The 49,498-nt window shown below is 66.6% G+C and carries 35 protein-coding genes and 2 pseudogenes; 13 read left to right on the top strand and 24 right to left on the bottom strand.

All coding sequences use genetic code 11. The annotated features are described in order from the left end of the window. The 8 genes and pseudogenes from H0B54_RS27145 to H0B54_RS27110 form a co-directional block, all read right to left on the bottom strand. Positions 1-1,571: pseudogene (locus tag H0B54_RS27145) on the bottom strand (mechanosensitive ion channel); the annotation flags it as partial. After that, complete coding sequence (locus H0B54_RS27140; RefSeq protein ID WP_188262914.1) at positions 1,564-4,689, bottom strand: efflux RND transporter permease subunit; 3,126 nt, start codon at positions 4,687-4,689, stop codon at positions 1,564-1,566. The gene H0B54_RS27140 and the pseudogene H0B54_RS27145, both read right to left, overlap by 8 nt. After that, positions 4,686-5,852, bottom strand: coding sequence for an efflux RND transporter periplasmic adaptor subunit (locus H0B54_RS27135; RefSeq protein ID WP_211109590.1), 1,167 nt, complete (start codon positions 5,850-5,852; stop codon positions 4,686-4,688). Before H0B54_RS27135 ends, H0B54_RS27140 begins: the two co-directional genes overlap by 4 nt. Continuing rightward, on the bottom strand, positions 5,849-6,946 hold the full coding sequence (locus H0B54_RS27130; protein WP_188262913.1) for an efflux RND transporter periplasmic adaptor subunit: 1,098 nt from the start codon (positions 6,944-6,946) through the stop codon (positions 5,849-5,851). The genes H0B54_RS27135 and H0B54_RS27130 overlap by 4 nt, the downstream gene beginning before the upstream one ends. Before the next feature lie 29 nt (positions 6,947-6,975). Further along, complete coding sequence (locus H0B54_RS27125; protein WP_246472872.1) at positions 6,976-8,190, bottom strand: acetate/propionate family kinase; 1,215 nt, start codon at positions 8,188-8,190, stop codon at positions 6,976-6,978. A 7-nt stretch (positions 8,191-8,197) separates the two neighbouring features. Beyond that, positions 8,198-9,127 (bottom strand): annotated as a pseudogene (locus H0B54_RS27120) (bifunctional enoyl-CoA hydratase/phosphate acetyltransferase); the annotation flags it as partial. 42 nt (positions 9,128-9,169) lie between these two features. Continuing rightward, positions 9,170-9,646 (bottom strand): hypothetical protein, encoded by a 477-nt coding sequence (locus H0B54_RS27115; protein ID WP_094306130.1) that lies wholly within the window; start codon positions 9,644-9,646, stop codon positions 9,170-9,172. A 60-nt stretch (positions 9,647-9,706) separates the two neighbouring features. Further along, on the bottom strand, positions 9,707-11,929 hold the full coding sequence (locus tag H0B54_RS27110) for a DUF3141 domain-containing protein (protein WP_246472870.1): 2,223 nt from the start codon (positions 11,927-11,929) through the stop codon (positions 9,707-9,709). Between the two features lie 962 nt (positions 11,930-12,891). Between H0B54_RS27110 and H0B54_RS27105 the strand changes: the two genes are divergently transcribed. The 3 genes from H0B54_RS27105 to H0B54_RS27095 all read left to right on the top strand — a co-directional run bounded on the left by H0B54_RS27105 (position 12,892) and on the right by H0B54_RS27095 (position 14,532). Continuing rightward, positions 12,892-13,293, top strand: coding sequence for a Rap1a/Tai family immunity protein (locus H0B54_RS27105; protein WP_188262911.1), 402 nt, complete (start codon positions 12,892-12,894; stop codon positions 13,291-13,293). A gap of 72 nt (positions 13,294-13,365) precedes the next feature. Then, on the top strand, positions 13,366-13,650 hold the full coding sequence (locus H0B54_RS27100; RefSeq protein ID WP_094306128.1) for a glycine zipper family protein: 285 nt from the start codon (positions 13,366-13,368) through the stop codon (positions 13,648-13,650). A gap of 48 nt (positions 13,651-13,698) precedes the next feature. Beyond that, positions 13,699-14,532, top strand: coding sequence for an aminoglycoside adenylyltransferase family protein (locus H0B54_RS27095; protein ID WP_211109589.1), 834 nt, complete (start codon positions 13,699-13,701; stop codon positions 14,530-14,532). Between the two features lie 56 nt (positions 14,533-14,588). Here H0B54_RS27095 and H0B54_RS27090 read toward each other — a convergent pair whose 3' ends face one another. Continuing rightward, positions 14,589-15,089, bottom strand: a complete 501-nt coding sequence (locus H0B54_RS27090; protein WP_094306127.1) for a hypothetical protein — start codon at positions 15,087-15,089, stop codon at positions 14,589-14,591. Between the two features lie 263 nt (positions 15,090-15,352). Next, positions 15,353-16,201 carry a DUF2092 domain-containing protein gene (locus H0B54_RS27085; RefSeq protein WP_188262910.1) on the bottom strand — a complete coding sequence of 283 codons (849 nt, stop codon included), beginning with the start codon at positions 16,199-16,201 and terminating at the stop codon, positions 15,353-15,355. Positions 16,202-16,933: 732 nt separating this feature from the next. On the opposite strand from H0B54_RS27085, the gene H0B54_RS27080 reads away from it, so the two are divergent. The 3 genes from H0B54_RS27080 (at position 16,934) to H0B54_RS27070 (ending at position 21,030) form a co-directional block, all read left to right on the top strand. Further along, on the top strand, positions 16,934-17,557 hold the full coding sequence (locus H0B54_RS27080) for a hypothetical protein (RefSeq protein WP_188262909.1): 624 nt from the start codon (positions 16,934-16,936) through the stop codon (positions 17,555-17,557). Between the two features lie 120 nt (positions 17,558-17,677). After that, entirely contained in the window at positions 17,678-19,591 is a 1,914-nt protein-coding gene (locus H0B54_RS27075; RefSeq protein WP_188262908.1) for an esterase/lipase family protein, read from the top strand. Then, positions 19,588-21,030 (top strand): hypothetical protein, encoded by a 1,443-nt coding sequence (locus H0B54_RS27070; protein WP_211109588.1) that lies wholly within the window; start codon positions 19,588-19,590, stop codon positions 21,028-21,030. The genes H0B54_RS27075 and H0B54_RS27070 overlap by 4 nt, the downstream gene beginning before the upstream one ends. A gap of 20 nt (positions 21,031-21,050) precedes the next feature. Here the strand turns inward: H0B54_RS27070 and ppk2 are convergent, their stop codons facing one another. Both ppk2 and H0B54_RS27060 read right to left on the bottom strand, forming a co-directional pair. Continuing rightward, entirely contained in the window at positions 21,051-21,881 is an 831-nt protein-coding gene (gene ppk2 / locus H0B54_RS27065) for a polyphosphate kinase 2 (RefSeq protein WP_188262906.1), read from the bottom strand. A 126-nt stretch (positions 21,882-22,007) separates the two neighbouring features. Further along, entirely contained in the window at positions 22,008-22,259 is a 252-nt protein-coding gene (locus H0B54_RS27060; protein ID WP_094306121.1) for a hypothetical protein, read from the bottom strand. Positions 22,260-22,777: 518 nt separating this feature from the next. Between H0B54_RS27060 and H0B54_RS30455 the strand changes: the two genes are divergently transcribed. From H0B54_RS30455 to H0B54_RS27040, 4 genes are all read left to right on the top strand, one after another. Further along, positions 22,778-24,655 (top strand): tetratricopeptide repeat protein, encoded by a 1,878-nt coding sequence (locus H0B54_RS30455; protein WP_188262905.1) that lies wholly within the window; start codon positions 22,778-22,780, stop codon positions 24,653-24,655. 130 nt (positions 24,656-24,785) lie between these two features. After that, positions 24,786-25,193: an EF-hand domain-containing protein gene (locus H0B54_RS27050; RefSeq protein WP_188262904.1), complete on the top strand. Its 408-nt coding sequence runs from the start codon at positions 24,786-24,788 to the stop codon at positions 25,191-25,193. Between the two features lie 268 nt (positions 25,194-25,461). Continuing rightward, complete coding sequence (locus H0B54_RS27045; protein ID WP_188262903.1) at positions 25,462-26,673, top strand: HlyD family secretion protein; 1,212 nt, start codon at positions 25,462-25,464, stop codon at positions 26,671-26,673. Then, entirely contained in the window at positions 26,673-28,652 is a 1,980-nt protein-coding gene (locus tag H0B54_RS27040) for a glycosyltransferase family 2 protein (RefSeq protein ID WP_188262902.1), read from the top strand. The genes H0B54_RS27045 and H0B54_RS27040 overlap by 1 nt, the downstream gene beginning before the upstream one ends. On the opposite strand, the gene H0B54_RS27035 is transcribed toward H0B54_RS27040, so the two are convergent. Beyond that, positions 28,621-29,817 carry a cache domain-containing protein gene (locus H0B54_RS27035; RefSeq protein WP_246472868.1) on the bottom strand — a complete coding sequence of 399 codons (1,197 nt, stop codon included), beginning with the start codon at positions 29,815-29,817 and terminating at the stop codon, positions 28,621-28,623. The genes H0B54_RS27040 and H0B54_RS27035 overlap by 32 nt on opposite strands. A 468-nt stretch (positions 29,818-30,285) precedes the next feature. Here H0B54_RS27035 and H0B54_RS27030 point away from each other — a divergent pair, with 468 nt between their 5' ends. Then, a complete protein-coding gene (locus tag H0B54_RS27030) occupies positions 30,286-30,561 on the top strand; it encodes a hypothetical protein (RefSeq protein WP_188262901.1) in 276 nt (91 codons plus the stop codon). A 142-nt stretch (positions 30,562-30,703) separates the two neighbouring features. Here the strand turns inward: H0B54_RS27030 and H0B54_RS27025 are convergent, their stop codons facing one another. Next, positions 30,704-31,240: a response regulator gene (locus H0B54_RS27025; RefSeq protein WP_188262900.1), complete on the bottom strand. Its 537-nt coding sequence runs from the start codon at positions 31,238-31,240 to the stop codon at positions 30,704-30,706. A 567-nt stretch (positions 31,241-31,807) separates the two neighbouring features. Between H0B54_RS27025 and H0B54_RS27020 the strand changes: the two genes are divergently transcribed. Next, positions 31,808-32,524 (top strand): LuxR C-terminal-related transcriptional regulator, encoded by a 717-nt coding sequence (locus tag H0B54_RS27020; RefSeq protein ID WP_188262899.1) that lies wholly within the window; start codon positions 31,808-31,810, stop codon positions 32,522-32,524. 447 nt (positions 32,525-32,971) lie between these two features. Here H0B54_RS27020 and H0B54_RS27015 read toward each other — a convergent pair whose 3' ends face one another. From H0B54_RS27015 to rpoZ, 10 genes are all read right to left on the bottom strand, one after another. Continuing rightward, positions 32,972-35,275 (bottom strand): hybrid sensor histidine kinase/response regulator, encoded by a 2,304-nt coding sequence (locus tag H0B54_RS27015; protein WP_211109587.1) that lies wholly within the window; start codon positions 35,273-35,275, stop codon positions 32,972-32,974. 222 nt (positions 35,276-35,497) lie between these two features. Next, the gene (locus tag H0B54_RS27010) at positions 35,498-36,307 is read right to left on the bottom strand and encodes a substrate-binding domain-containing protein (protein WP_188262898.1); all 810 of its coding nucleotides are present in this window, start codon (positions 36,305-36,307) and stop codon (positions 35,498-35,500) included. 11 nt (positions 36,308-36,318) lie between these two features. Continuing rightward, complete coding sequence (locus H0B54_RS27005) at positions 36,319-36,732, bottom strand: c-type cytochrome (protein WP_188262897.1); 414 nt, start codon at positions 36,730-36,732, stop codon at positions 36,319-36,321. Next, positions 36,729-37,082, bottom strand: a complete 354-nt coding sequence (locus tag H0B54_RS27000) for a hypothetical protein (protein WP_188262896.1) — start codon at positions 37,080-37,082, stop codon at positions 36,729-36,731. The genes H0B54_RS27005 and H0B54_RS27000 overlap by 4 nt, the downstream gene beginning before the upstream one ends. Before the next feature lie 9 nt (positions 37,083-37,091). After that, entirely contained in the window at positions 37,092-37,700 is a 609-nt protein-coding gene (locus H0B54_RS26995) for a cytochrome c oxidase subunit 3 (protein WP_188262895.1), read from the bottom strand. Continuing rightward, positions 37,697-39,634, bottom strand: coding sequence for a cytochrome c oxidase subunit I (gene ctaD / locus H0B54_RS26990; protein WP_188262894.1), 1,938 nt, complete (start codon positions 39,632-39,634; stop codon positions 37,697-37,699). Before ctaD ends, H0B54_RS26995 begins: the two co-directional genes overlap by 4 nt. A gap of 12 nt (positions 39,635-39,646) precedes the next feature. After that, a complete protein-coding gene (coxB, locus tag H0B54_RS26985; protein ID WP_188262893.1) occupies positions 39,647-40,675 on the bottom strand; it encodes a cytochrome c oxidase subunit II in 1,029 nt (342 codons plus the stop codon). Further along, positions 40,672-41,241, bottom strand: a complete 570-nt coding sequence (locus tag H0B54_RS26980) for a c-type cytochrome (RefSeq protein ID WP_188262892.1) — start codon at positions 41,239-41,241, stop codon at positions 40,672-40,674. Before H0B54_RS26980 ends, coxB begins: the two co-directional genes overlap by 4 nt. Then, positions 41,213-42,952 carry a methanol/ethanol family PQQ-dependent dehydrogenase gene (locus H0B54_RS26975; protein WP_246472865.1) on the bottom strand — a complete coding sequence of 580 codons (1,740 nt, stop codon included), beginning with the start codon at positions 42,950-42,952 and terminating at the stop codon, positions 41,213-41,215. Before H0B54_RS26975 ends, H0B54_RS26980 begins: the two co-directional genes overlap by 29 nt. A gap of 583 nt (positions 42,953-43,535) precedes the next feature. Next, positions 43,536-43,991, bottom strand: coding sequence for a DNA-directed RNA polymerase subunit omega (gene rpoZ / locus H0B54_RS26970; protein ID WP_188262890.1), 456 nt, complete (start codon positions 43,989-43,991; stop codon positions 43,536-43,538). 1,551 nt (positions 43,992-45,542) lie between these two features. On the opposite strand from rpoZ, the gene H0B54_RS26965 reads away from it, so the two are divergent. Beyond that, a partial coding sequence (locus tag H0B54_RS26965; RefSeq protein ID WP_188262889.1) for an FG-GAP-like repeat-containing protein occupies positions 45,543-49,498 on the top strand: 3,956 nt, incomplete at its 3' end.

The raw sequence follows: 49,498 nt of genomic DNA, 5'->3' as shown, positions 1-49,498 counted from the left end.
GTCGATTGCGCGCCGAGCCCGATGGCGATGCCGACCACCCCCGCCCCGGCGAGCAGCGGCCCGATCTCGATGCCCAGCGAGGACAGCCCGATCATGACGACGATGGCGACCAGAACCACCTGCATGAACTTGCGCAGCAGCGGCAGCAGCGTCGCCATGCGCTGCGCCCGCGTGGACGTGCCCTCGCGCTGCGTGGCCCGCAACGCGCGGTCTGTGGCCCGGATCATCAGCACCCAGCCGACATAGCCGATCAGCAGCACGACCGCGACGTTGAACAGCACGCGCAGCAGGATCGCGCCGGGGCCGGCGCTCCGGTCCGGATCGAAACCCCAGACCATCGCCGTGCCGACGACGCCCAGCACCAGAAGGGACAGCCAGACGGCCCGCATCACCCGCACGAGCTGCGGTCCGGCGTTCTCCTCCATGCCCTCCTGGCCCGCGCGGTAGAAGCGCGCGAGGGGCCTCGTCAACAGCAGCGCGGCGATGGGCATGCCGAAGGCCAGCAGCAGGCTCGCCATCAGGCGCAGCCCCGTCCCATGCTCCAGCCGCAGCGCCGCGGCGATGACCGTCACCCAGAGTCCGAGCAGATAGAGCGTCGCCAGCGCCGGCAACGCCGACAGCAGCGGCAATGCCCGCATGTCCAGGTTCAGCGGGGTCGCCAGCGACCGCGACACCCCGGCGCGATGCCGCCAGATCATCCACAGCAGATAGACGAAGGGCAGCGTTCCCAGCGGCAACCCCAGCGCGACGGCGCCGTCCCGCGGCATGCCCAGCGCCCGCAGCAGATCGAGCAGACCCAGCGTGCCGGCCATCAGCACGACCGTGGTCAGCGCCGTGCGGTGCAGCCCCCGCGCGGCCTCATCGTCCAGGGGCAGAGGCCGACGCTCCGGCATCCCCGGCGCGGTCACGACACCCAGCAGCCGATCGGCCAGCAGGATCGTCAGGGCGAATTGCAGCACCGCCAGCAGGATCACCGGCGCCGCCGGGTGAGCGGGCCTCAGGGCCACGTAGGTCAGCAGCACGCCCAGTGTGAAGGCGATCATCTCCGCCAGCCCGGCGGTCAGGCGCAGCAGGGGCGTGGCGCCTTCCCGGGTCCGCAACGCCCGCCGGGCGACGGCCATGGCGCCCCCACCGGCCGCGAACAGGACCAGCAGCGCGACCCCCAGCCGCAGCGGCGACATCGCCGGCTGCGTGCCGTTCGGGCGGTGAAACGTGTCGGCCAGCATGCCGGGCAGGCGGGGGTAAGTGTCGGCGACCTCCTCCAGCCGGCGGGCATAACTCTGCAAGGGCGTTTCGGTCGTGGCGGCGGCTTGCGGCTGTCCGTTCCGGTTGGCGTCGGCGTCGGCTTGGAGGCGGGCGCGCAACGCCTCGCGCACCCCACGGTCGTCCATGGTGGCGAGTTGCGCGTCGGGGCTCGCCGGGGAGTCGGCCGAGGAGTTATCCGGGGAGTTTGATGACGGCGCAACGGATGCCGCCCGCGCCACACCGGCCAAGCCGGTCGCCAGCGCCAACAGGAGAAGCCCGACGGCGGCATGGCGCATCAGGGAGCGGAACGACGGGTGGTCACACACCGCTCGTCACTCCCTTGGTCGGCGCCGGACCCGGCGGGTGGGCGGCTTCGTCATACCGGGGCTTGGCGCGTTCCTCCGCCGCCGGTTCCCGGATCCGGAACCAGGCGACGTAGAGCGCCGGCAGGAAGAGCAGCGTCAGCAGGGTCGCCACGATCAGGCCGCCGATGATCGCGTAGGCCATGGGGCCCCAGAAGACCTCAGGCGCGATGGGGATCATGCCCAGGCTGGCCGCCGCCGCCGTCAGCAGGATCGGCCGCACGCGGTGCATGGTGGCGTTGATGACGGCGTCCCAGGGATGCTCCCCGGCCTCCAGATGCTCATCGATCTGGGCGATCATGATGACCGAGTTGCGGACGATCATGCCGATCAGCGCGACCACGCCCAGGATCGCCACGAAGCCCAGCGGCGTGCCGGTCGGCAGCAGCGCCGCAACGACGCCGATCAGGCCGAGCGGCGCCACGCTGATGACCAGGAACAGCTTTTGGAAGCTTTGAAGCTGGACCATGAGGATGGTCAGCATGACGAAGATCATGATCGGGAAGACGGCGGTGATCGAGGCCATGCCCTTGGCGCTGTTCTCCACCGTGCCGCCCGCTTCGATGGTGTAGCCGGGCGGCAGGCTGCGCCGCAGGTCGTCCACCGCCGGGGCCAGCTGCTGCACCACCGTCGCGGCCTGCAACGGGGGGACCAGATCGGCCTGGACGGTGATGGTGGGCAGGCGCGTCCGCCGCCAGACCACCGGCTGCTCCAAGTCGTAGCGCATGGTCGCGACCTCGCCCAGCGGCACGGTGCGGCCGTCGGGAATGGCGATCTGGAGGTTGCGCAGCGTCTCGATCGAGCTGCGCTCCGCGTTGGTCGCCTGGGCCACCACGTCGATCAGGTAGATGTCGTCGCGCACCTGCGTGAAGGCGGCGCCCGACACCGTGGCGTTCAGCGCCTGGTTGAGCGACTTGGAGCTGATCCCCAGCAGGCGTGCCTTGTCCTGGTCCACATCGACCCGCACCACCTTCGACGGCTCGTTCCAGTCGTAGTTGACCAGCAGCGTGTAGGGGTTGGTGCCGATGGTGTCGGCCATCCGCGCGGCGATGGCCCGCACCTCTCCCACGTCGGGACCGGAGACGCGGTACTGGATCGGCCAGCCGACCGGCGGCCCCATCTCCAGCGGGCTGACCCGTGTGTTCAGATCGGAGAAGTTCTCGTTCAGCACCTTCTCCAGCCGGGCGCGGACGGCCTCGCGGACCTTGTAGCCCTTGGTCACCACCACGGCCTGGGCGAAGTAGTCGTTGGCCAGCTGCACGTCGAGCGGCAGGTAGAAGCGCACGGCGCCCTGGCCGACGTAGAAGCTCCACCGCTCGACGTCGGGGTCGGCCGCCAGCACCTTCTCGAAACGGTCCACCACCTCCTCGGTCGCCCGGATCGAGGCCGTCTGCGGCAAGGTCAGGTTGACCAGCAGTTCCGGGCGGTCGGAGGCGGGGAAGAACTGCTGCTGGACGAAGCGCAGGCCGAAGACCGACAGGCCGAACAGCAGCAGCGTGGCGACGATCACCAGATAGCGCGCCCGCATGGCCAGGCGCAGGCTGCCCCGGAACATCCGCATCAGGCGCCCCGGTTCGCTGCCATGCTTCGCCTTCATGGTCTTGGGCAGCACGTTCACCCCGATGAGGGGCGCGAACAGGACCGCCACGATCCAGGAGAACAGCAGCGCCATCGCCACCACGGCGAACAGCGTGAAGCAGTATTCCGCCGCACCGCCCTGGGCGAAGCCGATGGGGATGAAGCCGGCCACGGTGATCAGCGTGCCGGTCAGCATGGGAAAGGCCGTGGAGGTGTAGGCGAAGGTCGCCGCCTTATCCAGGCTGAAGCCCTCCTCCAGCTTGGTGATCATCATCTCCACGGTGATCATGGCGTCGTCCACCAGCAGGCCGAGCGCGATGATCAGCGCGCCCAGCGAGATGCGCTGGAGCGTGATATCGTAGAACTCCATGCCGATGAAGGTCATGCCCAGCACCAGCGGGATGGAGGTCGCCACCACCAGCCCGGCGCGCAGGCCCAGGCTGATGAAGCTGACCACCAGGACGATGACGACGGCCTCCTTCAGCGCCTTGGTGAAGCCGGCGACCGACTCCTCCACCACCACCGACTGGTTGGCGACGAGGTGGACGCCGATGCCGACCGGCAGGTTCGCCTCGACCTGCCGCATCCGCTCGCGGATGCCCTCGCCGAACGTCAGCACGTTGCCGCCGGCCGCCATGGAGATGATCATCCCGATGGCCGGCTCCCCGTTGTAGCGGAACAGCGGCGACGGCGGGTCGGCGTAGCCGCGCCGGATGTCCGCCAGATCGGCCAGACGGTAGAACTTGTCGTTGGCGCGCAGGCTGATGGCGCGCAGGCTGTCCTCCGACGTGAAGGCGCCGCTGACCCGGACCGAGATCTTCTCGTCGCCCGCCTGCACCACGCCGGCCGGGGCCACGGCGTTCTGCGCCTGAAGCTCGGCGATGACGTCCTCACGGTCGATTCCCATCGCCGCCAGCTTGCGTGTGGAGAAGTCGAGGTAGATCCGCTCGTTCTGGACACCGACGAATTGGATCTTGCCGACGTCCGGCACGCGCATCAGATCGGCCCGCGCGGTCTCCGCATAGTCCTTCAGCTCGCGGTAGCTGAAGCCATCGGCGGTGAAGGCGAAGACGGTGCCGAAGGTGTCGCCGAACTCGTCGTTGAAGGCCGGTCCCTGCACGCCCTGCGGCAGGGTGGACTTCATGTCGGCGATCTTCTTGCGGACCTGATACCACAGGTCGGGCACCGCCTCGGCCGGCGTGTAGTCCTTCAGGTTGACGTAGACGACCGAGATGCCGGGCTTGGTGTAGCTCTTGACGTAGTCGAGATAGGGGATCTCCTCCAGCTTCTTCTCGATCGGGTCGGTCACCAGCTTCATGGTGTCTTCGATGGTGGCGCCGGGCCAGTTCGCCTGGACCACCATGGTCTTGATCGTGAAGGCCGGGTCCTCCTCGCGGCCGAGGCGCATGTAGGCCATGCCGCCCGCCAGCGTCAGCGAGATGATCAGGTACCAGACGAAGGAGCGGTGGCGCAGAGCCCACTCGGAGAGATTGAAGCCGGTCATGGTGCCGCCGCCGTTTCGATTTTCTGGTTGAACCGGACCCGCTGGCCTTCGGTCAGGCTGTGCACCCCGGCGGTGACCACGACGTCGCCGCGGGTCAGGCCCTCGGTGACGATGACCGGGCCATCGGTGTCCCTGGCGCCGTCCCTGGGCCGGATCACGACCGGCTGGCGCCGGACGATCTGGGCCTTCGGGTCGACGAGCCAGACGAAGCTCCGCCCCGCCTCCTCGAACAGCGCCGTTCTAGGCAGCTCGACCACCGGGGCGGGCGGCTGCTTCAGGCGCCCGACGACGGTCGCGCCGAGGCGCAGGGCGTCGGGCGGGTTGTCCAGCGCGATCCGGACGGTGTGGGTCCGGGTGACGGGATCGGCCTGGGGCGAGATCTCGCGGACGCGGCCCACCGCCACGATGTCCGGTGCGCCGGCCAGCGAGACGTCGATCACCGGGTCCTTCGGGGCCGCCCGGATGCCGGTTTCGGCGACGTTGAAGACGGCTTCACGCTCTTCCGGCTGGGCGACGCGCACCACCATCTGGCCGGCCTCGACCACCTGTCCGGGCTCGGCTCCAACGGTGGTCACCACGCCGTCCCGGTCCGCCCTCAGCTCCGTGTAGCCGACCCGGTCGCGGGCCGATTGCAGCGCCGCCTGCGTGGCGACGACCTTGGCGTCGGCGGTGCGCATCGCCAGCAGCGCCGCGTCGTACTGCGCCTGGGGGGCGTTGCCGTTGGCCAGCAGTTCCCGCTTGCGGAACTCCTCGTTGCGCGCCTGCACCTGATCGGCCTTGGCGGAGGCGAGGTTCGCCTCGGCGGTCCGCAGCGCGTTGCGCTGGTCCTGGTCGTCCAGCCGCGCCAGCACGTCGCCGGCCTTGACCTGACTGCCCACGTCGACCTTGCGCTCGATCAGCTTTCCGGCGATGCGGAACCCAAGGTCGGCGTCGGCCCGCGCCTCGATGGTTCCGGTGGCGGAGCCGCCCATCCGGAAGGTCACCGGCTCCACGGTGATGGTCCGCACCGGGCGGATCACCGGCGCCGCGTCGGCGTGATGCCCGCCCTGCGGCTGACAGGCGGCCAGCGCGGGGACCAGGGCCAGCAGCGCGACGAGAAGCGGCTTCGCGGGCGGCCGCCGCATGGTTGGGGGCCGCATGGTTGGTCGCGCGATGCGGGTCATGCGCCGCTCCCCTGCTTGATGGTGACCTTCTGGTCCGGCCGCAGCTTCTGGACGCCGCCGACCACCACCAGATCGCCATCGTTGAGGCCGCTGGAGACGGTGACCGTGCCGGTGTCGTATTGCAGGACGGAGACGGGGCGCAGGCTCACCGTGTCCGCCGGCCGCGCCACGACCCAGACCGCCGGCTCTCCGTTCCCCGTCTGGAACAGGGCCGAGGATGGCAGATTGACCACCGGCCGCGCCGGCAGCTTGGCCCGCCCGACGACGGACGAGCCGAGCAGGAAGGCGTCGGGGGCGTTGGGCAGGGAGACCTTCACGGTGTAGGTCCGGGTCACCGGATCGACTCCCGGAGACACCTCGCGGATCGTGCCCTCGGTGACGATCTTCGCATCGTTGACGAGCCGCACCTCGACCGGCGGCAGGCCCTCCCGTCCTTCCAGCCGGATGCTGGCGCCCGGCACCTGGAAGACCGCCTCCCGCTCATTCGGGTCGGCCAGCCGCAGCACCGTCTGGCCGACGGCGACCACTTGGCCGGGCTCCGCCGCCTTCGCCGTGATGACTCCGTCGCGGTCGGCCCGCAGTTCGGTGTAGGACAGCGTGTCCCGGGCCGAGCCCAGCTGTGCCTCGGCGGAGTTCAGCTCGGCCTGCGCCTGCTGGAAGCGCTTCTGGGCGTTGTCGTACTGGACCCGGGTGGTGAAGCCGTTGGCGAGCAGCGAGCGCTGGCGCTCCTCCTGCGTCCGGCTCTGCTCGACGGCGGCCTGCGCCGCCGCGACGTCGGATTCGGCGGACCTCACGGCGTTGGTCTGGTCCTGGTTGTCCAGCCGCGCCAACAGCTGTCCGGACGTGACCGTCTGACCGACGTCCACCAGCCGTTCGACCACCTTGCCGCTGACGCGGAAGCCGAGGTTGCTCTCGTGGCGGGCCTGGATTTCACCGGTCAGCGCGGCGGTGCGGTCGAACTGGCTCACCTGCACCGGCAGCGCGCGGATCAGCGTCGCCTCGGCCGGTGGCGGCGCCGGCTGCTCGCAGCCGAGAAGCAGGAGGCCGGCGACGATTGCCGATCTGGATGACCCAACCCCGGATGACCAAGACATGGCGCCTCTCTCTCCTTCTCGGGACCGTGTCACGCGGAGCGGTGGCGACGGAGGATGTCGCGGGTGTGGAGCGCGATCATCCGTTCCTCGTCGGTCGGGATGACGCAGCCCTTGACCCGGCTGTCCGGTGTCGTGATGCACAGCGCGTTCGCGGCGTTGGCCGCCTCGTCGAGGTCGAAGCCGAGCCAGCGCGTCCGCTCCGCGATGGCCTTGCGGATGGCCGGCGCCCGTTCTCCGATGCCAGCCGTGAACACGAGTCCGTCGATGCCCCCCATGGCGGCGGCCAGCGACCCGATGGCGAGGCTCGCCCGGTAGACGAAGCAATCCAGCGCGAGCTTGGCGCGCGGGTCGGTGCTGGCCAGCAGGTCGCGGACGTCGTTGCTGATGCCGGACAACCCCTTCAGGCCGCAGTCCCGGTAAAGCAGCCGTTCGATGGCGCGGGCGTCCATGCCCTTGTCCATCAGGTACAGGACCACGCCGGGGTCCAACTGCCCCGGCCGCGTGCCCATCGGCAATCCGTCCAGCGCGGTGAATCCCATGGTGCTGTCCACGCTGCGCCCGTCTTGGATGGCGCACATGCTGGCCCCGCTGCCGAGATGCGCGACGACGACCCGCCCGCCGGCGATCCCGGGGGCGAGGTCCGGCAGGCGCCCGGCGATGTACTCGTAGCTCAAGCCATGAAAGCCGTAGCGCCGCACACCTTCCCGATGGAGGACGTCCGGGATGGCGTAGCGGTCGGCCAGTTCGGAATGGTGCCGGTGAAAGGCGGTGTCGAAGCAGGCCACCTGAAGCACGTCCGGCAAGAGCTTCCGGATCGCCCGGATCGGCGCCAGATTGTTCGGCTGGTGGAGCGGGGCGAGCGGAACATAGGTTTCCAGCGTCCCGATCACCGCGTCGTCCACCGCCACATGGCTGTCGTAGGCCGGTCCGCCGTGAACCACCCGATGCCCGACCGCCACCGGCATGGCGCCACCCAGCCGCTCCCGCAGCCACGCGCCGAGGAACGCCAGCGCGCCGGGAACCCCGTCACCGGATTCGGCCGGCAAGGGAACGTTGCCGTCCTGGCTGCTCTCCTGAACGGCCAGCCGGGGCGTCGTGCCGATCCCCTCGATCTGGCCGCGGAGACGCACCGGCAGCGTCCCGTCCGCCGCATCGAACAATTGGAACTTGATGCTGGAGGAACCGGCGTTGATGACCAGGATCGTCTCGGTCATGGCCATCTCGGTCCTGGTCGTCTCGGTCATGGCGACCTCACCCCTTCACCGGCTGCTCGATCCGCTGCCGGTGCGCGTACAGCGCCGCCACGGCGCAGGAGGCCATGCGCGTCATGACGCTGTCGGCCCGGCTGGTCAGCACGATGGGCACCCGCGCGCCCAGCACGATGCCGGCGGCATCGGCGTTCGCCAGGAAGGTCAGGTTCTTGGCGAGCATGTTGCCCGCCTCCAGATCCGGCACGACGAGAATGTCGGCCTGCCCGGCGACCGGGGACGCGATGCCCTTGATCCTCACCGCTTCCGGGCTGATGGCGTTGTCGAGCGCCAGCGGCCCGTCCAGCAGGCCGCCGGTGATCTGCCCCCGGTCGGCCATCTTGCACAGCGCGCCGGCCTCGACGGTGGAGGGGATCTTCGGGTTGATGGTCTCGACCGCCGACAGGATCGCCACCTTCGGCTGGGGATTCCCCAGCGCCCGCGCCAGATCGATGGCGTTCTGGATGATGTCGCGCTTGTCCTCCAGAGAGGGCGCGATGTTCACCGCGGCGTCGGTGATGAACAGCGGCTTGGCGTAGGTCGGCACGTCCATGATGAAGACGTGGCTGATGCGCCGTTCCGTCCGCAGGCCGCTGTCCTTCCTCGCCACCTCGCGCAGCAGTTCGTCCGTGTGCAGGCTTCCCTTCATGAGAAGCTGGGCACGCCCCTGGCGCACCAGTTCCACCGCCATGGCGGCGGCGGCGTGGCTGTGGGGCACGTCCACGATCTCGTACGGGGCGATGTCGAGGCCGGACTCGCCCGCCACGGCCCGGATGCGTGCGGCCGGACCGATCAGGATCGGGGTGATGAAGCCCTGACGGGCCGCATCGACGGCGCCGCTCAGGGACGAGGCGTCGCAGGGGTGCGCCACCGCCGTGGAGACGGGGGGGATTTCGCGGCAGGCGGCGACCAGCCGTTCGTACTTTTCATGTCGATGCGGGGCATGTGGCTGGCTGCCGGCCATGACGCGCCCTCCTCACCAGCGCAGGTACAGCCCGACGTCTCCCGGCATTCCGCCGGGATAGTCCAGGATCTGCGCCCGCAGCTTGTAGCCCTTGGCCCTCAGATTCTTGTCGAAGACCTCGTAGGCTTCGCGGGCGTAGCCGGTCAGGGAATTCGGCCAGTCGGGCTCGAAATTGTTGATCGCCCGGCCGCCGTCGGTGCAGTAGCTGCTCGGAAAGCGCGCCACCTGGATTTCCTTCACGCCACGCGACGCGGCGTCGCGCACCGCGCGCGTGAACCGCTCCTTGGCATCGGGGCGGATGTGCTGGTTCATGAAGGCTTCGCGGACGGTGTCCTGTTCCTTCATGTGCTTCTTTTCCCGCTCCAGGGCCTCCTGGAGCAGCGCCATCTCGTGCTCCTCGGTGAGCTTCCGGAGTTCGTCGGGCGTGATCAGGTCGTCACCGATGTTGGAGACGGCCGAGGCCGCCTTGGTCTGATCCATGTTGCTCATGACGCGTTCCCCTTGCTTCTTGTCAGCCTTTCTTGTCAGCCCCGTGCATCGGCACCGGAGTCACTTGGCCTTCGCGGTGCGCATCGGCCTCTGCTGCGTGTCCGTCCTGCTGATGTCGGAGGCGGCCGTGCCCAGCGACGATCCGCCAGCCCCGGGCAGCACGCGCAGGGGCGGCTCGCGCTCCGCCTCGATCCGCTCCTCCTTGTTGTGCAGAAGGGCATCCACCTGCCGCAGGCGGGCGCGCTGGTCGGGAGTCAGCGGTCCGGATGCCTCCAGGACGCGTTCCGCCAGCGCCATCACCTCCTTGCGCTCCTTCTCGTTGGGCAGGAGCTTGGGCAGCGCGCTCATCGCCGCGGCTTCGTCCAAGAGCATCAGGAAAACCTGCTCGCGGAAGACGGCGCGGACGGCGTCCACGGACAGGTGTTGGGTGCCGGGGTGTTCCTCGCGGATTTTCCGCAGCATCTGGAAGGCGCGCTCGTCGAGGGCGCCTTCGCCGCGCCGCGCGTGGATCAGGACGCGGAACAGCGCCTCCCGCATCCCGCCTTCCTCCACGCGGGCCATGATTTCGGCCATCCGCTTCTCGACCAGGGCTTCGAACGCCTCGTCGCGGACGTGCGGCGGCCGCGCTTCCTCGCCCGGCGCGGCCAGCCCGACCAGGGCCTGAAGGAGCGGCGCGTTGTAGAGTCCCATGAACAGGCGCTCGACGGCGCCGTCCCGCATGTCCCGCCAGCGGTTGAGCCCCTGCACGATCTCGTCCGAGACGCGGTTCTGCACGCCCAGGTACGGGTTGTCCGGGCTTACCGGGCGGCGGTGCTCGCGCACCCAGTCGGCCATGGGCCCGACCGGCGCCATGAAGGGGTTGAGGTGCGAGAACAGATAGTACTGGCTGCGCGCCGGGTTTATCATCCGCAGCCATTCGGCGAAGGGCTCGTTGACGGCCGCCTGGATGGTGGGCCGCGCGAAGGTGGCGTACAGGCCCTTGTTGATGTCCGAGATGCGGGACACCGTGGCGAAGCGCCGGTCGTCCTCCGGCGTGTTGCCGCCGAGCCCGCGGATGTCGTCGAGGGTGCGCGGCTCGAACCGCGTCACGTAGTCGCCCGCGACCAGATCGGCGCCGGGGACGTTCGGGTCCTTCGGCTGGAGGATCATCTCGTAGAGACCGGGCGGCAGCAGGTCGATGAAGTCGATGTTCTCGACGAACTCCGACGTTTCCTTCCGGGCGACGCGGCCGGACACGAAGATGCCCAGGTGCCCGATGTCGTGATGGAGATTGTAGACGATGGTCTGCTCGTGGGCCCGGATGTCCTCGACGTCGCTGTAGAGATCGAGGATCCAGCCCAGCGCCTGTTGCGGCGGCGTGATGTTGTCGCCGAAGGACGCGAAGACGAGGATCGGCGAGCGGATGTTCCGCAAATCCAGCCGCCGCCCGTTCCGGACGATGCCGCCGCTGGTCATCTTGTTGCCGACGAACAGCTCGTCGGTGATGGCCTCGATCTCCTCCCCGTTCATCAGGAAGAAGCCGCTCCACCACTTTTCGAACTCGATGTAACGGTCCGCTTCCGTGTCGATATGGGCGTACAGGTTGTACGCCTTCTTCCAATAGGTGTTGGCCGGGTCCAGCTTCTCGAAATTGCCGACCAGATGCGCCCCGTCGAAGCGGCCGTTGCCGAGATCGCTGGCCAGGGCGGCGAGCCAGGCGCCACCATAGAGCCCGCCGAGGTAGCGCATCGGGTTCCGCCCCCTCACGCCGGCCCAGTAGGACAGCGGGGAGCCCGCGATGATGATCGGCCCCATCAGGTCGGGCCGGACCGCGCTCAGCGCCATCACCGCCCAGCCGGCTTGGCAATTGCCGATGACGCACGGCTTGCCGCCCGCGCCGTCGTGCAGTTTTCCGACATGCTCGATGAAGAAGGCCTCGGCTTCACCCACGTCGGCCAGGGTCTGGCCCGGCTCCGGTTCGGGATGGAAGCCGATGAAGTAGCAGGGGTGGCCGGCGCGCAGGGCGGCGCCGATCTGGCTGTCCGGCTTGAAGCCGCCGATGCCCGGCCCGTGACCGGCGCGCGGATCGACGATCACGAACGGGCGCTTGGCCGGGTCCGTGCCGACGGCGGGGTCCGGCAGGATGCGAAGCAGCATGTAATTGCACGGCCGCTTCAGCTTCCGCCCCTCCATCACGACCTCGTACGGGAAGGAGAGGACGGGCGGCTTTCCTTTATCGGCGTGGTCCATGAACTGGTCGCCGCGCCGCCGCAGGACATCCAGGAACAGGACCCAACGCTGCATGGCATCGACGCCGTAGTCGAAGGCGTCCTGAAACGGGTTGGGAAAGGCTGGAAACGGGTTGGGAAAAGCTGGTGTTGGCGGACCATCCGCACTTTTCCGGGCCGCCGTCTCTCCAACTGGCTTTGCCCCCGCCGGTTTTGCCGCGGTTCCGTCACCTGCAGGCTCGACGAAGGGATCAAGAAAGGGGAATGCCGCAGTCCAGGCGGTCATCCAGGTCGTCAGAGGCTGCGGTTCAGTCAGGGGACGCTCCCGCCGAGTCTTCATTACATGTCCTCTCTGGCTGTACGCTCTTGTGCCGGCGGTGCGTTTGCCGTGCCGACCGGTTTCTTTTGCATGCGCGAAGGCGTCGCAACGCTGGCGGCGCGGACAACCACCCATGATGAGAGCTAAGGGGCCGAGGCGCTGGCCGAGGCGCCGGCATTGACGTAGGGAACCCTGCACCAGACCACCCGCCGCGTTGAAGCATGCAACTGTTGGCCTTGTTACCGTATCAAGCCACACTCCCTTGGTGGCTCATCCCCGAAATAGGGTGGCGGCATCGTCTCTCGGCGCAGATCACGGCTCCAGATTTCCTGTAAAAAATTTCAATTATGAATAAAATCAAACAGACAACCCTTGGTAGGCTTTTGCTTTCGAGGTTTTTAGGCGCATTTTTTCTTGTTAGAAGAGATTAGGTTTTCTGCGTGGCATCAATTCCAACCACCCGCTGGTGTTTCGGACAGAAGACTGCCTTCTTCGTATGATCGATACGGTGGGCGTTACCGTAGCATGACTGCGTTTTGGCTTGTAGAAATGCTACTTTTCTAAGCACAGTGTTTTGCGAGTTAAATTGTTCCCCCGACCTCTGCACCCTGTCCATCCGATCGGCTGTCCATCGATTGCGTGTCGGACCGGCCGGTTCGTCGGGGAGTCGTCTCCTCGTCCAGGAAAAAGCTGTCCATGAAAAGCGCTGGGAGCAAACCATGAAACACCGAACCAAGGTCGCTCTGGCCGTTGCCCTAACGGCGACGGCGATCACCGCCGCGAACGCGCAGACGGGGCCGACCGCCACGGAAACCAATTTTCAGGTCCGGACCACGGGCGACCTCGTGCGGCTGTGCGAAGCCACGCCAAGCGACCCGACCGGCATCGCGGCTCTCCATTTCTGCCACGGCTTCGCCGTCGGCGCCTATCAGTACCATCAGGTCGTGGCGGCCGCCGAAGGCAAGCGCCAGCTGGTGTGTGCGCCCACTCCGCCGCCGTCGCGCAACGACGCTGTTTCCGCTTTCCTCACCTGGGCAAAGCAGAACCCCAGGCAGATGGACACGCCGCCGGTGGAGGGGCTGTTCCGCTTCCTGTCCCAGCGTTACCCCTGCGGCGCCTGATCCCGCCGGCATCCGATTCCTCCGTTGCGGTCCACGGTCTTTGATCAAAGGCCAACCAGGATGGGAAAGACCATGAAACTCACGCAACTCCTCCGTGTTGCCGTCGTCGCGCTTCCCCTTGCGGCTTGCGCCGACATGTCGCCGACCCAGCAGCGCGCGCTCACCGGCACGACCGGAGGCGCCGCCGGTGGAGCGCTGATCGGCGCCATAGCCGGCAACGCCGGCATGGGCGCGGCCATCGGCGCGGGCGCCGGTTTGGCTGGCGGTCTGCTCTACGACTATCACAAGCGGACCGAGGCCTCGGCCTACCAGCGCGGCGTGCAGCAGGGATCCACCCAGCGAAGCGGCACCCAGTGACCGCTCCGCAGCCCCATCGGCGCGCGGCGGTCCTCCGCCGACGGGAACGTGGCTGACATTCTGATCGCGATGATTCCGTCGCTGGCGCATGAACCACGATCCTGCGAGCAGACCGTCGCCGCCGCAGCGGTTGTTCGCGACGTTCTCGGCGACGCTGCCTCAGCCGCGTATCTCTATGGTTCGGCGGTCGCGGGGGGCCTGCGCCCGAACAGCGATCTCGACATCCTCGTCGTCACCGATCGATCGCTGTCCGACGATGAGCGCGTTGCGATCATCCGTCAGCTTTTGCCGATCTCGGGAAGCGTCGCCGTCGGCAGGCCGGGCCGCCCCATCGAACTCACCATCCTCGCCCGCCCGGCCCTGATCCCATGGCGCCACCCTGGCGGCCTTGAGCTTCAGTATGGCGAATGGTTGCGTGCCGAGTTCGAGCGGGGTGACGTGCCCGAATGGCCATGCCGAGATCCCGACGTCGCGGTTCTGATCGAAACCGCCCGCCGCGCAGCCCTGCCGCTCTTCGGCCCACCCGTCGCCGCTGTGCTCGATCCGGTGCCGCGCGCGGATCTTGTCCGGGCCATGGTGGACATGGTGCCGATCCTGATTCCGGGAATCGAAGAAGGGGACGACAGACGAAACGGGCTGCTGACCCTGGCGCGAATTTGGACGACGCTCACGACCGGCGAGATCCTCCCGAAGGATCGGGCCGCCGATTGGGCACTCGCGCGTCTGCCCGAGGAGCATCGGCGCGTTCTGGCGCACGCCCGAGCGGCCTATCTCGGTGAGGAGCGGGAGGATTGGTGTGATCTTGCGCCGAGGGTGCGGCCGCATGTCGACCACGTCACCGCACGCATTCGCACCCTGACGTCCGGGACATCACCGGCTTGACTGATCGGCGGGCTGGCAGGGCGGACGCGCCCGCGCCATGACCACGCCCGGAACGATCAGTATCCGGGAGGCGCGGTGACGGTGACGTAGGTGACGTTTCCGTCCACGTAGCTGCGGTTGTACCAAGTTCCGCCGCAACCGTAGTAGCTGACGCCGCCATACGGCACGACGGTGGGCGTGCAGGGAAGCACCGTCACGTAATTGGGACCCGCCGTGGCGGCACCGGCGATGTAGCCGGCGGTCGCTCCCACCGCCGCACCCGCAAGGGCCCAGCCCCAATCGTCGTCATCGTCGTAATAATGATGACCGTCCCAGTTGTTGGCGATGTTCTGCGCCGCGTAGGCCCGCGATTCCGTGCGTTCGGTCTGGCCTTGCTGGCGGGCTTCCGTGCGTTCGGTCTGGCCCTGCTGCCGCTGTCCCTGCCGTTCGGTCCGCTCCTCCTGGGCCGAACTGCGCGTGTCGGCCCGGGCTTCCGTGCGCGTCTGCTTCGTCTCGGCGCGCTGCGTGGAACGCTCCGTAGCGCCGGACTGCCGGGACGCCGTCTGAGCGGAAGCCATCCGGTCGCTCGACCGCTGGGTGGCACCGGCCTGACGGGCCCCCACTCCCGCGGTGGATCGTTGAGCCGTTGATCGTTGAGCCGTCGATCGTTGAGCGGAAAAGCCGCCCCCCGCCGCCGGACCGGACCGGGAAAAACCTCCGCCCCCCCCTCGGCCGCCGCCTCCACCGCGACCGCCGCCGCGGGCATAGGCCTCCGCGACCGATCCGACCACCAGAAGCAGGGATGCGGCGATGGAAAAGGCGATCCGTGACGACGACCTGTTCATTTCGGCGCTCCTTCCGAACTGCCGGCCGCGGTCCGGCGGACACGGATCATGACCGGGATGCGTTCCGCACCGTCCGGAGGATGGAAGGCGAGCTGCGCCGGCTGGAGGTCCGGGTTGAGGTTCCAGTCGGAGAATTCGGCCCGGTATTGCGGTTCGCCCTCGTCACCCTTGTAGGTGATGGTCACGCGCTGCGGCAGGGGCGGGCCTTCGGTGGCGATCCAGATCTGGAAGTCGACGTCCTCGGTGCGCCCCGCCAGGTGATCGGAAGGCACCGCCGTGAGCATGTCCCGCTCCACATAGTCGAGCGTTTGAAGGCGTTGCTCCAGTTCATCCGGCAGCGTGCTGACCAGCAGCAGCGCCAGCGGCAGCCGCACCTGAAGATCCTGGACCAGATAGCGCACGGCGTCATCGATGGTGCCGGCCCGTTCGATCTGGGCATAGACGTTCTCGTCCGCATTGAACACGGAGATCGCCTTGCCGTCGAACGTCACCAGCGACCGCTTCCCGTCGCTCTCCTGCGCTTCGACCCGCAGCCCGTCGGGACGGTTCAGGGTAAGGGCGCGTCGCTCACCGAACGTGATCTTCTCCCCCGTGTCCTGAACCACGTCGTAGCTGGCCCGGATGGTCACGGTGAAGCGCTGGGCCTGGGCGAGCGTCTCGGCCATGCGCGTCAGAACGGTCATCGCCTCGTCGTCGATCAGCGCGTCTTCCGGCTCGTCCTGCTCGACCGCTTGCGGCGGGCTGTCGGACGGCGGCGCCTCGGCTGCGAAGGCCGGCCCGACCAGGGCGAACACACAGAGCATCGGGCACAGCGCCGACCGCATCAGCCACCTGGGTCCGTTCATCGACATCCCTCCTGCCCCGGCCTCCTGCCCCGGATGCTGCGTCGGCGGCATCGGTGAAAGGCCTCGGAATGTAAGGCCTGGGAAAACGGTATTCGAAAACGGCATTCGTGATCCCTGGCCGTGATCCCCGGCCGTCGTCCCCGGCGCGCCTGTTCATGCTTCCGCGAGTCCGACTGCGGAGATCATTGAGCAACATGGAGCGGAGCCATTGAAAGTAGCAGCCGCGTACAATGAAGGCCGCTACGGTATCGCTGCCCTGAGTGGCCGGTGCGCCCGCGAGTGTGCCCGCCGCGCGGAAGGAGGCGTAGGGCGGGTCGAGGCGCTGCCGAGGCTTAGCTGGACAAAATCACCGATCGACCGTCCGCTCCCTTGCGACCGGGGGTATCGACGGCGGTTGACGGCGGTTGACGGCGGTTGCGCGTGGTGAAGGGCGGCGAAACACCGTCATTGTGCCAAGTACGCTACCGTAACATCCATTACGGTAACCGGGACCGCGGAAGCCGTTCCGATGCTTACGCTCGTCGCCGGGCCGGGCGTGTTCTGAACAGTCGGCCCGACGGCAGGGATCAGCGAAAGCCAAGCTACCGTAGAATACTCGTCAGAGACGGCATCTCGGGCTACAGGACTTGGCTGTGGACAACAACGCACCACACCGGACAGCCCCAGATCCGCACTCCGACTTCGCGCTTCGAAGGCGGCGCCGGGGCATGCCGGGCAAGACAGGAGGACAGCATGAAGCGTCGTGCAACCTTGCCAATGGCCACCGCCACCGCAGTGGGCATCCTCTGCGGCGTGCTCCTGGCCCCGGCCATCGCTCCGCATCCGGCGGCGGCGCAGAACAGGCCCGTTCTGACGAACGTCATTCCGGAAAGTGCCGCGGTCACGCTCCACGCGAAAATCACGGCCATCGACGCGGCCAAGCGGAAGGTCACGCTGACCGGACGGTCGGGCACGCCGGTCACCGTCATGGCCGGGCCGGCGGTGCGCTTGGAGATGCTGAAGGTGGGAGACACCGTCGACGCGCAGTTCTACCGCTCCGTGGCCTTCATGGTGTCCCAACCCGGCACGCCCGTGCCCGAGGATGAGGTCCAGCAGGCGGTCGCGCGCTCGGTCGAGGCGCCGGGCGGCATCGGCGTGCAGGTGACACGGCTCAGCGGCCTGGTCGTCGGCATCGACCTCGGCGCGAACAGCATCGACCTCGTCAATCCCAACGGCGGCGAAGTCTACACCGTCAATGTGACGGACCCCGCCCGTCAGGCGAAGCTTCCCTCGCTGAAGGTCGGCGACACGATCACCGCCGTCGTCAGCGAAGCCCTCGCGGTGTCGATCGAGCCGGCGCGCAAGAGCTGGTTCTGAACGGCGGTCGCCGCGAACGCATTCGGAGGCTGTGCGCTGAGAACACGGGCGGAGGGCATGGGAGTGTACGCAAGCCATGATGCCCGGCCGGTGGCGACGGGTGACGCAGGAGGCTGCGGGATGAGGCGGCCGCCCTTTCCGAGAAGCTTCGCCGTCGCGGTCCTGCTGGCCGGGACGCTCCTTGCCGGGGGCTGTGCGACGGCGGTCAGTGTCGAGCGCGTGGACCATGGCACCGTCCATCGGCAGCTCACGCACAACGTCCTGTCGGCGCACGCAATCAGCGATCCGACCCACAACGTGCTGCGCCGGTGGTCCTTGGAGGACCGCTTCCTGACGCAGCCGGAAAACGCCATGGCCGACCTCCGCGCGCTGGTCACGCAGGGGCATGGCGGCGCCGACGAGATCTTCGCCCTGGCCGAGATGTCGTTCCTGCACGCCGAGGAGCGGGGAGGCCCGGCCTATTATCTGGCGTCCGCCCTCTACGCCTATGCGTTTCTCTTTCCGGGAGGGGTGGACCAGCCGCCCAGCCCCTTCGATCCACGGTTCCGGTTGGCCACCGACCTGTACAACCGTGGCCTGACCTCCGGGCTGGCAACGGAAGACAGAACCGGCATCGCCATTCGGGAGGCGCGCCACCCGCTCCCGTTCGGTGAGCTGGATGTGGCCTTCGATCCTCGGGAACTGGTGTGGGGCGGGCGCCAGCTGACCGGTTTCTTTCCGGTCGCCGAGTTGCAGATTCATGGCCTCGACGCCCGTTATCGCCAACCCGGCATCGGCGCTCCCTTGGCGGCGGGGACCACGCAGGGCACCCTGGCGAAGGGCTTCCAGGTCGCCCCACGCGTCAAGACGCCCGTGACCGCGCTGCTGCGCATCCCCGATCCCCGGCGCCAGATCACGGGCGGGCAGGTGCGCGCGCAGCTCGAACTCTACCCATCGTCCGAAACCGAAGCGGTGCTGATCGACCGTCAACCGGTGCCGCTGGAGGTCGAGCACACCGCCACGCTGGCCTACATGCTGGATGGGATGCCGGTCTGGGAGTTCGAGTTCGGCGGCTTCCTGCGTGGCGGCCTGCTGGACAAGATGCCGTCCCGCCTCGTCGCGATGGAACCCTACCGGTCCGGCCGCATCCCCGTCGTCTTCGTTCACGGGACGGCATCGAGCCCGGTGCGCTGGGCCGAGATGCTGAACGATCTGAGAAGCGACCCGCGCATCCGCGACCGCTTCCAGTTCTGGTTCTTCAGCTACGAGACGGGCAATCCCGTTCCCTATTCCTCCCTGCTGTTGCGCGACGCGCTGCAGGAGGCGGTGTCCACCCTGGACCCGTCCGGGCGGGAACCGGCGTTGCGCGAGATGGTCGTCATCGGGCACAGCCAGGGTGGCCTGCTGACCAAAATGACGGCGGTGGACACGGGTCCCCGACTGTGGAACGCGGCGTTCCGCAAGCCGCCGGACCAGCTTCAGCTCGACCCGGAAACGCGCGACCTGCTGACACGCGCCCTGTTCGTGCAGCCGGTTCCGTCGGTCAAGCGCCTCGTCTTCATCGCCACGCCGCACGGCGGCAGCTATGTCGCCGGCAACCGCATCAGCCATCTGGTCGCAAGCCTTGTGCGGTTGCCGGGACGCCTTCTGAGAGTGAGTTCGGAAATCGGCAGGCTGGACAACGCCAGCACCACGCTTGCCGGACAGACGGGGTTTGGCAGCGTCCATGCCATGACCCCCGGCAGCCTCCTGGTGCAGACCCTGGCGCGCACGCCCATCGCAGCGGGGGTCAAGGCGCACTCGATCATCGCGGTGCGCGGCGACGGGCCGGTCGAAACCGGCGACGATGGCGTCGTGGAGTATAAGAGCGCCCACATCGACGGAGTTGAATCCGAATATATCGTGCGTTCCGGTCACTCGACGCAATCCGATCCGCGCACGATCGAGGAGGTGCGCCGTATCCTTCTCCTTCATTGGGACGAGTCCTGCACGAAACGCAACGACTGCGGGCCGCCGGGCGCCGGCGCCCCGCGCGTCGCGAGCCGAACCCGATGATGGTGGCCCCCATGATGGGCTTGGGGCGCGTCGTTTCCATTCTCATTCTGTCCGGCCCCCTGCTGTGCTCCGCGCCTCTACGGGCGGACCTGAGGGTGGATGAGGCGCCATGGCTTCCTGTCTCGCAGGTCATGTCCGAGCTGGCCCGGAACCCGGATTTCGTGGAGGCCCTGTACCGGCGCCTGGGACGCGATCCGAAAGCGGGCGGCATTCTGGGGCCGGATGAGATCAAGCGGCTGCGCGAAATGATCCTTGGCAAGGATTTCGAGGGCCTGGACCGGTTTCCCGGACTGACGGTGCAGGGAATGGGCCGGTCCGTGCGGCTTGCCGGGGCAGTGATGGACCGGTCCAGCGACGATGGCCTCCCACCCGAGCCGGCAACGGACGGGGCGGCCGCCGATGAGGAGCTGGGCATTCCCGCCGTCGGCACCCCTCCGGCGCCGGATGCCTATCTGCGCCCGCTGGGCTTTGGGTTGGAAGCCGGCGACCGCGTCGATCCCGCGCTGGCCGAACGCTACGCCGATGGCCTGCGTTTGGCCGAGCTGCTCAACCGCCTTTCCCTGAATGCGCCGGACGGCGGAGGGCGCTACCGGGTCACCCTTGACGGCCGTAGGTTGGACACGCCCCGCGCCCTGATGGAAACGCTGGCGCGGGACGGGCACGACGTGGAAGTCCGCGATTCACGCTATTTCGCCAATTTCGGCGACCTGATCTATCATGGCCGCGACGTCCTGACGCCGTTCTGGATCGACACCCAACTGCCGGTCCCCGGGACGGACCGCACCCTTCTGGTTCCGGTCAGCCATTCCCAGCACGAACTCGTCGTCCGCGGCCCCGTGGTCAACGCGGATCTGTCCTTTTATTTCGGAATCGATGGCCAGGCCGTGTTCCGCCCGAGCGTGACGCGCGATCAGGCCTGGGTCATGGGCAGGGTGGCGCACCGCTACCGTGGGAAGGATGCGATGGAGGTGATCCGCCTTGCCGGCGTCATCGTGCGCGCCTACGACGCGATCAAGCGACGCCATCCGGAGCTTCCGTTCGGCGGCTACTACGCGCTGGGCGTCTGCAACGACGTGAACGCGATGATTGAGCTGCGCATGCGGGGCGCGACGACCCTGTTCCCGCTGACGCTCGATCCGCAGTTCTTCGCGGACGAGGGCGAGGTCGGCCGGCTTGCCGAGAGCCTGCCGTTGGACAGCCGGTGGCGGGCGGTGGCGGACCCGCGGCGCATTCTGGGCTCACTCCCTGTGGACGACCTCGCCGCGCTCCCCCTCCCCTCGCTGAGGGATGATGTGAAAAAGGTCCGCGCGGCGTTGGAAAGCGACCGTCCCTCACGGTACGCGGCCGGCGACGTCGCCCTTCTGGGTGCCGTGGCGGCCGTAATCCTCGTGGCCGGCCTGTGGTCCGTTCGTCTGTGGTTCGTTCGGGAGCGGCGCTGACCAAGGATGACCGTTCGGCTTCACCCCGTAGGCCATTGCAGCTCCGGAATGACCTTCAACGCGTAGTTGGGGGCCTCGTAGCCGTCCGGGTCCTGGCGCTTGGGCAGCTTCACGGTTTCCCTGGGCAGCTCTTCGTAGGGGATGTGGTCAAGCATGTGGCGGATGATGTTCAGGCGCGCCCGCCTCTTGTCGTCCGACCGCGCGACGAACCACGGTGCCCAAGAGGTATCGGTCTCCGCGAACATATCGTCGCGGGCGCGTGAATAATCGTACCAGCGGCCGTAGGACTTCAAATCCATCGGCGACAGCTTCCACACCTTCCGCCCATCGTTGATCCGTGCTTCGAGGCGGCGTGTTTGCTCTTTCGGACTGACTTCGAGCCAGTATTTCAGCAGAATCACCCCGGACTCGATGATGGCCTTCTCCACTTGCGGGACGGCGTCGAGGAACCGCTTCGCCTGCTCCTCGGTGCAGAAGCCCATCACCCGCTCGACCCCGGCGCGGTTGTACCAGCTCCGGTCGAAGATGACGACTTCCCCGGCGGCCGGCAGATGCGGGATGTAGCGCTGGATGTACATTTGCGACTTTTCGCGCTCGGTCGGCGTCGGCAGGGCGATGACGCGGAACACGCGCGGACTCACGCGCTCCGTGATGGCCTTGATGGTTCCGCCCTTGCCGGCGGTGTCGCGCCCCTCGAAGACGACACAGACCTTCATGCCTTTGTGAACAACCCACTGTTGCAGCTTCACCAGTTCGACATGAAGCTCCGCAAGCGCGCTCTCATAGTCCCGCCGCTTGAGCTTTGATTGCGTGCACTCCACGCGATGGGTGGTCTTCAGTTTCTTTGCCATGCTCATCATCCTCGCGGAGGGGTGTTCGCTGTGATCCGTGACGGGACTGGCGGTTTATTGGCCGACTCGGCGGCAGGCACGGCGGCAGACACGACGGTAGACAGGGCGGACAGGCGCAGTGGGTGGTCATACACCATCGATTCGGTTCTGGAGTTCGAGCAGGATCTCCTGTTCGAGGTCCACGATGAGATCGCGGCACGCGTCGGCACGTTTCGAGCGTCGCCCGCTGTTCGACGCTTCCCATCCCCGCAAAATCTCGACGGCTTCTCCGTAGTCCTCACAGAGGCTGCGAAAGAACCGATTGTCGGCGCTGTGCTGTTTGATCATCCCTTCCAAATCCGGGAATCGCTCCACGACGTGCCGTAGCTTATCCGACATTGGCGTGTCTCCCCGGTTCTGGAAGAGCGCCGGGGTGCCTGCCTTGTTCCGGACTTTGCTCCTGACCAACCTGCACCGGATCGTCCGCCGCCTTGAAGCGTGAAACGGTTGGCTTTGATACCGTAACAGGTAAACAGAACGGCTTCACGTGCTGCACAAAAAAGGTAAGAGCTATCATTTCGGAGGAAGTAATGAAGCCAGGGCGTGGGCGTGAAGTGGCTATACCATCAGTGAGTGTTCCAGTCTCCATTTCTTCGGAATAAACTGCGCCCTGCCCTTGTCCGGCATGGTTTTCTGCAATGATCGCACTCGCCGTTCATGCGCAGAAACTTGTTGTGCATTCGAACGAATTTTCTCGATGTTGTGTCGTGCGCCTCGTGATCATGACGTCTACTGCTTCCAGCGCCTGGCCCCAGCGCCTGGCTAATGTAGACCGTCCCGGCATGGACCGCATGGTGTAGCAACCCCTTGCCCTGTGGGCACGGCTGCCGGATGGACTTAACGGAAGGAGGGCGCTCGTGCTTCACGCCTCCGACGAACCACAGAGCACCGATTTACCCGCGTCCACCATCACGGCACCGCTCATCGATGCGGCGCTGGCGCGCGTGCTGGCCAGCCGCAGCCTGCGTGGTTCCGCCCGTGGCCGCCGCTTTCTGCAGTTCATCGTGCAGGAGGCCCTGGCCGGGCGCGCCAATCGCATCAAGGCCTACACCATCGCCATGGACGTGTTCGACCGCGACGCCAGCTTCGACCCGCTGCTCGATCCGGTGGTCCGCATCCAGGCGGGCCGTCTTCGCCGCGCCTTGGAACACTATTATCTGACCGAAGGCGCCGCCGACCCCTTGCGCATCGCCATTCCCAAGGGCGGCTACGTTCCCCGGTTCTCCCTGGTGCCGGTCACTGCCGGCACCGACCTTCCAGACGAAGCCTCCGGCCCGGCGCCGGCGCCGACCCGTGAAGGGCTGGACCCACCCCGCGCGCCGCTGTTCCTCGGACGCCCTATCAACCAGCCGCTCCGCTGGCTGGCCGTCGCGGCCACAGTCATGCTTCTGGCCTTGGTCGGCCTGGGGCTCTTCGCCGGGTGGCGCGGCATCGCCCCCGACCCGTCGAAGAACGCCCTGGAGCGCGCCACGGAGCCGGCCACGACACAACGAGCGGTGCGCGGCCCGGCCCTGTTGGTTCTGCCGTTCACCAACGGCTCCGGCGATCCGGCTCTCGACCTTGTCGCCGATGGCATCACCGAGGATCTCGTCGCGGCGCTCGTCCGCTTCGAAGACTTTCTGGTCTTCGGCGCCGACACCAGCTTCCGCTACCCTTCGGCGCCGGCCCTGCGCGAGGCCGCGCCGAACACCCGTGTCGACTACATGCTGAAGGGCAGCGTCGCTCAAACCGGTGATTACATCCAAGTCACGGCCACGCTGATCGCGGCCAAGGATCATCGCTACCTGTGGTCGGACAGTTTCCGTCGCGCCGTCACGCCGAGCAGGCTGCTGGATCTGCGCCACGACATCGCCGTTCAGGTCGCCCGTACCCTGGCGCAATCGGACGGCGTGATCGAGCGCGAGGAAGCGCGGTTGAACGCCCAGCATGCGCCACAGGATCTGTCGTCCTATGCCTGCCTTCTGCGCACCCGGCAGTATTGGCGCCAGTTCAACGTCGCCCTCCACGCCGAGGTGCGGGATTGCCTCGAACGGACGACCAGAAGCGACCCCGGCTATCCGGAAGCCTGGGCCGCGCTCGCCATGATCACCATCGACGAAGCCCGGCTCGGCTTCAACCCCAGTCCGGCGCGCCCCAATCCGATCGATGACGGGCTGCAAATGGCCGAGCGCGCGGTGACGCTGGCTCCGGACAGCGCGTTGTCCCATCAGGCGCTTGGGCTTGCATGGTGGTTGCGCCGGGAGCCGCAGCGCAGCATCGCCGCGTACGAACAGGCGCTCGCGCTCAACCCAAACGACAGCGCGATCCTCGCCGACCTCGGGCGCTGCTACAGCTTGACCGGCGAGTGGGAGCGCGGAATTCCGCTGATCCGCGAGGCCTTCACGCGCAACCCGGCGCAGCCGAGCTGGTACCGCATTGTGATCGCCACGTATCATTACGTGAATGGTCGCTACGACGACGCGCTCGAGGAGATGCGGCGGGCCAATCTGGGGCGGGAGGTCATTCTTGGCCACGTCGCACTGGCGATGATCCACGGCCAGACCGGAAACCGGGCCGAGGCGGCGAAAGCGGTTTCCGAGATCCTGCGGCTCGACCCGAACTTCCCGATCAAGGCGATCTCCGAATTCGAACGTCGCAACATCCACCCGAACATCATCGTCCGGATCGTTGACGGCTTGCGCAAGGCCGGTCTTGCCATTCCACCGCCGCAGATGGCCGACGGCGAGAGGCTCTGAGAGCCGTGATGCAACGGGGCGTTACTGTAGCATTCCCGAAAGCGGCCCCATGCTACTTCTGAAACGACGCTGGCTTGCGGCCCGATACCGGGAGAAGCAGAACATCCCAATCCGAAAGGGGAGATCGGCCATGGCCGCGACGGCGCGAATGGCGTTCATGTTGATGGTGACTCTGGCGGCGCTCGCGCACATCGTGACGACCGCGGCGGCGGCTTCCGCGGAAAATGCACGCGACGCCAGGATCTTCGAACTGCTCGACGACAGTCAGGACGGCAGTGTCTCCATGACGGAATTCAAAAACAACCAAATGCTGGTGTTCTATATTCTGGATCGCAACAAGGATCTCGCCTTGACAGCCGGTGAAACCCATCTGCCTGCCGACGTCTTCGCGAGCATCGCCGGAAATGACGGCAAGATAGACACTCTTGAGTTTCTTGATGTCGTTGATTCGGCCTTCAAGCAGGCCGACACCAATCAAGACGCCCTCCTTGATCGGCAGGAATTCATCGCGCTGCTGAATCGTATCCGGAACCAATGAGTGAGCTGGTGGTGGAGATCCGGCCACCGCTCCACGCGACGTCCGCAGCGCCGCAAACGCTGCGACAGAACCGCATGGCACAGCACCGGCCGTCACGTCGCCGACTGCTTGGCTGCAGAAAACGCTCTATTGATTACAACAACATACTCTCAACGGATCATTGCAGGGATGCAATATCCAGGAGGGATCCTGGCCGATAACAGAATTTTAGCAACTTCCATGCGACAAGTCTCGGGTGCTTTTAATTGCCTTAAGGGCAGCTCCCGTCATGCGCAAACTCTTCAAGCTCGCCGCCGGCCTCGTGGTCACCGGGGTGGCCGGCTATATCGTCCTTGCGGAAGGCGTTGCGGTCGTCAGTGCCGATGCGGTCGTCAACGCACGGGTCGCCGTAGTGCGCGCGCCCATCGATGGCCAGCTTTCTCTGCAACCGCGCGCCATCGGCGAACGGGTCCAGCGCGGACAGACTCTCGGCAACCTGACGGACATCCGCGCCGACGACGCCCGCCTGTTCGATCTGGAACGTGTGGCCGGCGCGCTCGATACCGACATCGGGCGCATCCAGGCACAGATTGCCAGCATGACGACGAGCGCGGCCACGCTGCGCGAGCGCACCGAAGCGTATCGCGACGGGCGCATCCGTCAGCTGAAGGCCCGGATCGACGAACAGCAGGCCCTGCTGTCCAGCGCCAAGGCGCAGTCGACCGAATCCACCGCCGCCCTGAAGCGCGCGGAGGAGTTGAGGGTCAACGGGGTTCAGTCGGTGGCGATGCTGGACAAGGCCCAGGCCGCGCATGAGGTGAACAGCTTGAACATCCGCGCGGCGACGGCCCGCCTGGATGTTCTGCGCACCGAGTTGGAGGCGGCTTCCAACGGCACGTTCCTCGGCGACTCCTACAACGACACCCCCTACTCCAGCCAACGGTCCCAGGAACTGGATCTGCGTCTCGGCGAATTGTCCGCCGAGCTTCAGGAACGCACCCAGCGCCTGACGAAGATACGGGAGCTGATCGCGCTCGAGCGCCAGCGGGTGGCGAAGCTCCGCGACGCCTTCCTGACCTCTCCGGTGGACGGGCTGGTGTGGGAAGCCCCCCTGGGCAACGACGAGCACGCGCGCAAGGGGCAGGACCTGCTGCGTCTGCTCGACTGCTCCACGGTCATCGTCACCGCCAGCGTCGCGGAGAGCGACTACAACCGTCTGAAGGTCGGCGATCCGGCGCAGTTCCGGTTGTCCGGCACCAACCGGGTCTTCAGCGGACAGGTGCTGCGTCTGGCCGGCTCGGGCGCCGCGACGGTCTACAACAACCTCGCCATCGCGCCGGGCGCGGACCATCTGAAGCGCTTCGACGTGGCGCTGGCGATCCCGGACCTGCTGAAGGACGCGGAGGCCGGCTGCGCCGTCGGCCGGACGGGCAAGGTCGTCTTCTCCGGCACGCCGCGCGATCTCCTGCGCACCGTCGGTTCCTGGCTGGGACTCGCCTGATGGTGCTCTCGCCCTTCGAGGCGAGCTTCGCGCCGGCCCTTCTGGTCTGCGGCGCGGCGCTTGCGATCCTGCCCTTCTGCCGGCCGGACGACAGCCGGGTGAGGGTCGTGCTGTTCACCCTCTGCATCGTGCTGGGGTGGCGCTACATCGCCTGGCGCTTCGCCGAATCGATTCCGCCCCTGGCGTTCACTGCCGAGGCGATCGGCGCCTGGTCCTTCGCCCTGCTGGAGGCGGCGACCACGGTCAGCTCGACCTTGGCCTTCGCGCTGATGTCCCGGGTCAAGAACCGCAGCGGCGAGGCCGACCGGCACGCCGGCTGGTGGCGGCCGAATGACCCGCCTCAGGTGGACGTGCTGATCACCACCTACAACGAGGAAGAGGCGATCCTGGCCCGCACCATCGGCGGTGCTCTGGGCATCGAGCATCCGAGCCTGCGGGTGTGGGTGCTGGACGACGGCAAGCGGGACTGGCTGCGCGATCTCTGCGCGCGCAAGGGCTGCCATTACCTGCAACGGCCGGACAACAGCCACGCCAAGGCCGGCAACATCAACCACGCGCTGAAGCATCTGGCGACGCTCCCCCGGCAGCCGGACTTCATCGTCGTTCTCGACGCCGACTTCGTGCCGCACTCCAACTTCGTCACCCGCGCCCTGGCGCTGTTCCATGACCCATCGGTCGGTCTGGTGCAGACGCCACAGCATTTCTTCAACCCCGATCCGATCCAGTCGAACCTGCGGATCGGACGCGCCTACCCGGACGAGCAGCGCTTTTTCTTCGACCATCTGCTGGCGTCCCGCGACGCCTGGGGCATCCCCTTCTGCTGCGGCACCTCGTCCATGATGCGCTGGGAAGGGCTGCAGGCCATCGGCGGCTTTCCGACCGACAGCGTGACAGAAGATTTCCTCGTCACCATCCGCTTGAAGGAACGCGGCTGGCGCACCGTGTACCTCAACGAACGGTTGAGCGACGGGCTGGCGCCGGAAGGGCTGAAGGAGTACGTCACCCAGCGCGGCCGCTGGTGCCTGGGCATGATCCAGATCTTCCGAGGCCCATCCGGCCCTTTCTCGAAGAATCCCCTCAGTCTGATGGACCGGGTGGGACTGATCGACTCCTTCCTCTATTGGGGAATCACCTTCCCGTTCCGCTTTGCCTGCCTGTTCGCGCCGATCCTGTACTGGTGGTTCGGGATCAGCATCGTGAACGCCACCGCACCGGACGTCATCACCTATTTCGTGCCGTACTTCCTGGCCGCGATGATCGCCCTGAACTGGACCACCCGCGGCCAGATCATCCCGCTGCTGCATGACGTCAGCCAGATGCTGACGATGTTCGAGATCATCCAGGCGGTGGCGGTGGGTCTCGTCAAGCCGAAGGGGCACAAGTTCAAGGTCACGGCCAAGGGTGGGCAGCGCGACCGGGTGACCGTCCAATGGGGCATGATGCGCCGGTTCGGGCTTCTGGCCGCGGCGACCGCGGGGGGCATGATCTACGCCGGTCTGGCCGACTACGCCCCCCAGGGCGGTGCCGGCGACGGCAAGGTCATCGTCCTGTTCTGGAGCTTCTACAATCTGGCGGCCCTGGCCCTGGCGATGGCCGTCTGCATCGAGTTGCCCCGCTACCGGCAGGACGAACGGTTCTGGACCGACGAGCAGGCCGACATCGAACTGGTCGGCCAGGAGACCCCCGGCCGGACGCGCCGTATGCGGGTTCTGGACATTTCGCTTGGCGGGTTGCGGATGTGGGGGGTGATCGATGCGGTGCCGGGGGCTCCGGTCCTTGTCCACATCGAAGGGGTTGGGCCGGTGCAGGCCGTGCTGGTGGGACAGGCGGACGGCGCTTTCACCCTGCGCTTCATCGAGGATGCACAAGTCCGCGACCGCCTGGTCCGCAAGCTCTATTCCGGACGCTACAGCGGCGGCGCCCGGTCGATCAGCCTGGAAAAAATCCTCACGGGGCTGCGGGCTCGCGCGACGCGCTGACCGGTTCCGCACTTGCGGGGGCGGCCGGCGCGTCCGGCCGCCGGGCGGCGAGCGTCAAATCGAGCGCCATGGAGAGCTGGACGAGGCTGGTCGACAGGCTCGTCGCCTCCGCGAAGGCCCGCGTGGGTGGGACCGGCGTCGCGAGGTCACCTTGGCTGAGGCGCTGGGCGGCTTCCGCCAGCACCCGCAGCGGACGTGACAGGCGCCCGGCCCACACCCAGCCGGCCACGAGGGCGAGGACAGCCATGACGAGGCTCGCGAACAGGATGCGGTGCTGGAGCGCGGAGACGTCGGCGAGAGCGGCATCGGCGTCGTGGCGGACCAGAACCACCCAGCCCAGGCCGCGGTACTCGCCTTCACCGCGGGTCGGAGCCACGGCGGTGAAGTAGCTTTTTCCGTCCGGCCAGATTTCCTGGACGGTCTTGGTGACCCCCTGCACGCCGGCGCGCACGCTGGCGAGGTCGAGCTTCTGGCCTTGCAGGTCTTTTGGTCCCATCAGAACGACGCCCTCGCGGCTCAGCACGAAGGCGTCCATACCCGGCTTGTCATCGCTGCCGCGGTGCAGAACGGATTCGGCAACCTCGTTGGCCCAGGCCCAACTGAGATGCGCGCCCAGGACGCCGAGCGGCATCCCGTCCTTGCGCGTCAGCGGCATGGCGATGTCGACGAAGCGCAACGGCTCGCCGTTGGGCGCCGGCGGCAGCTTCTGGGCCAGCAGAAGCGCTTCGTGCAGATCCCCGGCGAAGGGCGCCTGCGTGCCGGCACGGAACCAGGGCCGGGCCGACACGTCGACGCCCTCAAGCAGCCGTTGCGAGCTCACCACCACCCGACCACCGGTTTCCGCGGCGCCGATCCAGGCGTAGATGGGCACGTTCCGCTTCAGCGTGTCGAGCTGGTTGCGCAGATCATCCGTCTGATCCAGAGAGCCCTGCGCATTGATCATCGACGCGACCAGCGTCATGTCGCGCCAGCGTTCGTGCATGCCCAGGTCGAGCATGCCAGCGATCCGGGTGCTGACGTCCAGCAGATGCTTGCCCGCTTCCGTACGGACACGCTCCCCGACGGAGCCGCTCGCGTAGAGACCAACGACGACGCTGGGAACGATGCACAGTCCGACGATGCCCAAACGGAGGATGGCGCCAAGGGATTTCGGCCGCTTCGTCATACCCGGACCTCTTATCGGCATGAGTTTCCCTGGGAGATCATTGCCGAAAGATATCTAAATACCGTTAATTGCAAATCCCCTCAGCTGAGGCGGTCCCTGAGGCAGCCCTTGTTTCCCGGACAGTTTGGCGGCTGAGCCAGCTTGGTTCAGGTTCGCGCCAGGCCGCCAAGCCGATCCAGTCCGGTCTTCGACATCCGTCGGCCCGACCGAACCCGCTGGAAATCCGTTGACATCATGTCGTCTCGGCCGGGGGTTTGATGATCCGTCGCCGCAACGGGCCGTTCGTTTGCGGAGATCCGGAGCGAGGTCTGGCGCGAAATCAAGCCAATTGTGGAGCGTGCCTTCGCCGGCCAGTCGACCCGCGTCAACCACTGCCCGCTGATCGTCGACCGATCCGGCGAACCGGAGCGGGCTCACTCCACACTCACCGGCACCCCCGTTCGCGCTGCCGGTGGAACGGTCCTCGGCGTGATCCACACCGCCGTTGAAACCGACATCCCGGTGCACGCCGGGGCCGCGTCGCAGGACAGCGAGGCGCGGTTCCACGCCTTCATGACGGCCAGTTCGGAGGTGGTCTATCGGATGAGCCCGGACTGGACACGGATGCGCCAGTTCAACGGCCGGGGCTTTCTCGCCGACACGGCCGAGCCCACGGGGCACTGGATGGAGCGCTACATCCACCCCGCCGACCAGGCCACCGTCCAGGCTGCGATCCGACACGCCATCGGAACCTGCACGAGTTGATGACCAACGCGTTGAAACACGGCGCCTTGGCGTCGTCCGGTGGGGGCCTGTTCATCACATGGGGCAAGCGCACCGAGGGCGAGCAGGCGTGCGCTGCACCATCGAGTTGCCACCCGCCAACCGATGCTCGGACCGGGATGGTTCAATCGCGTTTGGATTCGCTGCGCTCCCGCAGGATGCGGTTCTCCTCGATCAGGTTGCGCGTCTTGAGAAGCGTTGCCACGGCGCGTGAGAAGGTGTCGTTGTACGGCAGCGTGCTGGTCCCCGGCTCCGGCCGCACCGGCCGGCCGGAGAGCGCGGCTCTGAGACCGGTGAGCAGCGCGGTGTCACGGAATGGCTTGTCGATGCGGTGTACGGCCCTCCAGGGATCGGGGATCGCGTTTGCGGCGAAGCCGGTGACGAACAGCAGCGGCACACCGCGAGCCTGGAGCGCTTCGGCCAGCGGGTAGACGAGTTCGCCACGCAGATCGATGTCGAGCACCGCGGCGTCCGGCCGATCGCCGGCGCCGGCCAGCAGAGCAAATCCCGCCTCCAGCGTGGCGGCGGGACCGAGGAGCACGCAGCCGGCCGCCTCCAGCGCACGCACGATCTTGCCGGCGATGAGGCCACGGTCCTCCACCACCAGGATTCGCAGCCCCGTCAGCGCACTGGCCTTCGCATTGCTTGCCTGCCGTTCCATGGTCCCTCCACCGGATCGACATCCGACCACACCGCGCAATCCAAGCCCCTCTTCCAACAGGTGGGAAAGGCCCATGTTTCCGCATTGATCGCTCGGCTCTTGGCCACCCTGCCGAGAGCCGGCGCAGAACTGAGCTGTTGTCTGCGGCTTGAAACGAGCGATTGTGAGCCGGCCTCCATGCGCTTCACGCAACGCCACTGCCACCGATGGCATAAGGGTCCGGGCCTCCTCAGCGTCCCTGACGAGTTGAAGGCCGACAACAGGTGACGCTGATAACAGGTGACCCCGACAACAGGTGACAGGGGGAGCCGGCGACGAAGCGGGTCATAGCACACCGGCCGACATGCCGCGCGGCTTCCCTCACCACACCCATCGCGAAACCGGCTCGCCAGTCACCATCAGCGGTAGCCGCAAGCTTTTCAGCATTTTCGTAGACCGCCTGTCAGCACCACGAAAATCGTCCGCTGGCCCGGTGCCTATTCGCCTTCATGAATGTTCGACTCCCATGAGCGTGGCGACATCAACCGGTCACCATATTCCATAAGGCAAAGAGCGGGAACGACAGCGATGCAGCAAAGGCAATTTGATGTCCCGTCGACCTTGGACATTAAGGCCGACGGGTCGCAACATATTGACGAATCGGCGCCACGCTTTCTTGTGGTTGATGACCACGCTCTGATGCGGCATGGCCTGAAACTCGCGCTCAAGGTGCAGTTCCCCACCGCCACGGTGATCGAGGCCGGCTCCCTGAGCGAGGCGATGAGATGCGCGCGGTCGGCTGGTGATCTGTCGGCCGTCCTGTACGATCTCAAGTTGAGCGATGCGGAGGGTTTGGCGGGTCTGAAGGAAATGCTCCGATGGTTGGGCCGCGTTCCCCTGGTGGTCGTCTCGGGAACCCTCGACAACAACCTGGTCGTCTCCTGCATCCGCGCCGGGGCCCGAGGTTTCGTGCCCAAAGGCGCCGACGCCGAGGTGTTCGAGCACGCCCTGCCCATCATCATGGGTGGAGGGCTCTATGCACCCTTGCCAAGCGCTCTGTCGCCTCAACCTGACACGCTTTTCCAAGAGCCCTCGCCGGCACCGGCGCCTTCCGTGCACGATCTGACCGACCGCCAGCGCGAGATTCTCCAGCTTCTGCTGCAAGGGCAGTCAAACAAGGAGATTGCCCGCTCGCTCGGCATTGTGGAAGGCACCATCAAGGTGCATCTGCGCAGCATCATGCAACGACTGGGCGTCCGCAACCGCACCCAACTCGCGGTGATGGTGGAAAAGTCCGGCCTTTGAGCGGATGACGCCGCCCGGTTGAAATCAGATTGTCGTCCCAGGGTGGTTTCGCGGGCGCTTCGGAGGGCCGGACACGGCTTGGCCGGTGCGCCCGGCGAGACGCTTGGTTTTCGCGGTTGGGACCGCGCGCAGTTTTGCTGAGCGGCACGAGCGGAGGTATGAGATGGCCAAGCGAAGATGCAATCGCGGCGCCCCGACGGACCTGTCGGGGCGCCGCGCTGCACGGCTGACGGGAGCATTCACTCAGGAACAAGCACGTTGTGAAGCGTGCAATCAATCAACACGTCAGCGACGCGCAGATGCACCGGTTCAAAAGGCATATCGCGTCCGGGAAGGCTTCCGGCTGCTCGCACCTCCCGTGGCCGCTTGTTTCGAGTTCGATCTGCCCCGCCACGTGTCTTGTGCATCACTGACTGACCAAGACACCGGCCGTCATCGTGGCCTTCGCTACCTCACCAGCAGCTTGGCCACGGCCAGTGCGAGTTGCTGCTGCGTGTACGGCTTGGCGAGCCGCGGCACATCGATGATGGCCCCGTCGGGGAGATCCGCGTAGCCCGTCACCAGCAGCACCGGCAGGTCGGGGCGGATCCTGTGCGCTTCGCGCGCGAGTTCGGCCCCCGTCATACCGGGCATTGCGTAGTCGGTGATGAGCAGGTCGATGTCCTGTTTTCCTCCCAGCACATCGAGCGCCAGCGGGCCGGCGTTCGCCTCGAGAACGGTGTGACCAAGATCGGTGAGCATGTCGACGGTGCTCATGGCGATCAACGCGTCGTCATCGACAACGAGAATGGTGGCGGAGGCCGACTCCACGGCCGACTCCGCAGCCGGTTCGGTGCTCGGCTCCACGGCTTCGGCCGGCGTGGCGGCCACCGGCAGCCACAGCTCCGCGAGGGTTCCCCGACCGGGCGCGCTGGACAGCCGAAACGCCCCGCCGGACTGCACCGCCAACCCATGCACCATCGAAAGCCCGAGCCCCGTGCCCTTGCCCACGCCCTTGGTCGAGAAGAACGGCTCGACGGCACGCGCGAGCGTGTCCGTGTCCATGCCCATGCCGCTGTCCTGAACGCTGAGGAGCAGGTAGGAGCCGGGTGCGAGCCCGCCCGTTGCGGTTCCGGCTGTTTCAGTGACGTTGAGGGTGAGCGTGCCGCCGTCCGGCATGGCGTCGCGGGCGTTGACCGCCAAGTTGAGGATCGCCAGCTCGAGTTGGTTCGGATCGACCAGCGCCGGCGGCAGCGCGGCGGACACCCTCAGGCGAACCACGATGCGCGGACCTACCGAGCGTTCCAGCAAATCCCTCATGTCGTCCAGAAGGGCACCTATATCAACCGGCTGTGTCTGCAGATCCTGTCGTCGGGCGAAGGCGAGAAGCCGCTGGGTCAGCGTCGCCCCGCGCTGTGCCCCCTGCATGGCGCCACTGATCAGCCGTTCGGCCTTGGGGTCGGTGGGCAGGTGCTTGCGCAGCAGATCGAGGTTGCCGAGCACCGCCATCAGCAGGTTGTTGAAGTCATGGGCGACACCGCCGGTCAACTGGCCCACCGCCTCCATCTTCTGCGCCTGATGAAGCTGCTCCTCGGCGGTGTGAAGCGCCGCCGTGGCCGCCTCCTCGGCCGTGATGTCGCGGCCGACGCCGTGCAGATGGCGGCCGTCCGGATCGGGCGAGAGGACCCAGGCGATCCAGCGCCAAGAGCCGTCCGCCGCAAGAATCCGGTATTTCAGGCGCATGGGATGGCGGCTGTCGCGAAGTTCGTCCAGCGTCGCCCGCACCAGCTCGGCATCATCCGGGTGAATGATCTCGCTGTAAGGGCGCGCGAGCAACGCCGCATGCTCTAGGCCGAGCAGGCGCGACCAGGACGGGCTGATCCGCAGCAGGCGGCCATCGTAATCAGCATAGACGAGAAGGTCTTCGCTGAGGTCCCACAAGTGGTCACGCTCGCGGGTGCGCTCGGCGACCTGCTCTTCCAGGGTGGCGTTGAACCGCATCAGCGCGTCTTCGATCCGCTTGCGCTCGGTGACGTCCTTGAACACCATGGCGACACGCCGGTCGTCGGCGCCGCCCACCTTGAAGACGTAAAGGTCGAACCAAGCGCGCAACGGCTTCGCATACATCTCCGCACGGGTGGCCTTGCCGGTGCGCGCGGCGAGGCCAAGGACCTCGTACCAGTGGGGCTCGAAGGAGGGATCGATTTCCCGAAGCCGCCGCCCGACGACGTCCTGCCTCATCATGCGGGTCGCGGAAGGGTTCGCCTCCAAGTACCGGATGTCGACCGGCCGGTCGCCCTCGTCAAAGAGGACATCGGCGAGCAGAAAGCCTTCGTCCATCGCCTCGAACAGCAGGCGGTATTTGGTCTCGCTCGCGCGGATGGCCGCGGTTCTCTCGGCGATCTTCTTCTCAAGCTCCTCGTTGGCATAGGCAAGGGCGGCGTTGGTGACCTCCAACTCCTCCAAGGCCACCTGCAACTCCTCGGCCGTGCTGGCGTCCCGGAAATGCCGTTCGCGCACCGTCTTCTCGAACTGACTCAAAAGCGTCCGGGAGATCGCCTCGCGCTGCTCAGCCTCCGCCCGCAATCGGGCCACCTCGCGGTCGCGGTCGATCAGGAGCGCCTGGAGATGGTCGCTCTCACGAGCCAAGCGCATGGCTTCCTCGCGGGCATCCTCGGCCGCGGTGAGCGCCTGTTCCAACTCATCGTCATACCGGGTGGACGGCCGTGTGTTCCCCTGTGCGCTTCCCCCGGCGTGCAGATCTCGACTCATGTTCCCTGGCCCCCGATCCGAACGCTTAGGCTGCCCTCTGGCCGGCATGTCCCAAGGACAAAGGGTCCGATGGCAGGTCGATGCGTCGGCACGTTGCTGTCCCGCATGGTTTCTGGCTTTAACAACCGATCGCTGCAACTTTCACCATGGCCTTTGGTCAGTGGAACGCCGCCGGAACGGTGCGCTCCACAGCCGTGTCGAACGGACACCCTGCTCAGGCCCTCAATCTCCGCCCCGAGGCCGCTCCAAGCGGGGCACGCCGAAATCGGCGAGAATGGCGTCGATGGCCGTTCGGTTCCGATTCAGCGCATTGCTGACGAGGTCATAGAACGCTTGGTTCCCACGCCGCAGCCCCATGGAGATGTCGAAGGCCATGGGAAACAGCGGGCCATCGGCGGGCGGCGCGACCGGGGTGAGGGCCAGCGGAACCGGTTGACGACCGGCGTAGTAACCAGCGACCGGCCCCCAGACGATGGCGACGTCCACAGCCCCGGTGGACACCGCCTCCACGATGCCCGCCGCCCCGTCCTCGCGGCCGTAGTCGCCGTAAACCATGTAGCCGCGCACGTTGTCGACGATGCCCCGCCGCGTCAGCGCGTGCGCCGGCGGCGTGTTGGCGAAGTCGTCGCCGATCATCTGCACGCCGATGCGCAGGCTCCGCAGGCGCGGGTCGTCGAACGAGGTGATGACCGGCCCGTCTTGCGCCTTCGCGACGAACACATAGCCGGAGCGGTAATAGGGGGCTGTGGCGGCCACCATTTCCAGCCCGCTCGGCACACCGGGAATGAGGTCGCACAGGCCCTCCTTCAGCGTGTTGCGAATGAAGCCGCGCCGCTGCGGCCACCATGTGTAGGCGACCGGAACGCCGAGGTCGGCCGCCAGAAGCTCCACGATCCTGTTCTCGAACCCCTGACGACGCTCGTTGGAGAAGGGAAGGTTGTTGGGGTCGGCGCAGACGCGCAGTTCCTGGATGGGGCCGGCGCCGGCGGGTTCCGCGATCAGCAGGCACAGCGCGAGGACCGTCCGGAACATCCCCAGCCCCCTCACTTCAAGGTGTAGAGAAAGGCCGCGATGTGCCGCGCGTCGTCCTCGCTCACGTCCAGGGACGGCATGGCGGTTTTCGGGTCCACGCCCTGGGGATCGCGGAGCCACAGGACCAGATTGTCGGGTGTGTTCTGAAGCACGCCCGCCACATAGACCCGGTTGGCGATGCCGCCGAGCGGCGGACCGACGAGGCCGTTGGCCCGCTCCACGCCCGGTATGCTGTGGCACGACCCGCAGCCGTAGCGCAGCACCGCCTCCCGCCCCTCGGACGGGGAGCCGCCGGTGAGGTCAGCGGCACGCCGTTCCAGCTCCCGCCGCTGGTCCTCATAGGCGTAGGCGGCGATCCCGGCGGCGCTCAGCGCCAGCAGCGCGCAAACCACGGCGGCGGAACGCAAGGACAGGGTCGCGCTCATCGTTCGCATCCCGTCAGGAACACGGCCGCGAGCGCCTGCGCCAGAATCACCAGGATGAAGAAGGCGGCGGTTCCGGCGCTGAGCCCCGCGACGAAGCGGCGGTTGCCGAGGTCATGGTTCCGGACCCGCCCTTCCCCAGGCTGACGGGCGCGCCAGGAGACGAGTCCGGCGACCGCCGTGGCCGCGGCCAACGCCAGTCCCAGCGCCACCGCCGGCCAGCCGCTGCTCTGCGCGCAGGTCCAGGGCACGAGGGCGCTGCCCCCCTGCTGTTGCAGGAAGGCGGCCACCGGGCCGGTGGCAAGCCCGGCCCAGATGCCGAAACGCCGTGTGCTGTGCTCGGCGGACGGCATGGCATCTCCTCACGCGAACCGTGGGACGAGGTAGAGCAGCGCGTAGATGGGAACCCAGGCGCCGACCACGAAGTTCCAATACAGGGCGTTGTCGGTGACGTCGCCCATGCGTCGGGGGTCCTTGCCGTGCCTGGTGAACATCAGGACGGCCAGCACCGCCGTGTCGCCCACGTCGGTCAGCAGGTGAACGGTGTGCAGCCCCAGGATCGTCCAGAGGATGGAGCCGTAGGCGTTGCTGTCCCACAGCGCGTTCAGCACCGTGAACTCGAACCCGCGGATTCCCAGTGTGACGAGACCGACCGCCAGCATCACCAGCACGGCGCGGCGCGTGCCGCGCAGGTCCGACGCCTCGGCCACCCGCTTGGCCCAGACGTTGGGGACCAGACTCAGCAGGAGGGCGGCGGTCATCAGCGTGCCCCAGGTCAGGTCCGGCGGGGGCATGCCCGGCGGCCAATGCCGAAACTGCATCATGATGTAGAGGTAGGTGAAGCCGGCGAGCACGAAGGCGAAGCCTTCGATCAGCATGAAGCCCATCGTGCCCCACCAGGTCAGGTTGCTCGGCCCATGGCCGTGGGTGGGCAGGTCGGACAGGTCCCGGACGAAGTGCCGCTCGCTCATGATTCCACCACCGGTTCCGGAGGGACGTGGCGCCGCTTCGGCCAGAACCAGCCGACCAGCCCGACCGCCAGCGGCACCGCCCCCCAGACCAGCGCCCATGGCGTGAAGATCGAGCCGATGAACAGCACCGTCACCGCCAAGGCGGACAGCAGCGGCCAGATGGTCGAACGCGGCGATGGTTCCCGAAGGTCGGGATGCGCGTCCAGCACGGTGGTCAGCAGCACCTCGCGCTCCTCCACCCGCAGGCCGTGGACCATGCCGAGCGGTCCGGCCTTGTCCCACAGCGGCTCCAGCCCCTCCACGACGGGTATGTGGGCGAAGTTGTAGCTGGGCGGCGGCGAGGCGGTCGCCCACTCCAGCGTGCCGGCGTTCCACGGGTTCGGGCCGGCGATGCGGCCGGCGCGCAGGCTGACCAGCACGTTGACGAGGAACAGCGCCACGCTGGCCGCGACCAGCAGCGCGCCGAGCGTGGCCGTCAGGTTCAGGTCCGCCCAGCCCAGCTCCGCCGGGTAGGTGTAGACGCGGCGCGGCATGCCCATCATGCCCAGCAGATGCATGGGGAAGAAGGCGACGTTGAAGCCGATGAAGAACAGCCAGAAATTCCAGCGCCCCAACCGTTCCCCCAGCATCCGGCCGGTGATCTTGGGAAACCAGAAGTAGAAGGCGCCGAACAGCGGGAAGACCGCCCCGCCGATCAGCACGTAATGGAAATGCGCCACGACGAAATAGCTGTCGTGCACCTGGAGGTCGAAGGGGACGGAGGCCTGCATGACGCCGGTCAGGCCGCCCAGCACGAAGATGACGACGAATCCCACGACGAACAGCAGCGGCACCGTCCATTGCGGACGGCCGTCCCACAGGGTGGCGATCCAGCAGAAGATCTGGATGCCGCTGGGGATGGCGATCATCATGCTCGCCGCCGTGAAATAGCCGCTGGCGAGGTGCGGCAGGCCGGTCGCGAACATGTGGTGGACCCACAGCCCGAAGCCGAGAAAGGCGGTGGCGACGAGCGCCAGCACCATGGGCACGTGCCCGAACACCGGCCGGCGCGCCATGGCGGCGACGATGCTCGATACCATGCCGAGCGCCGGCAAGAAGATGATGTAGACCTCCGGATGACCGAAGAACCAGAACAGGTGCTGCCACAGCAGCGGGTCGCCGCCTTCCGCCGGGTTGAAGAATTGCGTGCTGACCAGCCGGTCCATGATCAGGAAGCTGCTGGCCAGCATCACCGCGGGCATGGCGAAGATGACCATGAAGGAGGTCACCAGCATCGACCAGACGAACAGCGGGACGCGGTTCAGGCCCATGCCCGGCGCGCGCATCTTGAAGACGGTGACGATGATCTCCACGGCGACGGCCAGGGCCGCCACTTCGGTGAAGGTGATCATCTGCGCCCAGAAGTCGGTGCGCTTGCCGGGCGAGTATTCCGGGCCGGCCAGCGGCACATAGCTGAACCAGCCGGTCTCCGGCCCCGTGTTCATCAGGAAGGCGACGACGATCATCACCCCGCCGAACAGGTAGACCCAGTAGCTGAAGGCGTTCAGCCGCGGAAAGGCGATGTTGCGCGTCCCCACCATCAGCGGCACGAGATAGACCGCCATCGCCTCCATGATCGGCACGGCGAACAGGAACATCATCGTCGTGCCGTGCATGGAGAAGAGCTGGTTGTAGCGGTCCGGCCCGACCAGCGTGTTCTCCGGCTGCGCCAGTTGCAGCCGCATCAGCAGGGCGAGGACACCGCCCACCAGAAAGAAGACGAAGCCGGTGGCGATGTAGCGCCGCCCGATCCGCTTGTGGTCCACCGTGGTCAGCCACCCCCACAGCCCGGGCGGCGTACCCCAGGTCCGCTCCAGCCGGCGCATGGTGTCCTCCTCACCGAGGGAGGGGCCGTCGCGGAGTTCGGAGGAGGAGACGCCATCCCTGGGACCCATGACGCCCCTCCTTCACTTCAGGCTGTCGAGGTAGGCGACGAGCGCCTGCAGGTCCGATGGCGGCACGCCCACCAGCGGCATGTGGTTGCCGGGCTTGATGCGCTGCGGGTCGGCGATCCAGCCGGCGAGGTTGCCCCGGTTGTACGGCAGGGCGCCCGCGGCGATGCTCCGTCGGCTTGCCAGATGCGTCAGGTCCGGCGCTACGGAGGCCGAGGCCGGCGTGCCGCGGATGCCGTGGCACATCGTGCAGGCGGAGGTGAGGAACAGGGCCTGCCCACGCGCCAGCGCCTCGTCCGCCGGGGCAGGAGCGGGCGCCAACTGCGCCTCCTTCCAGGCGTCGAACGCCGCGCGGGAGTGGACGATCACGTCCAGCGCCATGTGCGCGTGCTGAAGCCCGCAGAACTCCGCGCACTGGCCGCGGAAGATCCCCTCGCGGTCGGCGGTCAGGAACAGTTCGTTGTCCCGGCCCGGAATCAGGTCCATCTTGCCGTGCAGGTTCGGAATCCACAGGCTGTGGATGACGTCCGCCGCCTTCAGCTTGACGCGCACCGGCACGCCGACCGGCAGGTGGATCTCGTTGGCCGTGGTGATGCTGCGGCTGGGGTCGTCGTCGGGGTAGCGGACGGTCCACCACCACTGCTTCCCCTCCACCTCGACGACCACCTCCTCCCGGTTGGCGAGGTGGGTAAGACTCTTGTCCACGGCGTAGCTCGCCGCGACGAAGGCGAACAGGATCAGCACCGTGCCAACGACCCAGGCGACCAACCCGTTGGTCAGCCGCCGCTCGACCCCGGCCTGAGGCGGCAGGACCCCGCCCGGTTCCACCCAGCGGTGCCGCCGCGCCAGCGCCCACAACAGCCAGAGCAGGACAACGGCATAGACGAAGGCGCAGCCGGCAAGGAGAATCCACCCCATCACGCCGATCCGCGCGGCCTGCCCGCCCGCCGGGTCCAGCATGGACTGCGGGCCGGAGCAGGCGGCAAGGACGAGGATGGGAAGGACCCTCCCCTTTCTTCCCCAGGGAGCGGGCGGCCATCTCATGGCCCGCGTCCTTCCGACGACGGCGAGGCTACGCCGCCCGGCTTCGGTGGGGTCACGGGCTGGTTCTGCTCGCCCGGCGTGACGGCCATGTGATCGTCGCGGCCGGGCGCGACGTCCTTGCGGACCTCGCGCTGCATGGAGCGGACGTAGGCGGCGATCTGCCACAATTGCTGGTCGGGGATCTTGTTGCGGAAGGACGGCATGCCGTTGGGCCGCCCCTCGACGATGGTCGCGGCGATGTTCTCCAGCTCCCCACCGTAAATCCACACCTCGTCCATCAGCGGCGGTCCGATGTCGCCGCCGCCGTGGGCGTGGCAACCCGAGCAGTTGAACCATTCGAACAGGCGCTTGCCTTCGGAGACGTGGTAGGCGTTGCCCTCATATTCCCGCCTCTGTGGAGGAGGTGGGCTGGGAGCGCCGGCGTAGAGCGTGCCCTGCACGATGGCGCCGGGCTTCACCTCGCCCACCGGCTCGCCACGGTAGCTGCGCTCCTCCCGCTCGCAGGCGGCGAGAAGCAGGACGCCGAGCAGGGCGAGGCTAACGGCGTTGCGGGAGAGCGAAGACATAGAGCATGCCTCCCTTGGTGGTCCGCTGCGGCAGGTCGGAGACGGCGTTGACGAAACCCTTGGCGGCGCTGGCGTCATGGGGGTCGAGATCGCCGGCCACGATGGCGCCGGCCCAGCCGCCCACGCCCGACAGGATCGCGATGTACTGCCGCCCGTCCGGCCCGCGATAGCTGATCGGCTGGCCGATGATCCCGGACCCGGTTTTGAACCGCCACAGCAGCTCTCCGCTGCCGGCATTCACCGCCTTGAACCATCCGTCCATGGTTCCGTAGAAGACGAGGTCGCCGGCCGTCGCCAGCGCACCGGACCACAGCGGCAGGTCCTCCTTGAGTTCCCAGACCTTCCTGCGCTGGCCGGGGTCCCAAGCGGTGAAGGTGCCGCGGTTGCCGCCGGGACCGGCGTACATCTTGACGTTGGCGCCGACGTAGGGCGTGCCGGCGATATAATTCGCCTCCACGCTTTCCCAATCCATGCACAGGTTGTTGTGCGGAATGTAGACGATCCCGGTCTTCGGCGAGAAGGCGGACGGGTTCCAGTCCTTGGCGCCCGGCGCGGTTGGGCAGATGTCGCGGACCACCTTGCCGACGCGGGGATGCTTCTCCTCGTTGTATTCGATCAGGCCGGTCTTCAGGTCCACGCCCTTGGTGCTGTTGGCCGGGAAATAGGGGTCGGCGGCCAGCACCTCCCCGCTGCTGCGGTCGATGACGTAGAGATAGCCGTTGCGCTCCGGCCGGATCAGCACCTTGCGGGGCTGCCCCTGCCAGGGCATATCGAGCAAAATCAACTCGTTGATGCCGTCGTAGTCGTACAGATCGTGGGGCACCGCCTGATAGAACCAGCGGGCCTGTCCCGTGTCGGGGTTGCGGGCGAAGATGCCGCCGGTCCATTTGTTGTCGCCGGGCCTCTGCTCCGGGTTCCAGGGGCCGGGATTGCCGGTGCCGTGGTAGATCAGGTCGAGTTCGGGGTCGTAGCTGATCCAGCCCCAGACCGTGCCGCCGCCGATCTCCCAGGCGTTGGGCGGCCATGTGCTGACGCCGAGATCCTTGCCCTTTTCCTTGTCGTAGAAGGGTTTGTAGTCGTCCCCGATCAGCACGTCCGTATCGGGTCCGGTGTTGTAGGCACGCCAGACGATTTTGCCCGTTTCGGCATCGAGCGCCGTGATCCAGCCGCGCACCCCGAACTCCCCGCCCGCGTTGCCGACCAGCACCTTCCCTTTCACCACCAGGGGCGCCATGGTCATGGTCTCGCCCTTGTTGATGTCGCCAAGTTTGGTGCGCCACAGCTCCCTGCCCGTCTCCGCGTCCACGGCGATGGTCTGGGCGTCCAGCGTGTTGATGAAGATCCTGCCGTCGGCGAAGGCTGGCCCGCGGTTCACGTAATCGCAGCAGGCGACTCCCTGCGCGGAGGCGGCCGGTCTGGGCTCGAACGTCCATTTGGTGGGCGCGCCGGGCTTGGTGAGGTCGAGAGCGTAGAGTTTGTTGGGATAGGGGGTCACCACATACATGGTGCCGTTCACCACCAGCGGCGCTGCCTCATGCCCGCGCACGACTCCGGTGGAGAAGGTGAAGGAAACCTGGAGGTCACGAACGGTGTTCGTGTCGATCTCATCCAGTTCGCTGTAGCGGGTGCTGGCGTAGTTCTTGGCGGCCATCACCCAATTGCCGTCATCGGGCGGCGAGGCTGCCGGAGCGGCGATGGCCCTGGCCGGCATGCCCGGTTCCTGACCCGGCGCCGGAACGGCGACAACGGCCATACCGAACGCCACAAGCAAGAAAAGAGTGAAAGAAGGAGGCGATCGTCTCAAGATACGAACCCCCTGAAAGGAACTTCCCAGTCCGGGAACCGGGCCTCGCGAAAAGAAGTTCCCTCGCTTGGCCTGTTTTTTTAACCGGATTTCGGAAAACGTGATTTGAGGGAAACTCATTGGCGGTTCTCCCGCCGACGGCGACCTGGGTCCCGCAGATCATCACGCCCCTGCCGCACCATCTGGTTGCATGTCTTGTGCGGCATCGGGGCGGCCTGCCGACCCAAGGTCTTGACGGCCACACAGCGCATGGTCGGCAGCATGGCCGCGTCGCAGATCGTCTTGGTATCGGCCGCCCCGGTTTTGCCTGGCTTCACGGATGGTCTTGACGTATGCGGGCGGCATCCGTCTCGGCAGGCGGATGAGTGGTGTCGTTCTGGCTGTCGATGCACCCGGCGTCAGCATCATTTGACCAGAACCTGTCGCTGCTCACGGCGGGCCATTGTCGGTTCGAGGTTCGATCGGTTCGGCATCGCCGCTGCCGGCGCCATCAAGCTCCGACATCACCATCGGCATCGATGCCGACCACGTCGTCTTCGACCAAGCCGAAGGCCGCTTCCGGATTCCTTTCCATCTGTGACAGGATGTCGTCGTCTTCGGTCAGGTCCTCCTCGCGGTCTCCCATCGCTTCGTCGTCCGCAAAGGAATTGTCGGTTCGCCCGGCCCAGTCATTCTCGCCAGCCATCAGGTCCGCGATCTCTTCCTCGGGCTCGTCGGACTCGACATGCTTTTGATGACCTTTGATGAGCGCGTCCCGCAGGTCTGGCAGGGACACCGTCTGTTCGGCGATCTCGCGCAGCGCAACGACGGGATTTTTGTCGTTGTCGCGGTCCAGCGACAGCGGCGCACCGGAAGAGATCTGGCGGGCGCGGTTGGCAGCCATCATCACCAGATCGAACCGGTTCGGGACGTTGAGGACACAATCTTCGACCGTAACGCGAGCCATTCCAGCCGCACTCCGTCATGAAAAGGAAGTTCGCCATCGCACCGGCCGGCATGCGTGGAAATGCCGGTTGGCGCAGGACAATCGGGTCAACAGGGAGCCCGCGGCCCGGTGCGGCGGCTCGAAGGGCATACCCTGCACGACAGAACCCCTTTCCGATGCCGCATCACAGAGCTTCGCTGACCGGTGGCCGGAGCAGAAAGCGGACCATAACAATGGGTTTGCAACAGGGCTGCCCCAACGGAGCGGCTCCGGCACGCGCTCAGTCACGATCTGGAGGGGCCGTCCAGCCGCAGCCGAAGTGCCTCCAACATCGCCTCCGGGGAGGGCGTCCGCAGCAGCAGCCGGCCGATCACCAGGTCAACGGCGCGCGGCGTTGGGCGTTCAAACAGCGCCCACGTCGGTATCGTCAGTTCGTTTGGCAGCGGTGATGGCGACCAGTGCGGTTTGGCCAGGAATGTGCGTTGGATGGGGTGATCAGGCCGCCAGCGGCGCGTCGTCGATGTCGAACCAAGTGGCAAGGCTTGGGCTCGGGCGGCACGGCACTCGGAATCGGTCGTGAACCTTGGTTCGGCACGGATCTTGGACGAGCGGACCAAGTGGATCGACCGTGAGCACCAACGCCAATCGAGCAGGCTTCCCAATTGAAATATGCCTTGCGAGCCAGTGCCTGAATGCAGTGATCGCGTGTTGATTGGTTGCACGTTTCGAAGCGTGCTTGCACCTGGACGATGGTTCCCTCCCTGTTGGTCCAGCAATCGCGGCGTCCTGGCGCCCCCGTCAGGGCGCCGCGTTTTGCTCCTTAGCTCTCCTTTTCCTCCGTTGCTGCCGCTGGACTTTCGTCCAGCGGCTTTTTTTTGCCGGAACCGTCCATGACGGCAGTCATCAACCCCAAGCTGGAACGCTGGCAGTATGGCAATCTCCTTTCCTGGACCTGCCCCTGGACCTGCCCTCAAGACCTGCGTGAGCGGCTGATCGCGGCGCCGGACGGTGGGCAGTCCTGCCGCTCGGGGCGAAACGGTTCGATGTGGCGCCCCCGACGTCAACCAAGTGAGTCGCTTTGTGGCGCCGGAACGGCCACGCGCATCTCAAGCCGATGGCCGCTGGCTCTGGGTGGCCGCTGACTTGCCCACTCCCGACGCTCGCTTTCCAGCACCTCGTCACTGGATGAGTCCCGTTTCGCAGCGGGGCAAGCGGCCCGAAGACTGATTTGCAAACGCCCCGCCAATGTGCGTCGGGCAGAGAAATCCCTCCACCTCCTCAGTCAAAGTCCAGAGCTCAGCCACCAATGAACGCCGCTTTTCCACCGGAGCACCCCTTTGATCAGCCGAAACCCGCGCTCGAGACCGTCTTGACCAGGCGATCGATGGAAGCATGGATGAAAAAGGCAAGCGTTCTCTGCGACGGTTTGCCGCGGCAGCCGCACCTCATCATTGTAAATACCCCATAGACGAGGCAGCCGGCCTATCGCAATTATTGCTTTATTCTCCGGCAAATTGCTTCTTGCTGATGCCGGCTGGTCATTCTGAAAATTACAATAATGGAAGCTTGCCCATGTCCTCGAACCCCAGCCAATTGCTGTTCTCCGCTGACAGTCTGAACATGTGGGGGGAAGGCACATCGGTCTCTTTTGATGTTACTTGGGATGACCTTTACTGGAAGGAAAGCTCGGTCGAGACGTATTCGTGGGGTGGTTTGTCGGCGACTCTCAATTTGAATGCCGAGATCGGGCTCGTCGGGCACATCTGGGCTGAGACGGGAAGTGTGAACATCGCCTATCCAATCACCGTCGATGCCACGCTGCCGGGCGAGGTGCGCAGCGGCGACTGGTTCACAGTGGACACCTCCAGCTGGACCATCAGCAATGCCGCCCTGTCCAGCATCGGGCCGGGTGGCGAGACCTTCGGGGCGACCCTGGACTTCCTTTTCGACGTCTCGGCGTCGATAACGGGCATTGCCTACGATCCGCCGCTGTTCGCGCCGGTCACCTTCGACGACATCACTCTGGCGCAGATCGGCACCGATCCTGTCCGCTTGGTCGACATCACCGCCGGCAACCCGACTCTGAACGGCGAACTGGGGCCGCTCGAAGGCTCGGTTTCCGTTCCATCGTCCCTGACCACGACAAGGACCGGGGTGTCCGCGTCCAACCGTTTGACGACGGTGCAAAGCAGCGGCACCGGCGCACCGTTCATGACGCTCGGCATTGACATCGACGAGATCGCGCAGCGGCTCTTCGGCATTCCCGCCGACGTTCTGGAGGGCGACTATTCCTGGAGCAACTCGCTGGGATCGCTGGCGCTCGACTATACGGTCCTCGACGCTGCGGCACAGGCCCGGCTGTGCCAGGCCCAGCGCTTCAGCTTCACGCCAACCGCGGTCCTGGTGGATATGGTCTGTTCCAACGGCGAACGCCGGACGGGCCAACTCGGGGACACCTTCATTTTCTCCACGCCAACCGAAGGATCAGGGGACCTGACGGTCACCGCGACCTACTCCCTGACTGGAAGCCTGCGCAACGAGACAGGGATCGTCGCCAGCGCTGTTCTATCGCTGCAGGCTGGAGATCTGGCCTTTTCCGGAGATGTCCTCGGTTACGGCTTCGAGTGGAACCCGGCCGGCGGCCCGCTGGTGGACCTGGAGTACCCGGACGGCGGCCTCTCGTCCTCGCCGCTTTACCTGTACGATCAAACCCGGACGGTCGACCTCGGTTCGCAGACCACGTCCTACACCATCCATTATTCGCCGACGGCGACCTCTGGCGGATTGGGGACCGTCTCCAAGGACAAGGTGACCTTGGGCAGCGATCCCATTACGATCCACGGCCTGAACGAGAGCGACTACATACTCGACAACGACCAGGATAACATCATCTTCGGGTATGACGGCAATGACCGCATCCTGTCCTTCTACGGGCGGGACAGCATCTATGGCGGAGCCGGCAATGACTACATCCAAGGAAGCGGAGACGCGAACTGGATCGACGGCGGCACGGGGGCGGACACGCTACTGGGCGGTGGTGGGAACGATGTTCTGAAAATCACGACCTCAGAAAATCCCAGCCGCGGCAACGCCCGCGTCGATGGCGGAACGGGCATTGACACGCTGCTGGTTTCCTTCGACGGCGTGCTCACATGGCCAAGTTCCTACAGCTATTACACCGAGAGCGAGTTCGGCTACATCCATGCGAGCATGGACTCGGACGCTCAATCGATCTTCTCGAACGTCGGGGCGGGGACGGTCATGCTCCAGCTCGGATATCCGGGGGGGCACATCGAGATATCGAGCATTGAGCGCATGGCGACGTCCGGCGGCCGGGGCGACGACCTGCTGATCGGGCGCGGTTCTGGCGCGGATCTGGTGTTCGACGGCGGTGCCGGCACCGACGCCCTCGCCATCGACTGGTCGAAGGAAAGCACGCCCATCCTCTTCGACAACGATCCCTATGCTGCATCGGTCACGCTGTCCAACGGTGTGACGGTCAAGAGCGTCGAGCGCCTGCTGCTCAAGACGGGGTCCGGCGATGACAGGATCACCAACAACAAGATCGAGACGGATGATTACATCGACGGTGGAGCGGGCAACGACACGATCGACGGAGGTGCCGGGGGCGATACGCTGCTGGGCGGTTCTGGAAACGACCGGCTGAAGATCACGATCAGCAAGGACGATTACTACACAGGGTTCATCGATGGTGGATCGGGCACCGACACGCTGCTGATCTCGGCGCTCGTGGACGACAACGGTTCGCCGGCGAACTACCGTTTCGACACCGCCGACTTCGACAGCGCGATCTGGTCGTCGAACGCCGGGTCGATCTTCGCGGTGCTCAACACGGCGACCATCACGCTCCATCAGGGGTGGCGCGGAGAGACGGAGATCACGCGCATCGAGCGGATGGCCGTATCCGGGGGAAGCGGCGACGACCTGTTGCTCGGACGCGGTTCGGGGGCGGATCTGGTGTTCGACGGCGGTGCCGGCACCGACGCCCTCGCCATCGACTGGTCGAAGGAAAGCACGGCCATCCTCTTCGACAACGATCCAACCGGTGTGGGAGCCACGGCGTCGAACGGCGTGACGGTGCAAAGGGTCGAGCGTCTGCTGCTGAAAGCCGGCACTGGACATGACCGGCTCACCAACACCAAGTCCACCGGGGCCGATTACTTCGATGGGGGCGCCGGGGACGACACGCTCGACGGTGGTCTGGGGGCGGACACGCTGCTGGGCGGTTCCGGCAACGATCTCCTGAAGATGACGATCACCGGTTATGCCAGCTATGGCGACGGCCGGGTGGATGGCGGTCTGGGCATCGACACTCTGCTGATTTCGGCGGTCCAGGGTGAGGGGGTAACGCCTGCGGACTATCGCTACCGCATGGACCGCGATGGCGACCTCGTCCTGGCGACTTGGTCATCGAGCGCGGAAACGATCTTCTCGCTCGTCGAAGCGGAGACGTTCGAGCTTCAGCAGGGATTTGGTGGACGAAGCACGGAGATCATCAGCATCGAACGTATGGCGATCTCCGGCGCCTCAACCAACGACCTGTTGATCGGGCGCGGTTCCGGCGCGGATCTGGTGTTCGACGGAGGTTCCGGCAACGATGCCTTCGCCATCGACTGGTCGAAGGAGAGCATGGCCATCCTCTTCGACAACGATCCGGCCGGCGGCGCGATCACCCTGTCCAACGGTGTGGCGGTGAAGGGTATCGAGCGGCTGGTGCTGAAGACAGGCTCCGGAAACGACCGTCTCATCAACGCGAAGAGCACGGCGAACGACCACCTCGATGGCGGAACCGGAGACGACACGCTCGGCGGCGGTGACGGCGACGACACGCTGGTCGGTGGGGAGGGACGCGACACCGCGGTCTTCCAGGGAAACTACGCCGGCTACACCATCGTTCGCGGTGAAGACGGCATCGTGACCGTCACCGACACGGTCGGGGCCGGAGGCACCGACACGCTGTCCGGCATCGAGACCCTCCTCTTCGCCGACCGGAGCGTTCCCGTCTCGGGCGCTGGCGCCCGCCTTGATTTCGACGGGAACGGCCGGGCGGATGTGGTGTGGCAGAACGCGCAGGGCGGGCTGACGCTGTGGTCGATGACCGGGGCGCAGGCGACGGCGACCTTCATGGGCGACGCCGGCTCGGCGGACTGGCAGCCGGCGGGCTTCCAGGACTTCTCCGGCGACGGCAAGGCGGACATCCTGTGGCGCTCGCAGGCGGCGGGCATCATGTCGCTGTGGACGATGGACGGCCAGGGCGGCGTGGCGGCGGTCAGCGCGGTCGGCGACCCCGGCTCGACCGACTGGCAAGTGGCCGCCACCCAGGACTTCACCGGCGACGGCCAGACCGACATCCTGTGGCGCTCCGCCTCCCAGGGCATCATGTCGCTGTGGACGATGAACGGCACGAGCGTGGCCGCGGTCAGCGCGGTCGGCGATCCCGGCTCGACCGACTGGCAGATCGCCGCGGTGGAGGACTTCTCCGGCGACGGCCGGCCGGACATCCTGTG

This window comes from Azospirillum tabaci (genome assembly GCF_014596085.1).
Taxonomy (GTDB): domain Bacteria; phylum Pseudomonadota; class Alphaproteobacteria; order Azospirillales; family Azospirillaceae; genus Azospirillum; species Azospirillum tabaci.
This window is presented reverse-complemented; position numbering and strand designations above follow the sequence as displayed.

Bases quoted from the DNA above. Each gene is read 5' to 3' on its own strand.
- H0B54_RS27140 (WP_188262914.1), bottom strand. From the start codon at position 4,689: ATGACCGGCTTCAATCTCTCCGAGTGGGCTCTGCGCCACCGCTCCTTC.
- H0B54_RS27135 (WP_211109590.1), bottom strand. From the start codon at position 5,852: ATGACCCGCATCGCGCGACCAACCATGCGGCCCCCAACCATGCGGCGG.
- H0B54_RS27130 (WP_188262913.1), bottom strand. From the start codon at position 6,946: ATGTCTTGGTCATCCGGGGTTGGGTCATCCAGATCGGCAATCGTCGCC.
- H0B54_RS27125 (WP_246472872.1), bottom strand. From the start codon at position 8,190: ATGACCGAGACGACCAGGACCGAGATGGCCATGACCGAGACGATCCTG.
- H0B54_RS27115 (WP_094306130.1), bottom strand. From the start codon at position 9,646: ATGAGCAACATGGATCAGACCAAGGCGGCCTCGGCCGTCTCCAACATC.
- H0B54_RS27110 (WP_246472870.1), bottom strand. From the start codon at position 11,929: ATGCAGCGTTGGGTCCTGTTCCTGGATGTCCTGCGGCGGCGCGGCGAC.
- H0B54_RS27105 (WP_188262911.1), top strand. From the start codon at position 12,892: ATGAAACACCGAACCAAGGTCGCTCTGGCCGTTGCCCTAACGGCGACG.
- H0B54_RS27100 (WP_094306128.1), top strand. From the start codon at position 13,366: ATGAAACTCACGCAACTCCTCCGTGTTGCCGTCGTCGCGCTTCCCCTT.
- H0B54_RS27090 (WP_094306127.1), bottom strand. From the start codon at position 15,089: ATGGCTTCCGCTCAGACGGCGTCCCGGCAGTCCGGCGCTACGGAGCGT.
- H0B54_RS27085 (WP_188262910.1), bottom strand. From the start codon at position 16,201: ATGAACGGACCCAGGTGGCTGATGCGGTCGGCGCTGTGCCCGATGCTC.
- H0B54_RS27080 (WP_188262909.1), top strand. From the start codon at position 16,934: ATGAAGCGTCGTGCAACCTTGCCAATGGCCACCGCCACCGCAGTGGGC.
- H0B54_RS27075 (WP_188262908.1), top strand. From the start codon at position 17,678: ATGAGGCGGCCGCCCTTTCCGAGAAGCTTCGCCGTCGCGGTCCTGCTG.
- H0B54_RS27070 (WP_211109588.1), top strand. From the start codon at position 19,588: ATGATGGTGGCCCCCATGATGGGCTTGGGGCGCGTCGTTTCCATTCTC.
- ppk2 (WP_188262906.1), bottom strand. From the start codon at position 21,881: ATGGCAAAGAAACTGAAGACCACCCATCGCGTGGAGTGCACGCAATCA.
- H0B54_RS27060 (WP_094306121.1), bottom strand. From the start codon at position 22,259: ATGTCGGATAAGCTACGGCACGTCGTGGAGCGATTCCCGGATTTGGAA.
- H0B54_RS27050 (WP_188262904.1), top strand. From the start codon at position 24,786: ATGGCCGCGACGGCGCGAATGGCGTTCATGTTGATGGTGACTCTGGCG.
- H0B54_RS27045 (WP_188262903.1), top strand. From the start codon at position 25,462: ATGCGCAAACTCTTCAAGCTCGCCGCCGGCCTCGTGGTCACCGGGGTG.
- H0B54_RS27040 (WP_188262902.1), top strand. From the start codon at position 26,673: ATGGTGCTCTCGCCCTTCGAGGCGAGCTTCGCGCCGGCCCTTCTGGTC.
- H0B54_RS27035 (WP_246472868.1), bottom strand. From the start codon at position 29,817: ATGACGAAGCGGCCGAAATCCCTTGGCGCCATCCTCCGTTTGGGCATC.
- H0B54_RS27025 (WP_188262900.1), bottom strand. From the start codon at position 31,240: ATGGAACGGCAGGCAAGCAATGCGAAGGCCAGTGCGCTGACGGGGCTG.
- H0B54_RS27020 (WP_188262899.1), top strand. From the start codon at position 31,808: ATGCAGCAAAGGCAATTTGATGTCCCGTCGACCTTGGACATTAAGGCC.
- H0B54_RS27015 (WP_211109587.1), bottom strand. From the start codon at position 35,275: ATGAGTCGAGATCTGCACGCCGGGGGAAGCGCACAGGGGAACACACGG.
- H0B54_RS27010 (WP_188262898.1), bottom strand. From the start codon at position 36,307: ATGTTCCGGACGGTCCTCGCGCTGTGCCTGCTGATCGCGGAACCCGCC.
- H0B54_RS27005 (WP_188262897.1), bottom strand. From the start codon at position 36,732: ATGAGCGCGACCCTGTCCTTGCGTTCCGCCGCCGTGGTTTGCGCGCTG.
- H0B54_RS27000 (WP_188262896.1), bottom strand. From the start codon at position 37,082: ATGCCGTCCGCCGAGCACAGCACACGGCGTTTCGGCATCTGGGCCGGG.
- H0B54_RS26995 (WP_188262895.1), bottom strand. From the start codon at position 37,700: ATGAGCGAGCGGCACTTCGTCCGGGACCTGTCCGACCTGCCCACCCAC.
- ctaD (WP_188262894.1), bottom strand. From the start codon at position 39,634: ATGGGTCCCAGGGATGGCGTCTCCTCCTCCGAACTCCGCGACGGCCCC.
- coxB (WP_188262893.1), bottom strand. From the start codon at position 40,675: ATGAGATGGCCGCCCGCTCCCTGGGGAAGAAAGGGGAGGGTCCTTCCC.
- H0B54_RS26980 (WP_188262892.1), bottom strand. From the start codon at position 41,241: ATGTCTTCGCTCTCCCGCAACGCCGTTAGCCTCGCCCTGCTCGGCGTC.
- H0B54_RS26975 (WP_246472865.1), bottom strand. From the start codon at position 42,952: ATGCCGGCCAGGGCCATCGCCGCTCCGGCAGCCTCGCCGCCCGATGAC.
- rpoZ (WP_188262890.1), bottom strand. From the start codon at position 43,991: ATGGCTCGCGTTACGGTCGAAGATTGTGTCCTCAACGTCCCGAACCGG.